The sequence below is a fragment of the Streptomyces sp. NPDC107581 genome, from assembly GCF_055657175.1.
Genome location: NZ_JBVKBH010000010.1, coordinates 55,465 through 111,980 on the forward strand (window position 1 = coordinate 55,465; position 56,516 = coordinate 111,980).

General features: G+C 71.1%; 49 protein-coding genes (2 of these 49 only partly in view). 20 read left to right on the forward strand and 29 right to left on the reverse strand.

Annotation, left to right across the window (positions count from 1 at the left end; translation table 11 throughout):
• Positions 1 to 138 carry the 5' portion of an acyl carrier protein gene (locus ACZ7P3_RS25290; protein ID WP_472085316.1) on the reverse strand. Its footprint begins 111 nt before the window's first position, so the window shows 138 of its 249 coding nt (coding positions 1-138); its start codon is at positions 136 to 138; its stop codon lies beyond the left edge, outside the window.
• Between the two features lie 19 nt (positions 139 to 157).
• Here ACZ7P3_RS25290 and ACZ7P3_RS25295 point away from each other — a divergent pair, with 19 nt between their 5' ends.
• Positions 158 to 841, forward strand: a complete 684-nt coding sequence (locus ACZ7P3_RS25295) for a 4'-phosphopantetheinyl transferase family protein (protein WP_472085317.1) — start codon at positions 158 to 160, stop codon at positions 839 to 841.
• On the opposite strand, the gene ACZ7P3_RS25300 is transcribed toward ACZ7P3_RS25295, so the two are convergent.
• The 4 genes from ACZ7P3_RS25300 to ACZ7P3_RS25315 all read right to left on the reverse strand — a co-directional run bounded on the left by ACZ7P3_RS25300 (position 836) and on the right by ACZ7P3_RS25315 (position 5,619).
• Positions 836 to 2,209, reverse strand: a complete 1,374-nt coding sequence (locus tag ACZ7P3_RS25300) for a class I adenylate-forming enzyme family protein (protein WP_472085318.1) — start codon at positions 2,207 to 2,209, stop codon at positions 836 to 838. The two genes, ACZ7P3_RS25295 and ACZ7P3_RS25300, sit on opposite strands and share 6 nt — an antisense overlap.
• 518 nt (positions 2,210 to 2,727) lie before the next feature.
• Positions 2,728 to 4,080 (reverse strand): aminotransferase-like domain-containing protein, encoded by a 1,353-nt coding sequence (locus tag ACZ7P3_RS25305; RefSeq protein WP_472085319.1) that lies wholly within the window; start codon positions 4,078 to 4,080, stop codon positions 2,728 to 2,730.
• Positions 4,077 to 5,060: an alpha/beta hydrolase gene (locus tag ACZ7P3_RS25310; RefSeq protein ID WP_472085320.1), complete on the reverse strand. Its 984-nt coding sequence runs from the start codon at positions 5,058 to 5,060 to the stop codon at positions 4,077 to 4,079. Before ACZ7P3_RS25310 ends, ACZ7P3_RS25305 begins: the two co-directional genes overlap by 4 nt.
• Positions 5,061 to 5,271: 211 nt before the next feature.
• Positions 5,272 to 5,619 carry a DUF1330 domain-containing protein gene (locus ACZ7P3_RS25315; RefSeq protein WP_472085321.1) on the reverse strand — a complete coding sequence of 116 codons (348 nt, stop codon included), beginning with the start codon at positions 5,617 to 5,619 and terminating at the stop codon, positions 5,272 to 5,274.
• 266 nt (positions 5,620 to 5,885) lie between these two features.
• Here ACZ7P3_RS25315 and ACZ7P3_RS25320 point away from each other — a divergent pair, with 266 nt between their 5' ends.
• Positions 5,886 to 7,001 carry a PP2C family protein-serine/threonine phosphatase gene (locus tag ACZ7P3_RS25320; RefSeq protein ID WP_472085322.1) on the forward strand — a complete coding sequence of 372 codons (1,116 nt, stop codon included), beginning with the start codon at positions 5,886 to 5,888 and terminating at the stop codon, positions 6,999 to 7,001.
• A gap of 12 nt (positions 7,002 to 7,013) precedes the next feature.
• Here the strand turns inward: ACZ7P3_RS25320 and ACZ7P3_RS25325 are convergent, their stop codons facing one another.
• Positions 7,014 to 7,610, reverse strand: a complete 597-nt coding sequence (locus tag ACZ7P3_RS25325) for a TetR/AcrR family transcriptional regulator (RefSeq protein ID WP_472085323.1) — start codon at positions 7,608 to 7,610, stop codon at positions 7,014 to 7,016.
• Between the two features lie 107 nt (positions 7,611 to 7,717).
• Between ACZ7P3_RS25325 and ACZ7P3_RS25330 the strand changes: the two genes are divergently transcribed.
• Both ACZ7P3_RS25330 and ACZ7P3_RS25335 read left to right on the forward strand, forming a co-directional pair.
• A complete protein-coding gene (locus tag ACZ7P3_RS25330; RefSeq protein WP_472085324.1) occupies positions 7,718 to 9,106 on the forward strand; it encodes an FAD-dependent monooxygenase in 1,389 nt (462 codons plus the stop codon).
• Between the two features lie 291 nt (positions 9,107 to 9,397).
• A complete protein-coding gene (locus ACZ7P3_RS25335) occupies positions 9,398 to 10,645 on the forward strand; it encodes a PP2C family protein-serine/threonine phosphatase (RefSeq protein WP_472085325.1) in 1,248 nt (415 codons plus the stop codon).
• Between the two features lie 363 nt (positions 10,646 to 11,008).
• Here the strand turns inward: ACZ7P3_RS25335 and ACZ7P3_RS25340 are convergent, their stop codons facing one another.
• A complete protein-coding gene (locus tag ACZ7P3_RS25340; protein WP_472085326.1) occupies positions 11,009 to 11,308 on the reverse strand; it encodes a putative quinol monooxygenase in 300 nt (99 codons plus the stop codon).
• 144 nt (positions 11,309 to 11,452) lie between these two features.
• Between ACZ7P3_RS25340 and ACZ7P3_RS25345 the strand changes: the two genes are divergently transcribed.
• Together ACZ7P3_RS25345 and ACZ7P3_RS25350 are read left to right on the forward strand one after the other, a co-directional pair.
• Positions 11,453 to 12,412, forward strand: coding sequence for a GlxA family transcriptional regulator (locus ACZ7P3_RS25345; RefSeq protein WP_472085327.1), 960 nt, complete (start codon positions 11,453 to 11,455; stop codon positions 12,410 to 12,412).
• Between the two features lie 208 nt (positions 12,413 to 12,620).
• Positions 12,621 to 13,574, forward strand: coding sequence for a hypothetical protein (locus tag ACZ7P3_RS25350; RefSeq protein ID WP_472085328.1), 954 nt, complete (start codon positions 12,621 to 12,623; stop codon positions 13,572 to 13,574).
• 116 nt (positions 13,575 to 13,690) lie between these two features.
• On the opposite strand, the gene ACZ7P3_RS25355 is transcribed toward ACZ7P3_RS25350, so the two are convergent.
• From ACZ7P3_RS25355 to ACZ7P3_RS25380, 6 genes are all read right to left on the reverse strand, one after another.
• Complete coding sequence (locus tag ACZ7P3_RS25355) at positions 13,691 to 16,195, reverse strand: acyl-CoA reductase (RefSeq protein WP_472085329.1); 2,505 nt, start codon at positions 16,193 to 16,195, stop codon at positions 13,691 to 13,693.
• Positions 16,192 to 17,358, reverse strand: coding sequence for a LuxE/PaaK family acyltransferase (locus ACZ7P3_RS25360; protein WP_472085330.1), 1,167 nt, complete (start codon positions 17,356 to 17,358; stop codon positions 16,192 to 16,194). The genes ACZ7P3_RS25355 and ACZ7P3_RS25360 overlap by 4 nt, the downstream gene beginning before the upstream one ends.
• Positions 17,355 to 18,491: a GNAT family N-acetyltransferase gene (locus tag ACZ7P3_RS25365; RefSeq protein WP_472085331.1), complete on the reverse strand. Its 1,137-nt coding sequence runs from the start codon at positions 18,489 to 18,491 to the stop codon at positions 17,355 to 17,357. Before ACZ7P3_RS25365 ends, ACZ7P3_RS25360 begins: the two co-directional genes overlap by 4 nt.
• Complete coding sequence (locus tag ACZ7P3_RS25370) at positions 18,488 to 19,783, reverse strand: MFS transporter (RefSeq protein WP_472085332.1); 1,296 nt, start codon at positions 19,781 to 19,783, stop codon at positions 18,488 to 18,490. The genes ACZ7P3_RS25365 and ACZ7P3_RS25370 overlap by 4 nt, the downstream gene beginning before the upstream one ends.
• Positions 19,780 to 21,042, reverse strand: coding sequence for a phenylacetate--CoA ligase family protein (locus ACZ7P3_RS25375; protein ID WP_472085333.1), 1,263 nt, complete (start codon positions 21,040 to 21,042; stop codon positions 19,780 to 19,782). Before ACZ7P3_RS25375 ends, ACZ7P3_RS25370 begins: the two co-directional genes overlap by 4 nt.
• Positions 21,043 to 21,802: 760 nt before the next feature.
• On the reverse strand, positions 21,803 to 22,807 hold the full coding sequence (locus ACZ7P3_RS25380; protein WP_472085334.1) for an LmeA family phospholipid-binding protein: 1,005 nt from the start codon (positions 22,805 to 22,807) through the stop codon (positions 21,803 to 21,805).
• A 532-nt stretch (positions 22,808 to 23,339) separates the two neighbouring features.
• On the opposite strand from ACZ7P3_RS25380, the gene pepN reads away from it, so the two are divergent.
• Positions 23,340 to 25,781 (forward strand): aminopeptidase N, encoded by a 2,442-nt coding sequence (pepN, locus tag ACZ7P3_RS25385; protein ID WP_472085335.1) that lies wholly within the window; start codon positions 23,340 to 23,342, stop codon positions 25,779 to 25,781.
• Between the two features lie 63 nt (positions 25,782 to 25,844).
• Here the strand turns inward: pepN and ACZ7P3_RS25390 are convergent, their stop codons facing one another.
• The 4 genes from ACZ7P3_RS25390 to ACZ7P3_RS25405 all read right to left on the reverse strand — a co-directional run bounded on the left by ACZ7P3_RS25390 (position 25,845) and on the right by ACZ7P3_RS25405 (position 29,026).
• A complete protein-coding gene (locus ACZ7P3_RS25390; protein WP_472085336.1) occupies positions 25,845 to 26,378 on the reverse strand; it encodes a GNAT family N-acetyltransferase in 534 nt (177 codons plus the stop codon).
• Between the two features lie 412 nt (positions 26,379 to 26,790).
• Positions 26,791 to 27,291 (reverse strand): DUF3291 domain-containing protein, encoded by a 501-nt coding sequence (locus ACZ7P3_RS25395; protein ID WP_472085337.1) that lies wholly within the window; start codon positions 27,289 to 27,291, stop codon positions 26,791 to 26,793.
• Positions 27,292 to 27,322: 31 nt separating this feature from the next.
• The gene (locus ACZ7P3_RS25400; protein ID WP_472085338.1) at positions 27,323 to 28,030 is read right to left on the reverse strand and encodes a helix-turn-helix transcriptional regulator; all 708 of its coding nucleotides are present in this window, start codon (positions 28,028 to 28,030) and stop codon (positions 27,323 to 27,325) included.
• 201 nt (positions 28,031 to 28,231) lie between these two features.
• Positions 28,232 to 29,026: a GAF and ANTAR domain-containing protein gene (locus ACZ7P3_RS25405; protein WP_472085339.1), complete on the reverse strand. Its 795-nt coding sequence runs from the start codon at positions 29,024 to 29,026 to the stop codon at positions 28,232 to 28,234.
• 794 nt (positions 29,027 to 29,820) lie between these two features.
• Between ACZ7P3_RS25405 and ACZ7P3_RS25410 the strand changes: the two genes are divergently transcribed.
• Entirely contained in the window at positions 29,821 to 31,956 is a 2,136-nt protein-coding gene (locus ACZ7P3_RS25410) for a SpoIIE family protein phosphatase (protein WP_472085340.1), read from the forward strand.
• A gap of 96 nt (positions 31,957 to 32,052) precedes the next feature.
• Here ACZ7P3_RS25410 and ACZ7P3_RS25415 read toward each other — a convergent pair whose 3' ends face one another.
• Entirely contained in the window at positions 32,053 to 32,739 is a 687-nt protein-coding gene (locus ACZ7P3_RS25415) for a GAF and ANTAR domain-containing protein (protein WP_472085341.1), read from the reverse strand.
• Between the two features lie 801 nt (positions 32,740 to 33,540).
• Here ACZ7P3_RS25415 and ACZ7P3_RS25420 point away from each other — a divergent pair.
• The 3 genes from ACZ7P3_RS25420 to ACZ7P3_RS25430 all read left to right on the forward strand — a co-directional run bounded on the left by ACZ7P3_RS25420 (position 33,541) and on the right by ACZ7P3_RS25430 (position 36,457).
• Entirely contained in the window at positions 33,541 to 34,386 is an 846-nt protein-coding gene (locus ACZ7P3_RS25420; protein WP_472085342.1) for a GAF and ANTAR domain-containing protein, read from the forward strand.
• A 286-nt stretch (positions 34,387 to 34,672) separates the two neighbouring features.
• A complete protein-coding gene (locus ACZ7P3_RS25425) occupies positions 34,673 to 35,761 on the forward strand; it encodes a glutamate--cysteine ligase 2 (RefSeq protein WP_472085343.1) in 1,089 nt (362 codons plus the stop codon).
• Between the two features lie 525 nt (positions 35,762 to 36,286).
• Entirely contained in the window at positions 36,287 to 36,457 is a 171-nt protein-coding gene (locus tag ACZ7P3_RS25430; RefSeq protein WP_472085344.1) for a hypothetical protein, read from the forward strand.
• Positions 36,458 to 36,685: 228 nt separating this feature from the next.
• Here the strand turns inward: ACZ7P3_RS25430 and ACZ7P3_RS25435 are convergent, their stop codons facing one another.
• Positions 36,686 to 37,444, reverse strand: a complete 759-nt coding sequence (locus tag ACZ7P3_RS25435) for an STAS domain-containing protein (protein WP_472085345.1) — start codon at positions 37,442 to 37,444, stop codon at positions 36,686 to 36,688.
• Positions 37,445 to 37,606: 162 nt separating this feature from the next.
• Here ACZ7P3_RS25435 and ACZ7P3_RS25440 point away from each other — a divergent pair, with 162 nt between their 5' ends.
• Positions 37,607 to 37,948 carry a helix-turn-helix transcriptional regulator gene (locus ACZ7P3_RS25440; protein ID WP_472085546.1) on the forward strand — a complete coding sequence of 114 codons (342 nt, stop codon included), beginning with the start codon at positions 37,607 to 37,609 and terminating at the stop codon, positions 37,946 to 37,948.
• Between the two features lie 66 nt (positions 37,949 to 38,014).
• On the opposite strand, the gene ACZ7P3_RS25445 is transcribed toward ACZ7P3_RS25440, so the two are convergent.
• From ACZ7P3_RS25445 to ACZ7P3_RS25480, 8 genes are all read right to left on the reverse strand, one after another.
• Entirely contained in the window at positions 38,015 to 38,617 is a 603-nt protein-coding gene (locus ACZ7P3_RS25445) for a hypothetical protein (RefSeq protein WP_472085346.1), read from the reverse strand.
• A 27-nt stretch (positions 38,618 to 38,644) separates the two neighbouring features.
• Positions 38,645 to 39,205 carry a hypothetical protein gene (locus tag ACZ7P3_RS25450; protein ID WP_472085347.1) on the reverse strand — a complete coding sequence of 187 codons (561 nt, stop codon included), beginning with the start codon at positions 39,203 to 39,205 and terminating at the stop codon, positions 38,645 to 38,647.
• 633 nt (positions 39,206 to 39,838) lie between these two features.
• Complete coding sequence (locus tag ACZ7P3_RS25455) at positions 39,839 to 40,336, reverse strand: transglycosylase SLT domain-containing protein (RefSeq protein WP_472085348.1); 498 nt, start codon at positions 40,334 to 40,336, stop codon at positions 39,839 to 39,841.
• Between the two features lie 620 nt (positions 40,337 to 40,956).
• A complete protein-coding gene (locus ACZ7P3_RS25460; protein ID WP_472085349.1) occupies positions 40,957 to 42,501 on the reverse strand; it encodes an AMP-binding protein in 1,545 nt (514 codons plus the stop codon).
• Between the two features lie 86 nt (positions 42,502 to 42,587).
• The gene (locus ACZ7P3_RS25465; protein WP_472085350.1) at positions 42,588 to 43,475 is read right to left on the reverse strand and encodes a LysR family transcriptional regulator; all 888 of its coding nucleotides are present in this window, start codon (positions 43,473 to 43,475) and stop codon (positions 42,588 to 42,590) included.
• A gap of 243 nt (positions 43,476 to 43,718) precedes the next feature.
• Complete coding sequence (locus ACZ7P3_RS25470) at positions 43,719 to 43,895, reverse strand: cold-shock protein (protein ID WP_472085351.1); 177 nt, start codon at positions 43,893 to 43,895, stop codon at positions 43,719 to 43,721.
• Positions 43,896 to 44,341: 446 nt separating this feature from the next.
• The gene (locus tag ACZ7P3_RS25475; protein ID WP_472085352.1) at positions 44,342 to 45,040 is read right to left on the reverse strand and encodes an SDR family oxidoreductase; all 699 of its coding nucleotides are present in this window, start codon (positions 45,038 to 45,040) and stop codon (positions 44,342 to 44,344) included.
• A 381-nt stretch (positions 45,041 to 45,421) separates the two neighbouring features.
• Positions 45,422 to 45,799 carry a MerR family transcriptional regulator gene (locus ACZ7P3_RS25480; protein ID WP_472085353.1) on the reverse strand — a complete coding sequence of 126 codons (378 nt, stop codon included), beginning with the start codon at positions 45,797 to 45,799 and terminating at the stop codon, positions 45,422 to 45,424.
• A 59-nt stretch (positions 45,800 to 45,858) separates the two neighbouring features.
• Here ACZ7P3_RS25480 and ACZ7P3_RS25485 point away from each other — a divergent pair, with 59 nt between their 5' ends.
• Positions 45,859 to 46,761, forward strand: coding sequence for an NAD(P)-dependent oxidoreductase (locus ACZ7P3_RS25485; RefSeq protein WP_472085354.1), 903 nt, complete (start codon positions 45,859 to 45,861; stop codon positions 46,759 to 46,761).
• 136 nt (positions 46,762 to 46,897) lie between these two features.
• Here the strand turns inward: ACZ7P3_RS25485 and ACZ7P3_RS25490 are convergent, their stop codons facing one another.
• Complete coding sequence (locus ACZ7P3_RS25490) at positions 46,898 to 47,623, reverse strand: ricin-type beta-trefoil lectin domain protein (RefSeq protein ID WP_472085355.1); 726 nt, start codon at positions 47,621 to 47,623, stop codon at positions 46,898 to 46,900.
• Positions 47,624 to 47,792: 169 nt separating this feature from the next.
• On the opposite strand from ACZ7P3_RS25490, the gene ACZ7P3_RS25495 reads away from it, so the two are divergent.
• From ACZ7P3_RS25495 to ACZ7P3_RS25505, 3 genes are all read left to right on the forward strand, one after another.
• Positions 47,793 to 48,239: an XRE family transcriptional regulator gene (locus ACZ7P3_RS25495; RefSeq protein ID WP_472085547.1), complete on the forward strand. Its 447-nt coding sequence runs from the start codon at positions 47,793 to 47,795 to the stop codon at positions 48,237 to 48,239.
• A gap of 95 nt (positions 48,240 to 48,334) precedes the next feature.
• Complete coding sequence (locus tag ACZ7P3_RS25500) at positions 48,335 to 48,751, forward strand: ParH-like protein (protein WP_472085356.1); 417 nt, start codon at positions 48,335 to 48,337, stop codon at positions 48,749 to 48,751.
• On the forward strand, positions 48,751 to 49,821 hold the full coding sequence (locus ACZ7P3_RS25505) for an MAB_1171c family putative transporter (protein ID WP_472085357.1): 1,071 nt from the start codon (positions 48,751 to 48,753) through the stop codon (positions 49,819 to 49,821). The genes ACZ7P3_RS25500 and ACZ7P3_RS25505 overlap by 1 nt, the downstream gene beginning before the upstream one ends.
• 152 nt (positions 49,822 to 49,973) lie before the next feature.
• On the opposite strand, the gene ACZ7P3_RS25510 is transcribed toward ACZ7P3_RS25505, so the two are convergent.
• Positions 49,974 to 52,415, reverse strand: a complete 2,442-nt coding sequence (locus ACZ7P3_RS25510) for a SpoIIE family protein phosphatase (RefSeq protein WP_472085358.1) — start codon at positions 52,413 to 52,415, stop codon at positions 49,974 to 49,976.
• Between the two features lie 704 nt (positions 52,416 to 53,119).
• Here ACZ7P3_RS25510 and ACZ7P3_RS25515 point away from each other — a divergent pair.
• The 4 genes from ACZ7P3_RS25515 to ACZ7P3_RS25530 form a co-directional block, all read left to right on the forward strand.
• Positions 53,120 to 55,132 (forward strand): SpoIIE family protein phosphatase, encoded by a 2,013-nt coding sequence (locus ACZ7P3_RS25515; protein ID WP_472085359.1) that lies wholly within the window; start codon positions 53,120 to 53,122, stop codon positions 55,130 to 55,132.
• A gap of 183 nt (positions 55,133 to 55,315) precedes the next feature.
• Positions 55,316 to 55,444 carry a MerR family DNA-binding transcriptional regulator gene (locus ACZ7P3_RS25520; protein WP_472085360.1) on the forward strand — a complete coding sequence of 43 codons (129 nt, stop codon included), beginning with the start codon at positions 55,316 to 55,318 and terminating at the stop codon, positions 55,442 to 55,444.
• Positions 55,445 to 55,743: 299 nt separating this feature from the next.
• Positions 55,744 to 56,112: a hypothetical protein gene (locus ACZ7P3_RS25525; protein WP_472085361.1), complete on the forward strand. Its 369-nt coding sequence runs from the start codon at positions 55,744 to 55,746 to the stop codon at positions 56,110 to 56,112.
• Between the two features lie 322 nt (positions 56,113 to 56,434).
• Positions 56,435 to 56,516, forward strand: the beginning of a protein-coding gene (locus ACZ7P3_RS25530; RefSeq protein ID WP_472085362.1) for a hypothetical protein. 341 nt of this gene lie beyond the right edge of the window; the window shows 82 of its 423 coding nt (coding positions 1-82); it begins with the start codon at positions 56,435 to 56,437; its stop codon lies off the right edge, out of view.

Genomic DNA, 56,516 nt, shown 5'->3' on the forward strand with positions numbered 1-56,516 from the left:
CTGCATCACCAGATCGGCGACGGCGAGCGAGTCGAGGTCGATGCCGGCCGGTCCGAGCGAGCTGGAGCCGTCGACCGCCTCGGGGTCGAAGCCCATCTTCACCAGGGCGCCGATCAGGTACTGGCGGATCTCGTCCATCACTGGTGGACTTCCTCTCATGTCGGTGCGCCCGGTGCATGATCCGAACGCGGTCACTGTGGTGCTGGCCCCCGCCTGCGGGGACCCGTCGGCGGCAGCCCGGCGCCTGCTGGCGCGCATGGCGCGGGCACTGGGCGTGCCGGTGCCGGCCGGCGCCGTGCCACGGGTGGCGTACGACGCCGCGGGCAGCCCCTATCTGTCGGTGGCGGACGGGGCTTCGCGCGGGGTGGACGGCGATGCGCTGTGCCGGGTGAGCATCAGCCACTGCGCCGATGTGGTGGCAGTGGCGCTGTCCGGGGCGGCGATAGGCGTCGATGTGGAGGTGGCCCGGCCGCTGCCGTTCGTGAACCTGGCACGCCGTTGGTTCGACCCGGCCGAGGCCGCCTGGCTCGCGGAGCGTTCCGAGGAACAGCGCCCAGGGGACTTCTTCCGGCTGTGGACGGCGAAGGAGGCACTGGGCAAGGCGCTCGGCGTGGGTCTGCGAAGCGGCGGCACCCGGCGGCGAGTTCCGCTGCCCCGGCGCCTCGGGACGCCGTGGACGCCGTTCCCCGGCAGGCCCTTCGCACTGGCGCTGCCCGACTGCCCGCCGGGCCTGGTCCTCGCGGTCGCGACGGCGGAACCGGAAGGGCCACCGCCGCCCCTGCGGGTGTACGGCACGGGGGTGGGCGGCTGCCGGCCCTGGCACCGGACGGACGCCTCATGACCGGGGCACGCTCTCGCGGGCCGCGGCGAGCACCGAGGCGTTGCGGACCGGCTTGCCGCTGCTGGTGCGCGGCAGGGCGGGCAGTGCGTGGACGGCGCGCGGGCGTTTGTAGGGGGCGAGGCGCTCCTTGAGGAAGGCCTCGACCGGCGCGGTGCCCTGCCGTGCGTCGTCGAGCGCCACGTACGCCCGGATCGCGCCGTCGTGCACCACCACGGCCGCCGTCACCCCCGGTGCGTCGGCCAGCAGTTGCTCCACCTCGTTGAGGTCGACCTTCAGACCGTTCACCGAGATCTGCGAGTCGAGCCGGCCGAGCACGGTGATCCGGCCGGTGCGCGGATCGACCGCGCCCGCGTCCCGGGTACGCAGCCAGCCGTCGGCCCAACGGCCGGGATCGGTGGTCCCCAGATACGGGGACGCCGGGCGGCGCAGCAGCAATTCCCCGTCCTCGACGCGGAATTCATGACCGGGGGCAGGGGCCAGCGAGGGCCGGTGCGCCCCGGATATGTCGGTGGCCATCACGCCGGCCTCGGTCATTCCGTACATCGTCCCGATCCGCACGCCGTAGCGGTCGGCAAAGGAATTCCACAGTTCCTCTCTGAGGAGTTCACCGCCGGTGATGGCACGTTCGAAGAGAGGAGTTGCGGGCGGGCTGGAAACCCGTGCCAGCAATTCCAGTTGAGAGGGCACCGCGAGGAGTGCGGCGGGCGCGTTCGCCGTGGCGAGACAGCGCAGGATCCCCTCCGTGCCGGTGTGCCGGGGCAGCACCAGCTCGGCGCCGGTGTGCAGGCTGTTGAGCAGCCCGCCGACCAGTCCGAGCACATTGGTCATGGACGCCAGGGACACGACCTGCTGCCCCCCGGAGGGGAACCCGTCGATGCGGGTGTACCGCTCGACCTCGGCGACCAGGTCCTCGGCGGTACGGCCGATGATCTTGGAGGGGCCGGTGGAGCCGGAGCTGAACTGGATCAGGACGTGCCCGGTGGTGGCGGGCTCACCGCCCGGCAGGGCCACGACCTTGCTGCCCACGTCGTGGAAGCCCCGCATGGGGCGGGCGACGGCGCCGACCGGTTCCACCGCCAGCTGCGGCCGCAGCCGCTCCAGACACGAGGTCACCTCGTAATCGGTGAACCGGTGGTCGATCAGGATCGCCTGGGCGCCGGCCCGCCAGACGGCGAGGACGACGGTGATGTACTCCAGGGAGGGCGGCAGGTGCACGGCGACCGACGACCCCGGCGCGGCCCCGGCGTCCGTCAGACGCGCGTGGCGCTCGGCCACCAGCTGCCGCAGCCGCTGCCGAGTGACGGCCTCGTCCAGCCGCAGCACGACCTCGCCGTCGGGGCCGGCCAGTAACAACTCGTCAACGTCCACCTGTGCCCCATCTCCTGCCCGAAAAACGGTGACCGGCTCTCCGCCGATGTCCTCCAGCATTTCTCGGCCGGGCCACCGCAGTCCATGAGATCTGACCGCAGAGCCGAACGCAGTTACCGGCAGATTTCGGCGGAATCGGCAGACCGGGAACCGGGGCGCCGGTGAATACGACCGGCGTGAACGGCCGCGATCCACCGCTCAATTCACACGTGTTCCGCCGGAAGAATGCTTGTCCATCCGGCGGAACGGGCGGGACACGGCAGCTCGGTCGGCACAGCGGGCGGGCGGGGCCCGGTCAGCGGGCTCAAGGAGCGGGCTGTGCCGGCGCGGTGGGCGGTGGAGGCACGCCGCGGTGGGTAATGGAGGCGCGCCGGTGGGCGATGGAGGGACGCCGGCGGGCGCGGAGGCACGCCGCGGTGGCTCAGCGGGCTCAAGGAGGCGGGCGGTGTCGGCTCGGGGGGAGAGAAGGAGACAGGCTGTGGTGGCTCAGTGGGCGAGGCGGGCGGTCCTGCGGCGGTTCAGGCCGCCGCGTCGGCGGACTCCCGGATGAACCGCACCAGACGCACGACGCCCTCCTCGACCTGGTCCGGAGGCACCGCGCTCCAGGACAGGCGCAGCCGCCGGTCGCCCTCGGCGCCGTCGTAGAAGGTGCTCATCGGGGTCCACAGCACCCGGTGTCCACGGGCGGACCGCTCCAGCGCGTCCTCGTCGGCGTCGAAGGGGACGGTCATGACGACGAAGAAGCCCCCCTCCGGCCGGTTCCAGGACACACCCAGGCGGTGCCGCTCGGCTGGCGGCAGGTGCCGGTCGAGCGCGTCGAGCAACCGCGCCATGTTCGCCCGGTAGAACTCCGCGCCCCGCTCCGCGGCCGGGCGCACCCGGAATCCGTGCCGGACCAGCAGACCGCCGATCACCGCCTGGGCCAGCCCCGAGGTGTTGACCGTGGTCATGCTCTTGATCTTGGCGAGCTGGTCGGCGAGCAGCGTGCCGCGCCCGGCGGAGTCGACGACCGGCTGATCGGCGACCACATAGCCCACGCGGGCGCCCGGGAACCCCGTCTTGGCCAGCGAGCCGAGGTAGATCACCCGGCGGTCGGTGTCCAGCGCCTTGAGCGTGGGCCGCACGTCCTGCTCGTCGGCACGGAACATCCCGTACGGGTTGTCCTCCACGACCAGCAGCCCCTCCTGCCGGGCGGCCGCGAGCAGACCGCGACGGGCGTCGACCGTCATGCACACCCCGGACGGGTTGGCGAAGTCCGGTACGACGTACAGCATCCGGGGACGCAGCCCGTCCTTCCGCGCCCGGCGCGTCGCGTCCACGAGGCCGGCCGGCGTCACGCCGTCCGCCCCCTCGGGCACCGGGACCAGGGGGATGTCCAGCAGCCGGGCAGCTCCGCTGATGCCCACGTAGCAGGGAGAGGAGGCGAGCAGGGCGTCCCGCGGGCCCGCGCACAGCGCGCGCAGCGTCAGCACCATGGCCTCCTGCGCGCCGACCGTCACGACGACGGACTCGGGCGGGACGTGGATGTCCTCGTCCTGGATGAGCGCGGCGGCCAGCGGTTCCCGGATGAAACCGGCGGTGGGGCCGTACTGCATCAGCCGGGTGCGGATCTGCGCCGGGGTGTGGCCCTCGGCGGCCAGCTGGGCGGTGTACGCGGTGAGGCAGTCGGTGATCACCGCCGGGTCGAGCAGTCCGTCGTAGGGCCGGCCGGGCGCGAACGAGATCGCGTCGGGGTGGCGCGAGACCACCTCGTTGAGGAAGTTCATCGCGTCCAGCACCGGGTCGGACAGCGAGCCGTGCAGGTCGGCGAGGTCGAGCCGTACGTCGGACCCCGCCTCCGGTGCCGGGCGGAACGTCGGGGCCGAGGTCATGCGCGCACCTCCGCGGGGTCCGCGGCGCCCCGCAGCGGGGGCGGGGGAGCGAGGTGCCGGCGCAGGAAGGCGGCGGCCTCGTCGAGGGCGTCGGAGGCCGGGTCGAGCACGCCGCGCATGGCGAAGAAGCCGTGGATCATGCCGTCGTAGCGGCTCAGCCGGGCCTCCACACCCTCCGCCGACAGGCGCTGCGCGTAACTCTCCCCCTCGTCGCGCAGGGGGTCGTACTCGGCGGTGATGACCAGCGCGGGCGGCAGCCCGTGCAGCGACTCGGCGCGCAGCGGGGAGACGTACGGTTCGCGCCCCTGCGCCGGATCCGCCAGGTAGTGACGCCAGTACCAGTCCACCGAGCGGTGGTTGAAGAACACCTCGTCGCTGTTCTCGCGCCGGGACGCGGTGTCGGCCAGGCAGTCGGTGTTGGGGTACACCAGCAGCTGCGCCGCGATCGGCGGGCCGCCGTGGTCGCGGGCGTGCAGCGACACCACGGCCGCCAGATTGCCGCCCGCGCTGTCGCCGCCGACCGCGAGCCGGCTGCCGTCGCCGCCGTGCAGGTGCGCGTGTGCGGCGAGCCAGCGCACCGCGGCGCGGCAGTCCTCCACGGCGGCCGGGTACCGGTTCTCCGGGGCGAGCCGGTAGCCGGTGGCGGCCACCAGGCAGCCGGTCGCGTTGGCCAGCCGTCGGCAGATCGCGTCGCAGGTGTCGATACTGCCCAGGGTCCAGCCGCCGCCGTAGAAGTAGCAGAGCACGGGCAGCGGTGTGTCGTCGGCGCGCGGGCGGTAGAAACGCACCGGCAGGCTGCCCGCGGGGCCGGGGAACTCGCCGTCGACGACCGCGACGACGGTTTCCGGCTCACCGCCGGAAGCGCGCGCCGCGGCGAGGTCGGCGGCTCGTGCCTCGTCGATGTCGAGGGTGTACAGCGGGCGGGTCCCTGCGGCGACCAGATGCGCGCGCAGTGCGGCGACCTGCGGGTGCAGCGACACGAAAGCCTCCTGGTGGGCGATGCTCGAAACGTACTGTTCCAGCCCACACGCCCGGTCCCACCCGTGTCCATGAGGACCGGCGGCGCTTTGGCAGCGAAATACCACCGCTCGCCGGTCCGGAGCCGCGGTGCCGAGGACCCGCTGCCCTCTGCCGCAGGGGAGCTGCCCCAGGGGCGCCGGTCCGCATCGGGAGGCCAGGGGGCCGGCGGACTCAGCCGGCGGGCACTGTCTCCAGCATGGCCTCGGCGGTGGACGCCGCGTCGTAGCCCTCGCCCACGCCGGGCACCAGGATGATGTCGCCCTCGATGTGCCGCGAGCGCAGCGGCGCGATGTCCTGGTACGCGGCCGAGTCCCACCAGGCCCGCGCGTCGTCGATCGACGGAAAACCGATCACCACGACGTGCCCGGGCCAGGTGCCCTCCCGCACCTCGTGCTGCGCGCCGTGCACCAGGAAGCGGCCGCCGTACGGTTCGAACGTCGCGGTGACGCCGGCGATGTACTCGGCGATCTCCGGGTGGGGGGCGGCGTCCTGCAGATGGGCTATCGCGTAGGCGGACATGGCATCCTTCCGGCCGACCGGCTCTTGACGTCCACGATCCTGCCTCCGGGACGCGGGGCGGTCGATGACGTGGCAGGTAATGCAACCCGCGCCGGGGCGGAGAAGAGGAGCGGTGGAGGAGCGAAGAAGGAGGGAAGCGGAGCGGGGGAGGAGCGGGGAGGAGCGGGGAGCGCGCTCGTCCGGTGCGGCACTCCGCGCGGGGCCTCGGGCACCGGAGACGGGTCATTGCAGCACGACGCCCGATTCGTATCGATAAGATGCATTTTGTGATCAGGCCAGGACGGCACCGCCGCCGCTCTCCATACGGTGGCCGACGGGAAGCCGTACTGCTGTCACCGGTGATCCTGACCGTCCTCGTCACCGGCCTGGCATTCGCCACCCCCAGAGAGATCGCCTTCAGCCGCCTCCTGCCCGCGGCGCCCGCCCTCGCGGCCGCGCTGTGGCCCGTTGTCCCGACGATCCTGCTGGGGGTGTTCGCCTTGCTGGTCATGATCGGGCTCAGCCTCGTCTACTCCGATCTGGGGACGCCGTACACGGCTGCCGCGATCGTGGCGGTCACCTTGGCGGCCGCCTACGCCAGCCATCTTCGACTCCAGCGCGAGGAGATGCTCTTCCAGGTCCGGCTCGTCGCCGACGCGGCGCAGAAGGTGTTGCTGCGCCCGCTGCCGCCCCGCATCCAGAACGTCGAGATCGAGTCCCTGTATCTGGCGGCCCAGGAGCAGGCCCGGATCGGAGGTGACTTCTATGAAGCGGCCGACACGCCGTACGGGGTGCGGCTGCTCATCGGCGACGTGCGCGGCAAGGGGCTCCCGGCGGTGGGAGCGGCCTCGGCGGTGATCAACTGCTTCCGGGAGAGCGCGTACGACCAGCCCGACCTGCGCGGCATCATCCACCGCCTGGAGGCGAGCATGGTCCGCTACAGCCTCGCGACTCCCGCCCCGGACCAGCCGGAGTACTTCGCCACCGCACTGATCGCCGAGATCCCGTCCGGCGGTGGGCAGGTCAGAATTCTCAACTGCGGGCATCCGCCGCCCCTGCTCGTGCGGCGCGGGGAGATCCGTGTCCTCGAGTCCAGCAGGCCCTCGCCGCCCCTCAACCTCGCGATGCTCCTAGGAGACCACTACAGCGTCGACACCGTCCCCTTCGGCGAGGGCGACCAGATGCTGCTGTACACCGACGGCGTGACGGAGACCCGGGACCGCGACGGCGCGTTCTTCCCGCTGCCGGACTGGATGCGGCAGCTCGGCCCGGCGCCGCCCCGTGAGCTGCTGGAACGGCTTCACCGGGACCTGCTGCACTACGGCGGCGGGAGACTCGACGACGACATCGCGGCCCTCGCCGTGCGGTACCGGAACCTCCGGGGGCAGGAGCGTTCCGCCTAGCGGTCCGCGGTGTCAGTAGTCGCGCCCGTTGAGGCCGCGGTAGACGAAGCGGGTGAGGGCCTCGGTCAGCTGCTCGTCGGTCAGGGCGTCGAACTGCTGCCGCCAGTTCTGCAGGAAGGAGTGGACGAGCCCGAACGCCATGCGGACGGCGATCTCCGGTGGGGCGGGCAGGGTGCGTCCGGCGTCGGTCACGGCCGTGACGTGGTCCAGGATGTCGTCCGTCTCGACGGCGGAGTAGCGGTCCACGGTGGCGGCGAAGTCATCGCTGACCAGCGCGGCCTGCTGCATGGCGCGGATCGTGCCGATGTGGTCCCGGTAGAGGCGGATGTAGACCGTGACGTGCTGCCGGACGGCCTCGGGGTCGGTGAAGTCCCCCAGGTGCCCCGGCTCGGCGGCAACCGTGTCGGACTCGGCCGCCATGTCGTGCATCAGCGCCTCGAGCAAGGCCTCCTTGCTGCTGAAGTGGTTGTAGAAGGAGCCCGCCGCGCGGCCGGCTTCGGCGGTGATGTCGCTGATCTTCGTGGCCGGATAGCCGCGCTCGGCGAACACCCGCTTGGCCGCTGCCTTCAGTGCGGCCTCGGTCTCCGCCGCTCTGTCCTTGCGCTTCACGGAACCTCCCTTGACGGGAACCGTATCAACGGTCAAGATGAATCCAGATTCAGTGAATAATGATTCAGTGAATCTGGATTCATGAAACAGGAGCGAGTGGGGGAAGCATGCACGTGATCATCGCGGGAGCCGGTCCGACCGGACTGACTCTCGGCATCGACCTGGCGCGGCGCGGGCTCGACGTGCGCGTGGTCGACAAGGCGGACCGGCACTTCGCCGGTTCGCGGGGGGACACCCTCCAGCCGCGCACGCTCGAAGTGTTCGAGGACCTCGGCGTCCTGGACGCGGTACTGCGGCAGGGGTCCCCGGTGCCCACCACGCGGGTCCACCTCGACGGGGCCCACGTCATGGACCGGCGCCTGGCGGAGCCCGTTCCGCCGAGCCCCGACGTGCCGTACCCGAACGCGTGGATCCTCGGCCAGTCGCAGACCGAGGCCGTCCTGCGGGACAGGCTCGCCGGACTCGGAGTCCGGGCCGAACTCGGCACAGCACTGGTCGACTTCGTACAGGACGCCGACGGGGTGACCGTCCGCCTGTCGACCGGGGAAACCGTGCGCGCCGGCTACCTGGTGGGCGCCGACGGGGCGGGCAGCACCGTCCGCAAGGCCCTTGGCATTCCCTTCACGGGGACGACGGACGAGGCCATGCGGATGCTGATCGGGGATGTGGCCGCGGACGGGCTGGACCACGGGTGGGGGCACTGGTTCGCCCACGCGGGGGACCCGATGTACGGCGTCCATCTGAGCCCGCTGCCGGACACGGACCGGCTCTTCCAGTTCCATGCGCCGCTGCCCGAGGGCGTGACCGACGCCTCCCTGGAAACGCTCCAGGGCATCCTGGACGGGTTCGTCCCGGGCGTCCGGCTGAGCCGGCCGGCCTGGTCGAGCATCTGGCGCCCCAATGTACGGCTGGCCGAACGCTTCCGGGTGGGCCGGGTGTTCCTTGCCGGGGACGCCGCCCACGCGCATCCGCCCACCGGCGGCCAAGGTCTGAACACCGGCGTGCAGGACGCGTACAACCTGGGCTGGAAACTGGCCGACGGCTCGCCCGAGTTCCTCGACAGCTACGAAACGGAGCGACGCGCCACCGCGGAGCGGGTCCTGCGCATCTCCTCGGAGCTGCTGCAACGGCACAAGGACAAGGCCGAGGACGCGCACGAGCGCGACGAGAGCACTCGCCAGCTGGACATCACCTACCGGACGTCCGAAGGCCGGATCGTCCCCGGCGACCGTGCGCCGGACGCGCCGCTCACCGATCCGGACGGCAAGGAGACACGGCTCTTCGACCTCTATCGCGGCCCCCACGCGACCCGCCTGGCGTTCGGCACGTCCGCCCCGGACGAGCCGCACGCCTACGCGGTGCTGCGCCCCGGTCGGACCTCGGCCGGCCCCTACGTCGTCGACGTCGCGGGCCACGCCCACGCCGCATACGACGCCTCGGACGGCACCTCGGTCGTCATCCGGCCCGACGGGTACATCGGCGCCCGCACCGACTGACGCCGACGCCCGTCGAGCGAGACACCGTCGCCGGCTCGGGCCGGTTTCAGGCTCGAGTGCTCTGCCGTGGTCGGCTCGCGGGTTTCCGGTTCCGCCGTTCTGTCGTGGTCGGCTCGCGGGTTTCCGGTTTCGGCGTTCTGCCCGTGGTCGGCTCACGGGTCTCCGGTTCCGGTGCTCCGCCGTCGTCGGCTCGGGCCGGTCTCCGGTTCTGATGCTCAATGCCTTCTTCGCTGCAACACGTTGGCGTGGTCATGGCGTGTTGCGGGGGCGTCTCCGTCTAGGGTGTTCGGTGTGGTGGATTGGTCCCAGCCATTTCGACCGTCGACGGTGGACGCCGTCGGCGGCGGCGTGCCTGCCCAGGACTCGCGTCCGCGCGTGGACCTGGCGGCGTTGCGCGCGGCGGCCCGGATAGGCACGACGCTCGACGAGGACACGACCTGCGCGGAACTGACGCGGGCGGCTGTCGCGCAGGCGGGAGGTGCGGCGGCGGTGCTGCGCGTCGGCCGCGAAGCCGACTCGGAGTACGAGGCCGTCACCGGCAACCGGGAGGTGCTCCCCGACGTCCGGCAGATCACGGCGGCGGCACGCGAGGCCGCGGAACCGCGGGAGCGCGGGCCCGTGCATCTGGAGTCCGGCGGCGACCGGTCCGTGCTCTGGGTGCCGCTGGCCACCGGCGGGCACGAGTACGGCGTGATGGTGTGCGCCCGGGCGGGGGAGCCCTTCACCGGCACCGAGGCGGAGCTCATGGCGTCCTTCGCCGAACGCGCCGCCTCGCACATCCGGCATGCCCGGGAACACGACGCGGTGAGCAGTGTCATCGGCAGGCTGCAGCGGGCCCTGCTCGCCGAACCGGGCCGGCCGCACCCGAACCTGGACGTCGCCATCCGCTACCTGCCCGTGGGGCAGAGCGCGCTGGTCGGCGGTGACTGGTGCGAGACGGTGCGGCTGCACTTCGGACGGACGCTGCTGGTCGTCGGCGACGTCATGGGGCACGGGCTGGACGCCGCCGTCGACATGACCGCCTACCGCTCGGCCCTGCGGTACATCGCCTCCGCCGACCTGCCGCCGCACCGCGTGCTGCGCCAGCTCGACGACATGGCATCCAGGGAGCCGGACCGCAGACCCGCCACCTGCCTGGTCGCGCAGATCGACCCCAACCGCGGCCAGGTGACGCTGGCGAGCGCCGGCCATCTGCCTCCGGCCCTGATCGACGGAGAGGGCGGCACCTCGCTGCTGCCGGTGCCGGTCGGACCTCCGCTCGGCACCGGGCTGGGCGGCTATGAACCGGCCACCTGCCGGCTGGACCCCACCCAGACGCTGATGCTCTTCACCGACGGACTCGTCGAGCACCGCGGCGAGGACATCGACCGGTCCCTGGACCGGCTGGCCGGCATCGACTTCGAGGCCGGCGCAAGTGTCGAGGAACTCCTCGACACGGTGATCGCTCGCCTCGACGCGCGGGAGGCCGAGGACGACGTCGCCGTACTGGCCGCCCGGCTGTGCCATCGCCCGGGTCACACACTCCGCCAACGGGACTGAAGGCTCCCGAAGCACCGCCCGCAGGCGATGTACGTGCCACACGGCTTGTCGGACCGACGATGCCGGCGGTGATCACGCCGGTCCGCCGCCTCCTGCAGTCACGCCCTCCTCATCGTCCTTCTCGGAGGAGGACACGTATCTGGCGTCGGTCTCACCGTCGGGCGTTGGGCGTTGGCCGTCGGGCGTTGGGTGCCGGCTGTCGGGTGCCGGGTGCCGGGTGCCGGGTGTTGCTTGTTGCTTGTTGCTTGTCGGTTGTCGGTTGTCGGTTGTCGGTTGTCGGTTGTCGGTTGTCGGGCGGCAGCGCGGTGTGCGCGCTGCCGCCCGGTCGTGTCGCCACCGCCGCGCAGGCGGCGCCGCACCGGATCAGGGGAGCTTGACCGCCAGGAGGTCGACGGGCCGGATGTCCGGGGCCTCACTGAGCATGGTCTCGGCGGTGTCCTTCAACGCGGCGGCAATCGCACCCTGGAGGTGTGCCTGACGTCCCTCCTCGTCGTCGAAGGTGTCGAAGACGCCGAAGGTGGTGGCGCTCTGCCGGAACGCGAACCAGGTGACGGTGCGGTCCTCCTGCCGGGCGAGCTGCACCGCGTCACGCAGCAGGGCCTCGACCTTCTCGGCGTACTCGGGCTTGGCCTCGATCCGGGCCAGCAATCCCAGCTTCGTCATGGTGTGCACTCCTGTGGTGAGGTCTTTCGGGAAGGTGCGACGCCGGTACCGGGCACCGGATCTCGTCCGCACACCCGAGAATCTAGGTCGTTCCGGCCGTCCCGCCCCAGTGTCGGAAACGACGTGTCCGATATCGTTTCCGACATGGATATAGCGGTGCTGGCATACGACGGCGTCTTCGACTCCGGGCTCGCTGCCCTGCTCGATGTGATCGAGGGGGCGAACGCGATGCGGGGGGAGCTTCCCGAGCCGCCGCCCGCCTGGAACGTCACCAAGATCGGCTTTCGCCGGAGGATCCGCACGGGAGCGGGGCATCTGGTCGAGACCGTCCCCGTAGGCGCGGCACGGCACACGGATCTGCTGCTGGTACCCGCACTGGCCGAACGGCGGCCCGACGCCCTGATCGCTCATGTCACGGGGCCGGACTCCGCGCCGGTGAGGCGGCTGGTGGCCGCCACCCGCGAACGCCGGACGCCCGTCGCGTCCGCCTGCACGGGCACCTTCCTGCTGGCGGAGTCGGGCGTCCTCGACGGGCGTCGCGCCACGACGAGTTGGTGGCTCGCACCGTACTTCCGCAAGCGCTATCCGGCGGTCACGGTCGACGAGACGCGCATGGTCGCCTCGTCCGACGGAGTCATCACGGCCGGGGCGGCGTTCGGCCACGTCGACCTGGCGCTCGCGATCGTACGGATGAGCAGTCCGGCCCTGGCCGATCTTGTCGCGCGTTATCTCGTGGTGGACGAGCGGCCCTCCCAGGCGGCGTACACCATCTCCGCGGCGCTTGCGCAGAGCGATTCGACGCTGGCGGCCTTCGAACACTGGGCGCGAGTCCACCTGGACGAGCCGATCTCGATCGCCGAGGGAGCGCGGGCCATCGGCGTCAGCGAGCGCACACTCCAGCGGGCCGTGCGGCGCACGCTCGGCACGTCGCCCGTCGGCTTCGTCCAGGACCTGCGCGTCGAGCGCGCCTCCCACCTTCTGCGGACCACGGATCTGCCGCTGGAGGTCATAGCCGGCAAAGTCGGCTACGAGCACGCCAACACGCTGCGTGTCCTCCTGCGCAAGCGCACGGGAGAGACCACCAGCGCCCTGCGGGGCCGCTGACCGCCGGATGACCGCCGGATGACCTCCGACAAGTCGTCCCACAGCTCCTCCCGCAAGCCATCCCACAAGTCTCCCGGAAGGTCCTTCCGCAAGTCCTTCCGCAGGCCCTCCTGCAGGCCGACTCGGTCCGGGGTGAGGCCAGTCGGAGGCATGCGGCATCATGACAAGAACACCAGGGGCCCCGGCCCTGTCCCAGAAGGGTTCGCCCGTGAGTACCGTCCCGCCGCCCGAAGGATCCGACGGGGGATCGGAAGAGCACTCCTCCATATCCGACGAGCAGTGGGCGGCGTTCCTGCGGGACGCCGCCGAGGGCGATGGTGCTGCCGCACCGAAGGAGCCGTCGGCTCGGGCCAGGATGGTCGACCGGCGATTGCGGGACGTGCCCGGGGCGGAGCGGCAGGCCCCGGTCCCGAAGAGGCGCGGGTTCGGTGACAGGGCGCGTGCGGCGGTCCCGTGGATGGCCGCGGCGGCCGTGGTGCTCGTGGGCGCCTACCAGCAGAACCTGTTCTCCTGGGGCGGGCCGCCGGCATCGGGCCCGGCGAAGGCCGTGGCACTGCCGGGAGGCGGGGTCTCCGACGGCGACCAGTGCGGAGTCAAGGGCCACCACCACTTCCCGCTCCCCGCAGCCGCCTCCTCACCTGCGCGGTCCACCGGCTCGAATGCGGGTCCGCAACTCGACCTCGGCGCCTACGGCTATGAGGAGTTGTCCAGCCGCACTCCCGGGCACTTCACCGTCGAGCTGCTCTTCGCACCGGGCCCGAAGGGGTCCCTGAAGGTGTCCCGGACCCTGGGCGGTGAGGGAGTCGCCGTGGAGATCGAGGGCCCCGACGGACTGGTCGGCGGCGCGCACGGCCTTCCCGTCACCTGGAATTCCCCCGGAGAGACCGGCCACGCGGACAAGGCGCACATCGACCTGACCGGCGGCGGCAGCGCCGAGATCTCGCTGCCGGTGCAGGCCATGTGCCCCGGCTACGACGGCAACGCCGTGATGAAGGGGCTCCAGACCCCGATCGACTCCTCGAACACCATCACCGGGCAGCCGGCCTACACCCTGACCGTGTCCGTCCGCGATCCGGGCATCGGAGCACTGCGCAAGTCGATCGGCTCTCCGGCCGCCGGCAACCTGCTCAGCGCGAACAATCTCGTGCCCGAAGGCCCCTGAACAGGGTGTCGACGACCATCGGCTGAAGGAACCGGCCGAGGTGGGCGTATGTGTGTGGAGGGGCGGCGGAGCACTGCCCGCCGCCCCTCGTGGTGCCGCGCCGGCAGGACGAGCGGCTAGCGCAGATCGATGACCGTGCGCAGCTTGCCGCTGGTCGCGGTGCGCTCGAACCGCTCCCTGCGCACGCTTTCCACGGCGAAGGCCAGCAGGCCCTCCGCCTCGGCCGAGGCCAGCTCCGTCACCTCGGCGACGAGGGCTTCCCGTGCGGCTTCGGGCTCGCTCGCGTACTCGTCGTCGAGCCGGACCGTCAGCACTTCCCGGCCGGAGCCTGACGTGACCAGCATCTGCATCTCACCGTGGTAGCCGAGGCGTTCCTGCACGGCCCGCAGGATGCGCCGGTAGTTGAAGAAGTACGTGCCGACGCGCACGACGTCGCCGTAGCGCCCGAGCAGTTCCAGCCGGGGCACGTGGCTGCCGCACGCGCACCTGCCCTCCACCGTACGGCCCAGGTCACCGATCTCGTAGCGCTCCAGTCGCTGCCCGGCACGGGCCCGGGAGGTGAAGACCAGCCGTCCCGGCTCGCCCGGTGCCACCGGGCGGTCCGTGTGCGGATCGAGGATCTCCAGGGTGTGCAGGTCGGTCAGCACATGATGGACCGACCCCTGGCCGGCCGTGCACTGATAGCCCAGCGGTCCCAGATCGGTGCTGCCGTACGCGGCGGACCGGATGACCTCGACGCCGAACTCCTCGGTCAGCACACGGCGTTGTTCGGTGGTGAAGTGCTCTCCGCCGTAGAACACCTTCCTGATCCCGCCGTAGGCACGCAGCCGGTCCGCCTCGGCGTGGAACAGCTGCCACAGGTAGGACGGCATGCCGAACACGGTGTCCGCCCCGTGGGTGACCAGCGCTTCGGCGGTCATGGCGTGGTCGGGGCCCGCGGCCATCGGGATCTGGGTGGCGTTCAGGCGTTCCAGAATGGAGAAGAAGCTGATGAAGCTCCCGTACATCCCGCCGCAGTAGAACAGGTTGGCGGCCCGGTCACGGGCCGGGTCGAAGCCCGCGGCGAGCAGTCCGTCGGCCGCCGCGCGCATCTGGTTGTCGTAGTCGTCGCAGGTGAACACGGACAGGGCGGGTGTGCCCGTGGAACCCCCGCTGCGGAAGTACAGGTGGGCGTGGCGCGGGTCCAGCGAGGCGAGAGCGCGCTGCACGCCTTCCTTGCCGAGCAGCGGCGCCTCGGGCGCCGGGGGCAGGACCGGGGGTGCCACCAGGTCGTCCAGACAGGCGACGGTACCGAACTCCGTACCCGGCGCGCGTACGCTCACCCGGCGGCTGTAGCGCTGCAACGCGTAGACCCCGTCGTGCGGTTCGCCCTCGTAGCCCTCGAGCATGGAGCCGACCGGGGTGACCCGGGTGACCCCCGCGGCGAAGAGGGCGCGAGACAGCTCGGCCACGTCCGCCGGGCTGCCGCCGACGGCCGCGGTCTGCAGAAAACGGCGCATCGGCCGCAGAGTCGCCGTGACCGCGTGCCGGGGGAGGGGCTTCACCCAGACACTGCGGTGCAGCGGGGAGGCGTCCAGCGCGGGCCGGGTGTCCGCCATGACCCGCCATGAACCGTCGTCGGCGGCGAACACGCGGGTGAGACCGAGGTGTTGTTCCAGCCGGGCTAGCTGCTGCACGGTGGTGATCTCCGCCTGCTCGGCCGGTCCGGGCAGCGGCGCGCGCCGGGCGTCCGAGACCTTCGCCAGCCGCTCGGCGAACCGCTCGGCGCACGCGAAGACCTCCGCGGCGTCCGGGGTGTCGAGATAGACCACTTGCGGGCTGGAGCAGGCCTGCTGTTCGAAGCGGCAGACATCCTCGGCGAGCGCGTCGAGCACGGCGTCGTCGGCCGCCGCTTCCGCGGTCAGATAGGCGAAGGAGATCCGGTGCCCCCACTCGACGACCCGGCAGCCCGGCGGTGCGCATTCGCTCACCGCGCGCAGGGCGTCCTCGCCGCCCCAGGCGGCGATCGCGTCGGCCTGCCCGCACAGCGTCCGGATCCAGTCCTGGCGCGAGGACGGGAAGCGGAGGGCCACCACACGCTGGGAGATCAGACCGGTCGGGTCGGCGTCCCCGAGGGCGGCGAGCAGGTCCTGGGCGAGTGCGGTGTCGGAGCTGCTCGTCTTCAGGACGTTGACGTTGCCGGCCAGCAGGCCCTCGACGACGCTCAGCGGTGCCACGGCGGCGGCGTTGCCGGGCGCGATGTGCACCAGCAGGCCCACGGGCGCCCAGGACTCGTACACCGTCTCGCGGCCGTCCGGCCGGGTCAGCCGTTCCGGCCGCAGGCCGCCCAGCTCCCGGCGCAGCTTGCGTTCCAGCGCCTGCCGGGTGAGCGCGCCGGCCAGCTCGGCCAAGGTGGCGGCGGCCTCGGCGGCGGGCAGCTGTCGGGCCAGCCGGCCGTACAGGGCGGAGCCGGGATCGGCCAGGTCACGGCCGACCGCGGCGCAGGCGCCGAGCACCACGTCGGTGGGCAGCGGACAGGCCAGGACCCGCGCGGTCGACTCCGCGAGCCCGGCGAGCCGTCGGCCGGCCTCGGCGTCGTCGATGAACTCGCCCTGCCAGAGGTGGAGTGCGGAGGTGGTCACGACATTCCCTTCATCAGTTCGGCAGCGGCGACCGCGCAACTGCGGTTGCGGCTCACCCCGGCACGGCCGTGCACGGTGAACCAGTCGGTGGACAGCGGGCAGGGGCAGTCCTCGCCCGGGTGCAGCGAGGCGAGGTCGCCCATCACGACGCTCTGCGCGGGAACGGAGGTGATGTACGGGCTGACCAGGTGAAGGAAGCCGCGCTCTCCGTAGGGCAGCGGGCGCAGCGTCCCGGTGTCGCGGACCGCCGCGCGCGACCACACCGGCACGTGCAGCCGGTGGTGTGCGCACTCGACGTACGGCACGCAGTGCTCGACGGAGCCGAAGGTGTCGCGGATGCGGTCGCCCGGAATGCCGAGGCGCTCGGAGACCTCGGCACAGAAGTCGTCCTTGCCGATCTGGCGGTCGGCGTGGCCCTTCCAGCCGCCGCCGAGCACCACCAGCGATCCCTCGGGCAGCCTCAGCGGCGGCATCCCCATCGCCTTCATCCGCTCCAGGGTGAAGTACAGGAAGGCCGGGAAGCCCAGGATGCGCACCGGCACGTCGTCCTCCGCGTACCGCTGGAGCGCCGCGATACAGCCGTGCACGTCGAACTCGTGGCCGGAACCGGTGTGCCGCAGCGCGTGCGTGGTGTGCCGGGCCGGGGCGAAGTCGCACAGGTAGTTGTCGGTGAACGAGGTGCCCAGCTTCAGCGACGGCGCGGGCTCGTAGCTGTAGAGCAGGTAGTTGACCGGCTGGTCGGGGGTGATCCAGCCGTAGTGGTCGAAGATCCGGGCGACCATGCGCTGCGCCGAGCGGATCGTCCACTCGTCGAAGAACATCTGCGACTTCTGGCCGGTGGTACCCGAGGAGGTCAGATGCAGGAACACCTCGTCGCGGGGGACGGACAGCACCTCGTGGCGTTTGAAGAAGACGGCGGGCACGAGCGGGGTGCGCACGCCGTCGCCGATCGTGGGCGCCGGATCCTCGGGCGGCTCCTGGAGCAGGGCGGCGAAGAACGGGGAGCGGCGGGCGTGCCAGGCATGGGTCTCGGCCATCGCCGCGGCGAAGAGTTCGTCGGTGCCGGGGCCGGCCGCGTACGGCTCCGCCAGGTCGCACAGCCGCTGCACATGGCTGAGCGCCGCCGGGTCGGGGACCTCGACCGGAGCGAGATGGGGGTTCATCGGGACACCTCGTGAAGGGGCAGATAGGTGGCGGTCCAGGCGCTCAGGTAGGCGCCGAGGTACGGCTGCAGCAAGGGGCTGACGGCCGTCGTCCGGAAGTCGATCTGGCGGCTGGTGCGGGAGAGCACCACGTAGTCGTGGAAGCGGTCGTGGATCCGGCGCATCGCCGGATAGACCGCGCTCGGCACGAACCCCGAGGCGAGGAAGACCTCCAGGGCCTCGGTGTCGGCCAGCGGGAGCAGCGTCTCGGCGTAGTCCGCCCCGGCCCGGGTGACCATGGTCATCAGCGCCTCCAGGGCGCCGGCCACCGCGGCCGGGCGTGGATGAACGGCGACCAGGGCGCAGCTGCCCGCCACCGGGTCGAGGTCGGCGTACGCCTCGAAGCCACCGTCGGCCGCGACCAGGAGCGCGTTCGGCGTGTGCAGCGGGAAGAAGCGGTCGCCCGCGTCGGGAAAACGCTCCAGGAAGCGGCGGCGGACGAAGGTCGGGGCGACGATCAGCTCGATGGGGGCGGCACCGGAGGCGGAGCGGGCCGCCGCGCACCCGGGGACGCGGTCCGTGCCGGCGTAGTCGATGCCGATTCCGCCGGAGGCGGCGGACAGCAGTCCCGACAGGCGCTCGGGCACGCGCTCGACGGGTGCCCGGCGGTCCAGCACGCCCTCGGCGTAGCGGGCGAACAGCGCAAGGCTCTCGCACCCCTCGACCTCCACCGCGTTGGGCATCAGACCGAGCGGCCGGAAACCGTTGCGCACGACGACGTTCTGAGGGCCCTCGGTGACGACGCGGACCGTGGCGTACACCGAGTCGAGGCGGCCGGTGGCGAACGCCTCGTCGCACACGGCAGCCGTCAGCCGGGAGGCCAGCCCGCCGCCCCGGTGGCCGGGATGCACGGCGAGCCCGACCAGCTTGCCGATACTGCTGCCCGGATCGGTCTGCACGACCGCGGACCCGACGAGGTCCCCGCGCCCGGTGCGGGCGGTGAGCCAGTACGCGGTGCCGTCGGTGATCAGACGGCGCATGACCGCCGGGTCACTGCCGAGCGGTACCGGGTAGCCGTGCCCGTACACCTCGAAGTACAACTGCCGCAGCTCCGCGATGTCCTGGACCGCGGCGGGGGAGACGACGACGCTCATGACGCTTCTCCCGCCCGGGCGAGGGGCTGCGGGGACTGAGCGGCGGACGCTCGGGGTCCGTCGGCGCCCGTCCGGCCGCCGACCCACCACAGCGCCAGCGCGACCGGCACCAGACCCGCGCCCTGCACCAGGCAGAGCGTGCGGGCCGTCAGATGGTCACCCAGCGCGCCGAACACGAGCGAGGCCACGGGGAACGTGGCACCGAGCAGCGCCTGCATGACCGCGAAGAACTCCGGCTTGTCGTCGGCGGGCACCAGCCGCTGGAACAGCGCGACGAACCGGACGCCGATCACGCCGACGCACCAGCCGACGACACACAGCGCACCGAACGCGACGGCGTGCCCGGCGACCAGCCCCGGCAGCCCGAGGGCAGCGGCCATCACGAGCAGACTCACGCTGCCCACGGTGACGGGACGCCCCGGAACGCGGGCACCGGTGAAGGACCCGACGAGCGTGCCCGCGCCGAGCGCCGCCTCCAGCGAGGCCACGGTCGAACCGGTGGAGTGCAGCACGCCCCGCGTGTAGAGCGGCATCACGACGTACACGGCGGTGGTGAAGACGTTGGCGGCGGCGAAGCAGACCAGCACACGGCGGATGAACGGCAGTCCGGCCAGGACCTGGCGCAGCGACCGGGACGCGGGTGCTTCATCGCCCTCCGGTCCGCGTGCCTGAGCCGCGGCGTGCGGGAAGCGGGCCGACCGGACCAGCAGGGCGGCGAGCAGGTAGGCGACTGCGCAGGCGGCGACGACGCCCGCGAGTCCGCCCGCGTCGACCGCGAGCGGGCCGAGCAGGCCTCCGCCGAGCCCCGCGACCGACTGGGTGGACAGTTCGAATCCGGTGGCCGCTTCGATGTCGGCGTCCTCGACCAGTTCCGGCACGGACGTCGTCAGACACGGATCGAAGAGCGCCTGACAGGCCGCCAGCGCCAGCCCCACCGCATAGACCGCGGCCATCGGCAGCGCCCCGGCCTGCGCCAGGACGGCAGCCACCGTGGCCACCGCGCCGGCCACGGCCGCGGCGCCGGCCAGCACCGTCCGACGGGCGTGACGTGCCACGATGCGGGCGACCACGGGGGCGAGCGCGACCGCGGGCAGCGTGCTGACCATGAGGAACAGGCCCGAGTCGAGCCCGCGGTGCGGGCCGCCCGCGAACCCGACCAGCCACCAGACCGCGCCGACCTGGAACATCCGGCTCGCAGCCTGGGTGAGGAGCTGACCGGACCAGACCCGGCCGAACGACGGATTGCGCAGCACCAGGGGCAGACGGCGTGTGCGTGACCCCGCCGCGTTCATGAGTGGGGCCGTTCGTCGACGACGCGGATGAGCTTGCCCGACCGGGTGTTCACGGCCAGGTCCTGGTGCCGCACCCATTGGACGGTGAGCGGGTTCACATGACCGGCGGCGGTCGCGCTCCGGTAGAGCGGGCGCTGTGCCAGGACCGCGTCGGCGACGGCGTCCGCCAACGCGGTGTTCCCGTCACCGGGTTCACCCGTCGCGAGCCGCAGCACCAGTCCGTCCCGGCCGTCGCTGCGGCGCACCACGAGTTGCAGCCCCGTCACCTCGTTGGCCGTGTCGGCGGCCTTGACGATGTCATGGACGTCCTGCGTGTAGAGGGAGACGGGACCCACCCGCACGCCCTCCTCGGCGCGGCCCAGGATGCGGAAGATCCCGGCGTCCCGGTCCACCCACTCGGCCCGGTCACCCGCCGGGTAGCGCAGTATCGGCATGAGCCGTCTGCGCAGGTCGGTGACGACCAGCCGCCCCGGAACGCCGTCGCCGTCGACGGGCCGGTCGGTCTCGTCGTCGAGGATCTCGACCACGGTGTACGGGGTGAACACGCGGTGCACGCGCGGGTCGCCGCCGGGCACCGCCTCTCCGAGCAGCCCGGCGTCCACGCTCGCGTAGCCCAGGGAGCGTACCTGTGCCTTCGGGAACGCGCCCTGCAGCAGGGGCAGTTGGTCGCCGAAGAGGCATTCGCCGCCGAAGAACAGCAGCTCCACGTCCGGGAGCGACCGGCCGGCGGACGTCAGGCGCTCGGCGAGGGAGCACAGGGTGGTGGGCGTTCCGGCAACGACCTGGACCTGGAACTCCTCCAAGGTGGCCGCGGTGGATTCCCAGGGCGCCGCGCCGCCGATGGGCAGGCGGACGTTGGCCACCGGGGACCGGTGCAGCGAGTCGAGGACGAAGCTGAAACTGGCGTACAGGTCGCCCGCGTAGAAGAGATCGGCGACCCGGTGGCCCGGGCGCAGCCCGGCATGGGCGAGTCCGGCGCCGAACGCCGTGGTGAACTCCCGCCACTCCGTGCGTGTGTAGTAGGAGAACTTCGGGGACCCCGTGGTCCCACCGCTGCGGAAGACGACCGCCTCGTGGAGCGGTGCGGTCAGCAGGGTGTTGTCGCGGGGCGAGTTGGCCCGCCAGAAGTCCGCTTGTGGCACCACCGGAAGATCGGTGAGGTCTGCCACATGGCTGGGAAGGTGAGCGTAGAGGCCACGGTAGAAAAGCGAGTTGTGGCGCACGAAGCGTATGAGCTCCGCGAGTGGTTGAACGGGCATCAATTCCTGCTCGAAGGCGCGAACCGCCGGAAGGGAAAAGGCCGACGGCAGTTACGACGAGTGGGGCCGGCTCCGGAACGGAGGAAGCCCTTGTCGTTGACGATGTGAATCAACGGTGCGCCCACGGCGATCGGGGGCGTCCGGACCAGAAGGATATCTCAATATTCGGGACGGGCTTGCGCTAACTGGCCATGTGAGCTGGGTCCTTCGGCGCGCGAGTGGACGAGCTGCGGCTGCTTTCGGTTCCCTCCGAACCGGAGACGACCGTCACACGGAACCCCCTTTTCCATAAGTAATGGTTGAGGGTTCCTCAAGTGGCCTTTATGGACGGGAGGCGAGGTCCGCATCGAGGCTTGGCCGAATACGACGGCGAGCCGACGCGCCCGGCCCGGCCATTGCGGAAAACCGGCCTGGATTTTGCTGCGCGCGCGACTGCAGGACAGCCAACCGCGATCTTCCCGTCTTCCGGAGAATCAGCGAGAGCGGGGCGAGCGGGGCGAGCGGGGCGAGCGGGGCGAGCGGGGCGAGCGGGGCGTGCGGGGCGTGCGGGGCGTGCGGGGCGCACGACGGGGAACGCGCCTCCCGGCCGGGGACGTCTGCCGGCCCGGTAGCCGCCGCGACAGGCGGCGCACCCGGGCGCCGACTCCGTTTTCACTGCCTCCTCGGGAACCGCCGGCGGGTGGCTCGCCCGTCGTGCGGGCGAGCCACCCGGGCCGGACGGAGGTGAAGATCCGGGAGCCGGCCCGGACCGGTGGCACCTTCAGTGTCGTCCCAGGAGCAGCCCTGTCCCCGTGACGTCGGCGTGGATGCCGTCCTTGTCCACCGCCACGCGCTGCAGGCGCAGGGCGCCCGCCGGTGGTCTCGGGAGCTGGAAGGAGAAGGAGAAGCGGTCGGCGATCTGCGGGCGGGTGAGCTTGGTCAGTGCGGTGAGCAGGGACAGATCGAGGCCCAGCCGCTGCAGGAGCTTCGGGTGGGCGAGCGCCACGTCCACGAGGTTCACACGGGTCAGGTCGTGCAGGAAGCGCGGTGCGCCGGTGAGGCGATGGAGCTCGTCCTCGTCGTGCAGCGCGGCGCGCACCGCGCCGTCGGGAACGCCCAGGCGGTGCACGATCTCCGGAACGGCGAGGAAGGCCTTGATCTTCTCGGCTTCCCGGGTGAGCCGACGCGCCGAGGCGCGCGTCAGGTGGAGGCCCTCCGCGGGCCCGGTCCCGGGCCGGTACGTCGCGAGGTCGCCGATGTCGAGCCGGATGCCGTCCACGGATGTGGCGATGCCGCGCTGCCCGTCCTGGCGGATCCGCACGTCGGCGCCCAGACGCAGGTCGTGCCCCGCGACGTGAAGGTCGCCGCGGGCCCGGACGCCGCCGGGTCCGTGAGGGGTGAAGGAGACCTGTGAGGCGCCGAGTTCGCGGTTCATGTCGGCGAAGGACAGCAGAATTTGCCCGTGCATCTGCTGGACGAGCGCGCCGCGCACCGCGGTCAGTCCGTCGCCGTCGATGCGGATCTCGTTCGCCGTGGCGCTGACCTGGGTGAGAGTGACCCGGCGGGCCGGGATGTCCGGGACGGTGACGCGGACCGAGTCCAGACGCCGTGCGGCAAGTTGGGTGAGAAAGGGAAAGCCGCCGATCCGTACCTCGGGCGCGGCCGCGAGGTTCAGCTGGTCCTTGAGCCGTTCGGAGGCCTTGTGCTCCGCGTAGAGCAGTGCCCAGCGGTCGGCGAGGGTGACGAGGCACGCGAGGGCGAGGACCCAGGCGAGGACTCTGGCCATCGTGGGCAGACCGGTGGCCCGGTTGCGACGACGGCTGCCGCGCCTGTGGTTGGGTGGGGACCAGGGCTCCTCGTCGTCGTCCTGTGGGCTCCGCCTGCTGTCCTCGGCGGGGAGGTCCTCCGGCGGAGGGTCGGCCAGCGATGCCAGTTCGTCGTACGGATTACGGCTGCGTGGAACCCTTTCGGGGGGAGGCCCGTCCGACTGAGCAGGATGATGCGTCTGTATGTGGGGGGTACGCATCGGGAGATTTGATCATATGGCCCCACCCTCCGTGCAAGTCCTACCCGAAGTAAAGGGCGGAACAAGTCACTTGGAGGCCGACTATCCGCTCGGTGATCCGGGCGGCGCGCACGCACGCCCACTCCGGCACCTCGCCGGCCGGCAGGCCGGCCGCGACTGCCGACAGCGCCGTCAGCGCTCCCGCCGAACGCCGTCGCCCGCCCCCTTCGACCACGTCGACACGCCAAAACCCCTGCGCGGACCGCAGCGTTCCGCCGTACGCTGGCGCCCGCTGTGAGCCAAGGGAGGACGTATGCAGATCCGGAGCCTGACCCGTACCGAAGCCGAGCGCCGGGCCGCGCTGCTGACGGTGGAGCGGTACGACGTGGACATCGACCTGACCGGCCTGCCCGACGGCCCGGAGGTCCGGTGTGTGTCCACCGTGACCTTCAGCTGTCACGAACCGGGCGCCGAGAGCTTCGTGGACTGCGCGGCGCAGGTGCTGAGCGCCACGCTGAACGGCATCCCCCTCATCCCTACCGACGACGGCCGGATACCCCTTCCCGGCCTCGCGGGGCACAACGTGCTGCGCGTGGAGAGCGTCCAGGCCGACACGGCCACGGGCGAGGGCGTGCACAAGGCGACCGACCCCGCGGACGGCGAGGTCTACGTGTGGATGAGCTTCGAACCCGACGAGGCCCGGTTCGTCTGGGCGTGCTTCGACCAGCCCGACCTCAAGGCCCCGCACACCTTCACCGTCACGGCCCCTTCCGCGTGGACCGTGACCAGCAACTCCGGTGACCCGCGCGTCGAGGAGCTGGACTCGGCCCGCCGCTGGACCTTCCCGGACACCCCGCCCCTGTCCGTGTACAACACCGTCATCAACGCCGGCCCCTTCCACGAGATCCGCCGCGAGGCCGACGGCCACGACCTCGGTCTCTACGCCCGCCGCTCCCTCGCCCCCGTCCTGGACCGTGACGCCGACGAGATCTTCACCCTCACCCGCCAGGGCCTCGCCTTCTTCGGCGAGGCCTTCGCGATGCCGTTCCCGCAGCGCAAGTACGACCAGGTGTTCATGCCCGAGTTCGGCGGGGCGATGGAGAACTACGGCTGCGTGACCTGGGCGGACTCCTTCCTGCGGCGGGCCACGCCGACGCCCGCCGAGAGCGAGCTGCTGGCCAAGGTGCTGCTGCACGAGATGGCGCACATGTGGTTCGGCAACATCGTCACCATGCGCTGGTGGGACGACCTCTGGCTGAACGAGGCATTCGCGGAGTTCGCCTGCCACTGGGCCGCAGAGCGCGCCACCCGGTACACCGACGCCTGGGCAGGCCACCTGGCCAGTGGCAAACTCAAGGCGTACCTCGCCGACCAGGGACCCGTCTCGCACCCGATCCATCAGCCCATCCACGACGTGGCCCAGGCCGCGTCGATCTTCGACCACATCACCTATCCCAAGGGCGCCTCCGTCCTCCAGCAGCTCATGACGTACGTGGGCGAAGAGCACTTCAGGGCGGGGATGACCGCCTACTTCGCCCGCCACGCCTGGGGCACCGCCACACTGCAGGACCTGATCGACGCCCTCTCCAAGGCCGGCGGACGCGATCTGGACGCCTGGCGCACGGCCTGGCTCGCCACGGCGGGCACCGACCGCTTCTCCCTGGAACGCGACGGCGACGCCGTCACCCTGGTGGCCGCCGGCACCCCGCGCCCGCAGGTGCTGGCGATCGGCGCGTACGGCAGGAACGGCGAGGCCCTGGAACGCAGGGCGCTGGTACGCGTCGAGGTGACTCAGCCCCGTACTCCGGTGACGGGCCTGCCCTCCGAAGCGGACACCGAACTCCTGCTGATCAACGACGAAGACCTGACCTTCGCCACGATCCGCCCCGACTCCGCGAGCAAGGACGCCTTCTTCCGGACGGCGGCGGACCTGCCCACGGCCATCTCCCGGGGCGTGGCCACCGCGACCGTGTGGGACATGCTGACCACCGGCGAGGCCACGGCGGCGGAGGCCGGGCGGTGCGTCACCGCGGTCCTCGCCGCGGAGACCTCCGACGCCGTGATCGAGCCCTACCTGAACCTCGCCGCCAACATCGCCGAGCACTGGGCGCCGCCCGGCGAACGAGCCGCTCTGACGGCCGGGGTGGCCGCGGCCTGCCGGCGCCTCGCCGCGGACCCCGGACGCCGCCAGGTCGCCCTGCGCGGCCTGGCCCGCACCGCGACCAGCCACGACGATCTGGCCTGGCTGCGCGAACAGGCAGGCGACGACGTGGACCTGCTCTGGCGGGCGCTGGTCCGCGAGGCGGAGCTGGGCGGGGACGTCTCGGCGGAGACGGCCCTGCTGCTGGAGCGCGACCGGGACCCCGACGCCTGGGTCCGCGCGCTCACGGTACGGGCCGCCCTGCCGGACCCCGCCGTCAAGGCGGAGGTGTGGCAGAAGCTGGTGGTGGACCGCGCGGTCCCCGTCAACTCGGTCGGACAGGTGGCGGTGGCCTTCTGGCGCCCTTCCCAGGAGGCCGTGCTGGCGCCCTACGCCCAGCGCTACCTGGATTCGGTCCCGCACCTTCACCGAGGCGGAATGATCCCGGCGATGGTCTTCGCCGGCCAACTCTTCCCGCCGTGTGCCATCGACGCCGCCTACATCGAAACGGCCCGCCAGGCCGCTCACGAGGCGGCCCCGGTGGTCCGCAACACCCTCCTGGAACGCTCGGACGAGGTACGGCGCATGCTGCACTCCCGCACCAGGACGGCCTGACCGCAGGCGGATTCCCGTGGCCGCTGCCGCCGCACCCGGCCACGGGCACGCTGTCCGCGTCTGTCACCCCGGCGCCGCGGGGGAGCGGCCGGCACCGGCAGGCGGGGCGGAGCGGCCTTCGAGGCTCAGGACATACGTCAGACCCGGCCGGCCGCTCAGCTCCGTATCGCCGGTGACGGTGAACCCGGCACGCGCCAGCACGGCCCGCGACGCCGCGTTGTCGAGGGTGGTGGCGGCCCGCAGCACGGTCAGCCCGTATCTGCCGGCGGCGAGGCCGCACACCTCCCGCACGGCCCAGGTGGCCAGCCCCCGGCCCGCGGAACGCTCCCCGATCCGGTACCCGAGATCGGCGCCGCCGTCCGCCACGTCGACCAGGTTGATCCGTCCCAGTACGTCACCCGCGGTGTCGACCAGGACGTGGAAATAGCAGTCCTCGGCGCGCTGTTCGGCAAGCAGAGCGCGGTGCCGCTCGTCGAACCGGGCGAAGTAGTCGTCGCCACGGTCAGGGATGGACGCGGCGAAGTAGGCCCGGTTCTCCCGCTCGAAGGCGAGCAACGCGGGGGCGTGGTCCGGGCGGAGCAGCTGCAGCTCGGGCATGGGAAGAACTGTAGATGCCGTGACGTCCCCCGGAGGGACGAGCACGGTCACTTTGCTGGTCCCGTCATGGTTCTGCAGTACGCGGGCCCGCACCTCGTCGGTGCGCCTGAACCGGCCGCAGGTTTCCGTCACCACCAGTGCGCCGTGGTCGCCGGCGACCCGCCCTGCCCGTCGTGAGACGTGCGATGGAGAACCCGGCCGGGCTGTTCGCCATCCGCATGAACGCCGGACGACCATGACTGCGGCACCGGCACCGGCACCGGCCGCAGGCCGGCCGAACAACCGTCGACGCCCACAAGGGCTTACGGGCCGTGGCAGCCGGACACGAGGAGAGGGCGTACGTCTTCCAGGGCGCGGTCACCCTCGCCGCGGATCCGGCCATGGGCTCCCGTGAGGGCCTGCCGGACCGTGCCTAGGGCTGTCCCTGAGGCACGGTCCGAAGGTGCTGGGCGGCCTCGGCGGCGGTGTAGGAGGAGGCGAAGGTGAACGCGCGCGGGGACGGCCCATTGGCCCGCAGGTCCGCCAGCCGTTCCAGGGCCTCGCCGACGGTCGGGAGATGACCGGCGGGGACCCACCAGAGCACCAGGTGCGCCTCGGCATGCCGTGCGAACCATTCGCGGCGCCGCCGCATCACCTCCAGGTGGCCGCTGCGGTAGGTGAAGTCCCACAGCGCCTCCGGGGTCTCCCACACCGTCAGGTTGACGATGACGTCCTCACCCGCAGGGCGCAGGGCGGTGGCGTCGGCCGCGCCGTCCTCCACGAGTCGCCACACGAAACCGGGCGCGCCGTCGGCGGCGGTGTTGACCGGGGCGAGCATCTCGACGAAGGGCGCTGTGCGCGGGTCGTCGAGGGGGTGCAGCAGCGTGGCGACGTTGAGTTGGGCGAGGTGGGCGGCGTGCACGGATGCGGTCATGGCCACATCCCAACACGGCCCCCTTTCTAAGTCAATCAATATTGTTTTTAGAACTCTCGACCACCACGCAGCACTCTCCCGGCCGGGAGTCCAAGCGGGCGCGGACGGGACCGTCCGTGCCGAGCAGCCCCTCCAGCAGGGCGAGATTCATGCCGCAGACCAGCGGCGGGAAACGTTCGGCGACGGCGTGGAAGGGGCAGTTGCGCATGCGTACGACCGCCGCGGCTTCTCCGGTCGTCCCCTCGGCGCCTTCGGCGTCCTGGACGCCCGCGGGGCTTTCCAGATGCGGTTCGTAGCCGTGGGCGGCCAGTATCGCCATGGCCTCTTCGAGGCCGCCGCAGGGCGTCGCCGAGCCGCGCAGCGCCTTGCCCCTGCGGCGCGCGGCCGCGCAGAGGCCGGCGTCGAGGCCGGCCTGCTCGGCGGCCTCGGCGAGCAGTTCGGCGGCGGTGCGGTAGTCGCGGGCGGGCAACGACACCGACCGTTCGGCCCGCGCCCGCGTGTACACCTTGGCGGGACGGCCCGCTCCCGGCCCCGAGCGGCCGGTAAGGCGGCGGCTGCCGCTCTCCAGCAGCCCGACCTCGGTCAGCCTGTCCAGGTGGTGCGCGGCGAGCGTGCGCGCCACCCCGGCCGCCTCGGCGGCCTCGTTGCGGCCGACCTCACGGCCCTGCGCCACCACGTACTCGTACAGACGGCGCCGGACCGGATCCTGCAACGCCGCGATCGCTTCGATGTCCTCCACCCGGCCATTCTAGGAACAACGCAGGTTCGAGATAGAAGGACGGGACGCGGCACCACCGGGCCGTACTCGACCCCTCGCGCACGCTCTGGGAGGCGAGCGGAGGGCGTGGCGGCCCGCGGCGGCTCGGGTTGTCGTGTCCGCGGTGCGCGCTTCGGGGATCGCGGCAGGCCGCTGGGCACGGCAGGCCACTCAGGCAGTCGGTCAAACGGTCTGGCGGGCGGAGGTGTGCAGATGCTCAAGGGCATCGAGGACGACGGTGCGCCTGTGCCAGGACAACCAGCGCCCGAGGGTGGCACCGGTGGTCTGCAAGGCGTCCAGCTGGGCGCGGGTGAATCCCGGGAGCGGACGGGCATGGTGGGACGACATCACCCCCAGCAGGGCGTTCTGTTCGTCCATGACCGGGACGCTGTGGCATGCACGGCTGCCGGCATGCAGGATCACGGACCGGGACTGCTCGTCGAAGACGGTGGCGGTGGCAACGTCGTGGACGGTGACCTGCCGCCGTCCTTCGGCCGCCTGGCCGCAGGAGGTGGCGGGTCCGTCGACGAAGGTGAAGAAGTCGGTGAACTGGCGTTCCAGTCCTACGTGCTTGACCAGCTTCAGCATGTTGTTCTCAGCCAGCTGGACGTTGCCCATGCCGGCGTCGGTGATGTCCAGCATCCGGCTCAGGGCGCCGCCGAGCACCGCACCCGGAGCGGTGGAGTGGCCGTTGCCGTCGGCCGGTTGGAGGCCGGGCAGCGGGGGAGGGCTGGTGCGGGCGCGGCCCGGGAACCAGACGTCCGCACCGCGCTCGGGGCCGGGAACGCGGATGACCGCATCCACGAGGGTGTGGAGCTTGATGTTGTGCTGCTGGGAACTGCGGCGCAGCAGCTCGAACCCCTTGTGCGCCGTGGGGAGTCGGTATCGCTCCATGAGGATGCCCTGTGCAACGGAGACCGGTGCGTGGGCAAGCATGCGGTTGCGCAGATCGACGTTCTGCTGCCGTAGATCTTGCATTTCGTCCGGGCCAGTAGCCGTTTCACGGGAAGCATGCGCACGGGTGCCCGATTCCTGGGTCACTACAACCGCCTTTTCGCCGGGGAGCAGGGTTCGGTCCACGCGAGCACACTCGGGTGGTGTGAAGTGCCTATGTCCCAAGCACTGTGCCCGACCCTAACGTGCGTCGCCATCATGCAGATACCCTGCCGCCGGCTTCGACGTGCAAGGGGTACGGATCCGATCGACGGTGTCACGTTTCTGCTGGTGGACGGGGAGCGGACCAACGTCACCGAGGTCTCCCGGATCACCCTCGGGCCAAGACCCGAACATCTCCCGCATGCGCGACACCAAGCCGTCCGGGGCCGCCCGTCCGTTCCGGCCGCCCGGCCGTCCGGGGCCGCCCGGCCGTCCGGCGGCACCAAGCGGGGCCTGCGCCGCCCAGCCCTCCGACGACGGCCCGCTGACTGGCCGCCCGGCCGCTCCGGACACCTGAGCGAGCGCTTCCTGCCGTGTCGTCCAGGGCCTCTCGCAGGGGGCAGGAGGAGGAGCAGACACGCGCGAGACTCGCGGTCCCGACGTCAGGGCCCGGGTATCCGGGGGACTTCCTGCTCCATGCCGTCACACCAGGGCGGGCGTATCGTCCCTATATGAGTGACGCCCGGTGCGGCTGGCGGACTGGCGCCGCCCGAGCCGTCCATTCGCGGTCGTCGGCGCGGACGCGTCCTGCAGCCGCTTCGAGCGGGTACGGAGGTCATCGGCCGGGGCCTGCCTCGCGGAGGAAATCGGCCGGGGCCTGCTCACGGAGGTGAAGCGTGTCCGACGTGGCCACCGGCGCTCACTCCGCGGGTTCTGGTCTGGAAGCACTGGACCCCGTCCTGAATGAATTCACGCGGGACACCGGTGCCAACGTGAGCGCCGTCTACCTGTTGCCGCCGCACGGGCAGGTGCTGCAGCTCGCGGTGCTGGGCGGCATTTCCTGGCAGATCGCCGGGCCCTGGTCACGGGTGGCGCTGGTGGCCGCGACCCCGGTGAGCGACGCAGTACGGGGACGGGAGCTGGTCTGGGTCGGCGACCAGGAGGAGCTGGCGCGCCGCTATCCGCAAATGGCACTCGCCCTGCCCCACCCCTTCACCGTCGCCGCCGCCCCGATCGCCACCGGAGCGACCGTCTGGGGTGGCCTGGTACTGCACTGGCCCAGCACACACGCCCCCACGCTGAGTCCACCCGAGCGAGAAGCCATCGCGGGCGCCTGCCACCGTATGGGCCTGATCCTGCGGCAGGCCGCCAGGAGCGGCCACCCCGTGCTGGCCGGGCCCGAGCCGCGGGTGCTGCCCGCGCCGCGGACCCGCACCGCCGGGCCGGCCGAGGCACAGGCCGCCGTCGATTTCGCCGAACGGCTCCCCAGCGGCTGTTGCGCGCTAGACCTGGACGGCCGGATCACCTTCCTCACCACCGCCGCGGCAGACCTCCTGGGCGTCGGCATGACCGACCTGCTGGGCGCGAGACCCTGGGAAGCGCTTCCGTGGCTCGACAACCCCGACGCCGAAGACCGCTACCGGGCGGCGGCCCTCAGCCGCCAGCCCACGTCCTTCACCGCGCAGCGCCCACCGGACCACTGGCTGTCCTTCCACCTCTACCCGGACGCCTCCGGCATCAGCGTGCGCATCGTCCCCTCCTCCTCACCGCATGTCTGGGGCCCGCCGCACTTGCTGCATCCCGCGCCGGCCGCCGAACCCGGCCGGGCCACCGCCCTTTACCACCTGATGCACCTTGCCACCACCCTCACCGAGGCCGTGGGCGTAAGAGACGTGGTCGAAAGGGTCGCCGACCAGGCCCTGCCCGCCTTCGGCGCCCAGGCACTCGCCCTGATGGCCGCGGACGAAGGCCGACTGCGGATCATCGGCTTCCGCGGCTACCCCGCCGAACTCATGGACCGCTTCGACAACGCACCACTGACCTCCGACACCCCCGCCGTGCACGTCCTGACGACAGGTGTCCCCGGCTTCTTCGCCACCTTCACCGACCTGAAACGGGCCTATCCCCCCGCAGTCCAGCAGGACGACATGGCTGCCTGGGCCTTCCTCCCGCTGATCACCTCCGGACACCCGGTCGGCTCGCTGGTCCTCGCCTATGAACGGCCCCGGGTGTTCCCTCCGCAGGAGCGCTCGGCCCTCACCGCGACCGCCGGACTGATCGCCCAGGCGCTCGACCGCGCCCGTCTCTACGACGCCAAACAGCAGCTGGCCCACAACCTCCAGGCCAGCCTGCTGCCCCACACCCTGCCCCGCATCGCCGGCCTCGACGTGGCCGCCCGCTACCTCCCCGCCAGCCGCGGCATGGGCATCGGCGGCGACTTCTACGACCTCATCCGCCTCGGCAGGGCGACCGCCGCCGCAGCCATCGGCGATGTCCAGGGCCACAACGTGCAGGCCGCCACCCTCATGGGACAGGTCCGCACCGCCGTCCACGCCAGCGCCGGCGCACCTCCCGGTGAAGTCCTGGCCCGCACCAACCGCGTGCTCACCGACCTCGATGCCGGTCTGTTCACCAGCTGTCTCTACATCGACCTCGACCTTGCGCGGCACCGCGCCCGTCTGGCCACTGCCGGACACCTCCCGCCCCTCCTGCGCCGCCCCGACGGCCACACCGAAGTCGTGCCCCTGCCACCCGGGATCCTGCTCGGCATCGACCCCACCGCCGAGTACCCCGCGACCGAGATCCCCCTGCCGCCCGGCGCCGTGCTCGCCCTGTACACCGATGGACTGGTCGAGACTCCCGGCACCGACATCGAGGACGCCATCACCTCCCTCGCCGAGCAGCTCGCGCACGCCCGAATCCAGACCATGGACGGCCTCGCCGACAGCCTCATCGGTCACGCCCAGCGGTCCGCTCCCCGCAGCGACGACATCGCCCTGCTCCTCATCAGCCAGCCGGCCGAACCTTCGTGAAGACCGGGGCGGGGCCGATGGCTGCATGCCGTGGGCCCGGCCCGGCTCAGGCTCCCCTCGCTCGGGACGAGTGCCGGGGGAGTCACCCGGACCGCATCACAGGCTTCTTCGTTCGCAGAGGCGCTGCGCGACCTCACGGAGTTTGACGTTGTTCTCCTGGGAGTAACGGCGCAGCACGTCGAAGGCCTCCTTCTCGGTGAGGTGATGCTCACCCATGAGGATGCCCATGGCCTCCCCGATGGCGTGCCGCGTGGCCACGGCCTGTTCCATCTGGGCGTTGGCCCGGGCGCTCGAGAAAGCGACCGCGGCGTGCGAGGCGAGCAGCCAGCCGGCGGTCTCGCTGTTCTCGGTGAACGCCCCGGGACGGCGGGAGTAGAGGTTCAGCGCGCCCAGATCCTCGTCCTCCGTGAACAGCAGGAAGCCCATCATGCTGCCGAGCTGCAATTGCCGGGCTCGGGGACCGTAGGCGGGCCAGCGTTCCTGCTCCGCGGTGAAGTCGGCGATCCGGAACACCCGGTCGCCGCGACGGGTGCGGGCCGCGTCGAAACACGGGCCCTCCTGCAGGCGCTCCTGCAGCTGATCGCTGGTCACGACCAGCTGCTCGGTCGGGGCGAGCGACTCCACCTGGCCGCCATGCAGGATCAGCACGCCGGCGGCATCGCAGCCCTCGACCAGCTCGGTGGCGGAGCGGGTGATCCGCTCCAGCGTGGCATCGACCGAGTCCTGTGCCAACAGATCACGCGCCATGGTCGCCAGCTGCAGGGCGAACGTACGCCAGTCCATACCGTCCTCCGTCTCCCCACCCGTGCAGACCTGCACCCGATTCCCACCCTGCCACCGCATTCACCCGCGCGAAACGCGACACCGGGGCGGCCCCACGGGGGAGTGGTTCCCGCACCCCTGGCGGGCGCTCGCCGAAGACGATCACGCGTGAGGGAACGGGAGGGGACGAAACCGGGAGAGGTTCCGAGGACATGGCGGAGGTCCCCGCAGCCACGGCACACGGACGCCGACTGCCCATGCGTCGTACTCGCCATCCCGCTTCGCCCCGGACGGCAGGATTCTGCGGGGGCCCGCCGTGCGCGGCCGTTGGAGAGTCGAGGGATCCGAGTACCGCGGCGGCCCGGAGTTTTGCGCTTCCGGCCGGGGGAACCCGGTCGGCGCACCACTGAGAGCCGGCGCCGCCGAAACGGCGGTTCTCCTCAGCTCGTGAGGTTGAGAGTTTCCGACGCAGAAAGAAGTTGAAGTGCCGTGATCGCGCGCGCTGCCCGGAAGGACATCCCGAGCGTCCCCGAGACAGGTTGGGCGAGGGCCCGTCAAGTGCGCGACCAGGGCGTTCGCACGTGCGTCTCTCCCCGTGAGGACGCGACCCCCGAGCCCACCGCACACGCCGGCCCCGACGCGAACGTCATCAGGGGTGAGGACTGAGGGTTCCGCACCCTCGGAGGAAGTCCCGTCGGCGCGACGGGCAAGCGATTCCGGGCCTGGAACACAGGCCCGCAGGTGCCGGGTCTCCCGGGACCTCAAGCCGGGGACGTTGGTGGATCATGTCTGATGTGCTCGAAGAGGGCGGGGGTGAGAACGGTGCCGCCTGAAGGCCCCGAGCAGCCGATCCGCGGAGGCAGACCGTCGGAGGCGGAGGAACGGCTGCGTGTCACGGAGACCCTCTCGGCCGCTGCCCGGGGCATCCACCCCGATGAGGTTCCCGATGCGCTGTGCCGCGCCTGCGTGGGCCTGCTGCCTGTCACCGGCGCCTCCGTGTCGATCTCGGGCGACCCGACCATGCGCACCACGTGGTGCGCCGGCGACCGGACGGCCGCGCAGCTTGCGGAGGCGCAGTACACGCTCGGAGACGGTCCCTGCCAGACCGCGCTCGACCAGGGCGTGGCCGTGGTGGCAGCTGATCTCACCCAGGGCCCGGACTCCCTTCGCTGGCCGGTCTTCGCCCACCAGGCCACGGGACTGGGCGTGCGGGCCGTGTTCTCGCTGCCGCTCGGCGCGGGCGGGAACACGATCGGCACCCTCGACCTGTATCGCGACAGGCCCGGCGGCCTCTCGGAGGGTGATCTCCGGATCACCCGTTGGATGCGGCACGCCGTCACATTCGCCCTCATGAGCCTTCAGCCCGGATACGACGAGGACGAATGCGGGGGTGAAGAAGGCACGGCGTCGTGGATGGAGGCTTCGGAGGCCGACCACAGCGAGGTCTACCAAGCGGTCGGCATGGTGATGGTGCAGCTCGGCGCGGGTCCGGAGCAGGCCCTGGACCGGATGCGCGGGCGCGCCTTCGCCGAGGGCCGGACGGTCAGCGAGGTCGCGCACGACGTCGTCGTGCGCGTTCTTCGCTTCGGACCGGAGCGGCACGCCGTGGGCAGTGAGGGCCTGGGCCGGCTCGACGCGGGCGATGACGGACGCGAAAGCAGTCGGTGATACCCGCGAAACAGTCGTTGATCCACCAGGAACGACGGCAGGAACGACGGCAGGAACGACGAACGACGGCTGGAACGACGGCAGGAACGACGGCTCGCCGAGGCCCGGGCCCGCCCCGGCCGACTCCCTCGCGGGCGGCAACGCCCCGGTCGTCCCCGGAGCGGTCCGCAGCCCTGACGCCGCAGGTGTCGACGGCTCTCCCTGGGGGCAGTCGGGGTTCGTACGACCCGCCACCGCCCCGGGGCGCCGCACGGCTCTCGTGGCACGGAGAGGAGGGTGGCATCAGGTGCGCACTGTCGGAGTGGAGGAGGAGCTCCTTCTGATCGACCCGGACAGCGGGGAACCGAAGGCACTGTCGGCCGCCGTCCTCGCCCATGCCGCCCAGGACGATCCCGGACAGGACGTCTTCGAGAAGGAGCTGTTCGGGCAGATGCTGGAGTTCGCCACCCATCCGCAGGCGGATATGGCGGACCTCGGTGCCGAGATCGTGCGCTGCCGCAAGGAAGCCGCGCGGCTCGCCGGCGAGATCGGCTGCTCGGTCGCCGCACTCGCCACCTCCCCGCTGCCGGTCAGCCCGTCGATCAGCGTGAACGAGCGCTACCAGTGGATGGCGGAGCGGTACGGGATCGCCACCCAGGAGCAACTGGTGTGTGGCTGTCATGTCCATGTATCGGTGGAGTCCGACGAGGAGGGCGTGGCCGTGATCGACCGGGTGCGTCCGTGGCTCGCCGTGCTGTGCGCGCTCAGCGCCAACTCGCCGTTCTGGCAGGGCCGGGACACCGGTTACGCCGCCTACCGCAGCCGGGTGTGGGGGCGCTGGCCGTCGGCGGGGCCGACCGAGCTGTTCGGCTCGGCCGAGCGGTATCACCGGCGGGTGGCTGACATGGTGGCCACCGGGGCCATCCTGGACGAGGCGATGGCGTACTTCGACGCGCGCCTGTCCGCACGCTATCCGACGGTGGAGATCCGGGTGGCGGACGTGTGCCTGCGGGCCGATACCGCCGTCCTCGTCGCCACCCTGTCCCGGGCTCTGGTGGAAACCGCGGCACGCGAATGGCGCGCGGGCAGGCCACCGCTCGACCACAGTGTCTGCCTGCTGAGGCTGGCCGCCTGGCAGGCCGCGCGGTCGGGCCTGGACCAGGACCTGCTCGATCCCGCGACCATGCGGCCCCGGCCCGCCGTAGAGGTGGCGCGCTCGTTCCTGGAGCACACCGGGGACGCCCTCACCGGGAGCGGCGACGCGGCCCGCGCCGAGGGGGCCATGGCCGAGTTGCTGAGCCGGGGCAACGGCGCCCGTGAGCAGAGGCTGCTCAAGCAGCGCGCGGATACGCTGCGGGACGTCGTCGCCGAGTGCATACGGCGCACCCAGGAGTGACCGACTCGGTTGGGACGCGCTCAGCAGTGACCGACTTGGTCGGGGCGTACTCAGGAGTGACCGACTCGGTCAGCGGTTCAGGACGAGGGCGTAGACCAGGATGAAGGCAGCCTGGTCGCGGCACCGCAGCCCACTTCCAGGGCTGCGGACGAGTACCCGCCGGACGTGGAACCAGGCCTCGACACCCGCTTCTGTGCGGCCCCGACACCCGCTCCTGCGCGGCCTCAACACCCGCCATGCACAGGAGATGTCCTGATCAGGGCATCCTGCAGCGGTTTCGGGGCTGAGGCCGAGGCCGGCCTGGCCTCGGCGCGTGGGGCAGGAGGCGTGTGAACATCCTCACCTGCGCTTGGCCCCCGCGTGGCCCGCCGTCCCGGGACCGGCGGGCCGACGCCTTGAAGGGGCGCCGACGCGGGGTAAACGGAACCTACGCCTCCGTTCTTCAAAACGGAAGCCCCATTTCCTATTGACCCCTCAACGTGCACAGACGCACCCTGAACCGCACGCGCCGCAAGGGAGCACATCATGAGCCGAGCCACCGCCACGCATCGCGTCGTCGAGTACTGGACGGACAAGGACACCCATGTGATCTTTCCCGTCCAGCGAAGCGAGGAAGTCGACCGTATGAGCGACGAGCAGCTGATCTCGCAGTACGGGGACCCCGAGCACGGGGCGGTCAAGCGCATCGTCCCGTAGGCCACTCCACTGGGCCGCACCTGCTCCGGACGGCGTCCGGTTGCAGACGTGGGGGACCGCCCCTTCGAGTCAGGGCCGACACACGGCTCGCCGCGTACGTCCGCGAGGAGAGTCTCCGCACGGCGTTCAACTTCGACGTCCTGATGGTCGGTTGGGATGCGAAGGGGCCCTGTGCGTGGTCATCGACGACTCACTCGCCGAGCCCGGCGCCGTGGGCGCACCGGCCTTCTAACGGCCGTGGTCGCCGGCGGCGTGGGGACGGCGGCCGTCGGCGGCGTTGACCTGGGCGACGGCCGCGGTGAGATGCCTCTGCACCGATTCCGGCAGCGGAGCCCCGTTCACCGTCGTCACCACGTCTCTGGCCAGGCGGTGCAGCTTGGTGTCGGCGCTCCGGGAGGCCATGACCAGTACCTCCCACGCCTCGTCGGCGTTCAGGCCGAAGGATGCCATGAGGATGCCCCGGGCCAGGTCGATCTCCGGACCGGTCTGCACGGCTCGGCGAAGCTGGACGACCTCCGGTCGGAGGCCGTCGCCGGAATCCGTTCGCGGCCGCGCGGACCGGTCGGTCCGCGGCCGCTCGGGCCCGTCGGAAGGTGCGGCCGCAGCCTCGTGCGAAGGCGAGACGAGGAGCGTGTGGGTGTCCGTGAGGGTCAGCAGGCGTTCCACGATGGGACTGACAGCGGTGACCGCGATCGTCTTGCCCATGGCGAGCGCCTGGCGACGGGCGCTCAGAAGCACGTTGAGCGTGGCGCAGTCCCAGAACCTCACCCCGCCGAGGTCCACGTCCGCACCCTGGCCCGGCGCGTCGAGGGCGGCCCGCAGCGTGCGTTCGAGCATTTCGCTGTCGTCGAGGCAGAACTCCCCGCTCAGGGCGACGAGGACACGGCCGCCGTCACGATGCGTGGTGACCGACGGCGCAGTGCGTGTTCCGGAACATGCGAAGCCGTCCCCGCTCATCGACTGCGTTTCGTAGGGCGACTCCGGCATGACTGCCTCTCGGTGGGTACTCCCGTGTCCCTACACCCAGCCTTGCCCGCTCCCGGCTTACACGTCAAGATGTACATGAATTTTGTTTCGTTCTTTTCAGGCGCGACCGCCCGGCCTTTGGAAGAGGTGACCTTCCGGCCGTACGATTTGGTCATGGTGGGAGTGGATGGAGTGCCGGAGCCGCATACGGGGTGGACGTTCCTCACCAGTCATGCCCGTGTGCTGGCCAGCATCGCCGACAACCACAACGCGCGCATCCGTGACATCGCGGCGCGTTGTCGGCTCACGGAGCGAGCTGTTCAGAAGATCATTTCTGATCTGGAGCGGGACGGCTACCTCTCCCACACCCGCCAAGGGCGCGTCAACAGATACGAGATCGATCCGAGCCGGGTGCTGCGCCACCCCGCGGAGGCCGGCCTCACGGTGGCCTCGCTCTTGTCGATGCTGGTCAGGGACGAGGCTGAACGCGCGGGCCTGATCGAGCAGGCCCGGTCCGAGCGCTGAGCACACGCGGGAACAGGTCGAGAGCGCGGCTCCGACGTGCTGCCGGAACCGCGCCCTCGACGGAACTCACGTACTGAGCAGCCGGTTGAAGAAGGAACGGTAGCGGCGAAGCGCCCCGCGCAATTCCTCGGTGTCCACGCGTTCGCCCTGACTCCACTTGCCTTCCAAGTCCTTCTTGTGCTGGGCGAAGGCAGCCGCCAGGGTCTGCATGACGTCCGCCACGAGGGCATCGGCGTCGTGCACGGCGTCACGGGGGTCGTCCACGAACTTGCTCTGGATCTCCTGCCAGCGGTCGCGGTAGCGGTGCTCCTCGTCGTCCGCCAGTAGTTGCGGAGTCGCGTCCATCCCGCCCGGGGCGTTGTCGGAGGCTGAAGAGCCCGACGCGGCAGGGGCACCCTCGGTGCCGGGCGACTCCGACGCGGCCGGCGCGCGCTCGGTGACCGGGGAGTCCGACGCGGGCGGGGCTGCGGCCTCGGCTTCGGACACGCCCTCGGACCTACGGTCCGGGCGTTTCGTCTCGGCCGGCGCGGTGCTCTCGCCCGGGTAGATCGGGACCCTTGAGGCGGTTCCCTCCGCCTCCCGCGTTCCGGCGGTGGCGCCGGACGGCTGGGCGAGGTCCTCGGTGGAAAGGGCGGCCGTACTGCGATTCGTTTTCTCGTTGCTGTGCATGGCGTTCCTTCATGCAGGTGGTCGGCGTCAGGCGCGCGCGTGCTGCGCACGGCCTCCGCCGTCGGAGAGCAACTCGTCGAAGAGGGCGCGGTAGTGCACCATCGCACCCCGCAACTGCTCGGTCGTCGCCGGGCCGCCGGTGCTGAGGGACTCGACCTCGTGCGCGGCGCGGTAGTGCTCCATGGTGCGGCCGTGTTCCACCGAGAGGTCCTTCATCTGCTGCTCGAACCCCTCGGTCGGGTACCCGCGCTCCTGCATCAGGGAGGCGACCAGCCGGTCCGCATCGTGCACGGCAGTCTCCGGCTCGTCGACGAACTCCTCCTGGACGCTGTTCCACTTCTGGGCGTAGCGGCCCCGTGAGGCGGGGGACAGCGGTTTGATCTCCAGCGAGTCGTGCCGCCTCTCGCGAGCCCTGAGCTCACGCTCGGCGGCGAGTCGGCTGTCGGATCCTTCGACGGTCCGCTGGTACTCCGGGCCGAAACGCTCGCGGAGGTGACGGCGGCGCATCATCAGTGAGGCCACCGCGGCGGCCAGCGCGATCACCACCACGATCGGAATGATGATCGCCAGAAGCGTTCCTGTGGACATAGGTGCACGCTCCTCAGGGAGTAGTGGTACACAGCGTGCGAGTTCCCGTATGCCTCACTTGTACTCATCTCGCCACTCATCGACTGCTGGGCACGGCTCGCCGGTCATGTGTCTCGACGAGGTCACCTCGACTGAGTGGGGCCGTGATTGGGCAGACGATCACGCAGGTGCGCCGCCACCGTAGGGGCGGACCGGTGGGCCGATCAACGCCGGGGCCTGGAGGGCATCGCGTGGAAGTTCCGCACCCGTCTCCGCCTCTGCGGCGGCCCTCGCGGGTCGACGGGGGGTCTGCTTCATTTCCCGCCACATCGGGACGTGGACGAGCGGGCGGGCTGCCTCAGGGATCAGTGGTCCTGGGGCCCGAGCCAAGCTTCGGTCCACGTCGTGCGTCGTGCCGTACCGCTGGTCCAGGGGCGTGTTCGCGTGGGCCGGGGTCGACTCGGCCGGGGGTTGGTCGGCCTGTGTGTCGAGGTGGCGGTCACCGAGGGGTGTGAAGGCCGGGTCGGCGGCTCTGCCGTCCGCCGTCCGTTCGCCTTTCCGGACGGTCAAGTCGTGGCTCGTGTCCGGAGGCTGTCATGTTGTGGCCGGGCGAGCCGGGTGCTGACAGCCGTCGTGCGTCGCTGAAGTCGGTGTTCAGTAGGCGGAGTTGACGTTGTCGATGGAGCCGTAGCGGTGGGCGGCGTAGTTGGCGGCTGCGGTGATGTTGGCTACGGGGTCGGTGGTGCTGTTGGCGGTGCCGGTGACGTGGTAGGCGTTGAAGGTGGGGTCGATGACCTGGAGGAGGCCCTTGGAGGGGGTGCCCTTCTGGGCGTTGACGTCCCAGTTGTTCTGGGCGTTGGGGTTGCCGCCGGATTCGCGCATGATGTTGCGGTGGAGGCCGTCGTAGGTGCCGGGGATGCCCTTGGCCTTCATGATGGCGAGGGACTGCTTGATCCAGCCGTCGAGGTTGTTGCTGGTGTTGGTTTTGGGGGTGGTGTTGTTGTCGTGGGTGGTTGTGGTGGTGGTGTGGGTGGGTTCGGCGGCGTGGGCGGTGGTGGGGATGAGGGTGAGGGCGGCGGCTGCGGCGGCGGTGGTGGTGAGGCCGGTGAGGGTGAGGGTGCGCAGTCGGGTGGTGCGGTGGGTGGTGGCCATGGGGGTGGGGTCTCCTGTGGGTGTCGGGGTGCCGGCCGGTGGGGGGTTCCGGTGGCGTGGGGATGGGGGGTCCCGTGCTGCGGGGCGGAGCGGGCTTGGTTGTGGTGGTTGTGCTCGGTCCGTCTCGTGGCTCCCGGCAACGACAGCCATGGTTAGCGGGGGGTGGGGTGGTGCGCAATGGTGTGACGTACTATCCGGCTTCGGATGAATGTCTGTTTTGTGCCTGTTGGGGGGTTTTCTGTGCTGTTCGGGGTGGGGTGGTCCTACGATCGGGGGTAGGACGTGATGTGCGTCCTATGGGTCGCGTCACGCTGTTGAGCCCCCTCCGGGCACCCGCCTGACCCTCTCCGGGCCCCTCCGAGCACCCGCCTGAACCCTCTCCGGAGGCTCTTCGAGCACCCGGCTCGCCCCCTCCGGACGCCCGCCCGACGCTCTCCGGCACCCGTCCGGCCCGGCCCGGGGCTCACTCAGGCCTGACGCCGGCCTCGGTCCCGGCCCGACTCCGACCCCTGTCCTGACCTGGTCCCGACCCCGATCCAGGCCTGATTCCCACCCCACCCCACGCCGCCCCCTCGCGGCCCTGGACGGCGAAGGTGCCACCAGACGGCCCCCGCCGCGGCTCAGTCGGACAGCCGGGAACGCAGCAGCCGCTTGTCCGGCTTGCCTGCCGCCGTCAGTGGAATGGCCGGCACCAGGTGCAGGGCATCCGGAGCGTAGAGGCTCCCTTTACGGGCAGTGACGAAGTCCCGGATCTCGTCCAGCGAAGGCCGCAGCCCGGCGGCCGGCACCACGGCGGCGTGGACGTGTTCCAACGACTCCTCGTCCCGGCTGCCGTAGACCGCGCACTGGGCGACGGCGGGATGGCTCAGCAGCAGGTCCTCCAGCTCCGCCGGATAGACATGGCCCCCGACGACGATGATCATCTCCTTGATCCGGTCCACGATGTAGAGGTAGCCGTCCTCGTCGAGATAGCCGACGTCACCGGTGTGCACCCAGCCGTCGCGCAGCACCTCGGCGGTCAGTTCCGGCTGCTTCCAGTACCCGTGCATCACATAGGGTGAGCGCACCTGTACTTCGCCCCGTTCCCCGGGCGGCAGGGTGGTGCCGTCGGGGTCCCGGATGGCGATCTCCACGCCGGGCAGGGCCCGACCGACCGTCAGCTGTCCGCCTCGGCCCGTCCGCTCCTGCTCGGCGGGGCCCGCTTCGGTGATGTGCTGCGCCTCGGCCTGGCCGTACAGGCCGTAGAGCACCGGTCCCAGGACCTTGGCCGCCTGCCGCAGCCTGGCGGGTGAGGCGGCGGTGCCGCCGTAGGTGATCCGGCACAGGCTGGAGAGATCGGTGGCGGGCAGGTCCGGGTGGTCCAGCAGTCGATAGAGCAGTGGCGGCAGCAGCCAGGTGTGGGTGATGCGCTCGCGTTCGATCGCGGCCAGTGCGTCCCCCGGCTCGAAACCGTGGCGAAGGACCACGGAGCCGCCCTGATGGAGCGTCATGTCGGCCAGGACTCCGGCGAGGTGGGCGAGTGAGGTGCAGGCCAGATAGCGAGGCGGGTCGCCGGCGTTGGCGAGTGGGTGGTCCAGGCTTCGCCGGTAGGAGCTGTGGCTCATGCGGATGCCCTTGGGGATTCCGGTGGTTCCGCCGGTGTGCCGGATGCACCAGTCGTCGTCCGGGCCCACCAGGCCGCCCATCGGCTGTGCCGGGCGCCGTGCGGCCATGGCCAGTACGTCCTCGGCGAAGCCGCTCGGGCCGAGGGAGAGTGCCTGCGGAGTGTCGGGGAGCTGCCGCAACTCCCGTGCAGTTGACTGCCGTTGCCCGTCCACCAGAAGGAGGGAGCAGTCCACGCTCGTCATCACGCGGGCCATGATCGGCGGGCTCATGCCCTCGTAGAGGGCGACCACCCGGGCGCCGGCCAGATTGGCGGCATAGCGGGCGACGAGGGCCTCGGCGGTGTTGCCGGTGAGCAAGGTGACCGTGGTGCCGAGGCCCACCCCACGCTGCGCCAGCTCCGCGCCGAGTCTGTAGACCTGGTCCCGGAAGTCCGCCGCGCTGATCACCTGCCCCTCGGCGGTCGTGATGACCGCCCGCGACGGCTCGGCGGACAGAACCTGAAGGATGGCCTCCACATAGCCGCTGAAACCGGCTTCCGCGGCGGCGCGTTGCTGGCTCATTGCTGTTCTCCCTTGTCGGAACCGGTGGACGCCCTTGACGCTAGTCCCGACCCCTCATGCCTACCACGACCGGTTTTGCCATGTGCTCATGACTCGTCGGGCATGAGCCGTTCTACGGCCAGTCGGCGGAAATCCAGGGCGGCGGGGGAGAGATAGGCGTGCCGGCGCCAGACCAGGGTCAGCGTCCGGTGACAGTCAGCGGCGTCCAGCCGTAGCCAGGCCACCGGGCTGTGCTCGCGGAGGGCCCGCCGGGCAACCTCCGGTATCAGACCGATACCGAGCCCGGCGCCGATCAGCTCCGGGGTGGCGGCTGCTTCGTCGCCCTCGCAGACCACCCGTGGTGCGATGCCCTCCCGGGCGAAGAGCCGCTCCAACAGGGCGCGTTGCCAGTGACCGGCACGCGTGCTGACGAACTCCTCGTCGGCCAGCTCGGCCACCGTGACGCGCTCCCGGACGGACAGCGGATGCCCGCGTGGCACGGCCAGCACCACCTCCTCCCGCGCCAGCTCCACCGAACACAACTCAGGCCCGGCCAGTGGCTGGGAGGCGAGCGCGAAATCGACCTCGGCCGACCGCAGATGACGTCGCATCGAATCCAGCGGCGCCTGGAACAGGCGCACTCTCACCCCGGGGCGGAGCGCGCGTAAGGCGGTGAGCACCCCGGCCAGCTGAAAGAGTGTCTCGGCGGCGACGGCGACACGGCCCGGACCGGCACCTGCGGTATCGGCCATCTCCCGCCAGGCGTCGTCGAGCTCGGCCAGCGCCCGGTCGACCCGGACCAGGAAAGCGGCGCCGTGGTCGTTGAGCCGAATCCGGCGGCCCTGGCGGTCGAACAGCGGCACACCGAGTTCCGACTCGAGCCGGATGATGGTCCGGCTCACCGACGGCTGGGCGACCCGGAGTTCCTCCGCGGCCCGGCTGATGTGCTGGTGACGGGCCACCGCCTGGAAATATCGCAATGACAGCAGGTCCATGACAGTAGTGTCGCCGGATCTGCCGCCCGGCGGAGCCCGGTACCGCGCGGCGGCCACGCGGCGGCATCGGCGTACCGGACGGACGATCGGAACGCGACGACCGAAGGCCGCGCGGCCCACGGCCCAGGCCGTTTCGCCATCAGGCGGACGACCACCGCAGCCGCGCCGACGACCACCACAGCCGGAGCGTACGACGCCCCGCCCTCCGAAGCGGTGGGGCGGGGCGTCGCCGATCGGGGTGGATCACCGAACGGCGACCACGTTGGTGGCCTTCGTCCCGACGACATCGAAGAGGACCCGCGCACCCTCGCGGGTGGTCTGCGCCTCCATGCAGGAGAACGGGCGCCTTTCGCCGTCCTCGTCGGCGATGACGCCCACGCCGTCCGCCTTGTTGTACACGGCGATTGTTCCGAGAGGCATCGTCTTACCCTCCGTGGGTTGGTCGTCCGACTTCTGATCTCCCCCGGTGACCCGAGCATCACCCAACGTGTCCGACGGAGGAAGGGGCGCGTCGGCGCGTCGGCCACTGTTTGACCGGATGTCAGCGAACGCTCACCGACTCGCAGCCCGGGCGCGAGCGGCGCTCAGGCCCTCCTCGCCACCCACTTGCACTGGTTCCGGCGGCTGCGCATCCGCTGGGAGATCCGCGACGGCACCCGCAAAGCCTTCCTCGCTCTCGGCCACGCACTCATCCGCCGGCGACTTCTGAGAGGGCGGTTCGTGAGTTGATGTCCTCTGAGGGTCACCAGCCCGACGACCGGCGGTGCGTCTTCGTCCTCGCACCGCCAGTCACCTATGTGACGGCACGTCAAAGGCTGTGCTGTACCGTCGGCGACCCCGTCCTCACGGGTGGGCGCAGACCAACGTCAGCCGAGCTGGCCGGTCGGGCGCAGGGTGATGTGGTTGATGTCCACGCCCGCGGGCTGGTTGAGGGCGAAGGCGATGGTGTCCGCGATGTGCTCGGGGGTCAGCACCGGCTGGGCCTCGGGGGTGCCGCCGCGCTGGTCCCAGAACGGGGTGTCCACCACGCCGGGGGCGACGACGGTCACGCCGACGCTGTCCTGACCGACCAGCAGGCGGGTGTTCTCGGCCAGCGCGTGGACGGCCCACTTGGTGACCGAGTAGAGGTTGCCGGGAGTGTTGCGCACCCCGGCGACCGAACCGATGATGACGATGCGTCCCTTGGACTCCCGCAGGTGCGCCAGGGTCTCCCGTACCAGCAGGGCCGGGCCCAGGACGTTGGTGAGCACCATGGTGCGCATGTCGGCGGGGGTGTGGGTCTCCAGGTTGCCGGGCAGCGAGAAGCCGGCATTGGCGATGACGTTGTCCAGCCGGCCCCAGGTGTCCACCACCTGGCGCACGGCGGCGGCGACGTCCTGCTCGTCGCTGGTGTCGCCGGTGATCGTCAGCAGCCGCTCGCCCGCCGCGGCCGAGGCGGCGAAGGCGGCCAGCTTCGCCGCGTCCCGTCCGGTGACGGCCACGCGGTGACCCTGCTTCAGCAGAGCGTGGGCGGTGGCGGCGCCGATCCCGGTCGAGCCGCCGGTGATCAGGGTGACGGGTTCCATGGGACGGCCTCCTCGGTGATGTGGTCATCGGGGGCTCGCCAGGGTCCGGGGTCCCGGAGAACGACGAACGCGAGGTCGGCCTGGTTCGGGCCGTCACCGTTCCCCCGAGCCCGCACTATACCCAGGGCGGCATCGCCGGCCCGGTGGAGGGGAGCGGCCGGGTCACGGCAGATTCCGCTCAGAGGGTCTCGCACTGATCGTCCTTCAGGTCCGAGGGATACCTGCGTCGTTCCGTCACGTTTGATCAATATCGCGGACACGGACCCGGCCGCCACGAGATCCTGGAACCGAGTCCGCGCCGGAAGAATCAAAGTCGGACAGTTGGGGGGAATCCCCTAGCGAACACCCTCTGAGAAGCTCATCGTGATCTCGAACGAGCGCTCAGCGGGAAGGCACGCCCCGTACCTGCACCAACGGGCGTCCGACGAGGGAATCGAGGATGTCGCGGGCGGCGACCAGGTCGTCGATCGCCGTGGTGATCCGATCCCGCTCCTGCGCCAGGCCGTCGATGAGTTCCGGGCACCTCCCGGACAGCACGACGGTGTCGTCGACGGTGCAGGGGAGGATCTCCGCTATGGCGGACGTTCCGAGTCCCGCCGAGAGCAGGATCTGGATGCGCCGCACGGTCGTGACGGTGCGTTCGTCATAGTCGCGGTATCCGCTCGGCAGCCGCGCCGGCGTGAGCAACCCCTGTTCTTCGTAGTAGCGCAGAGAGCGTCGGCTCACACCGGTCCGCCGGGACAGCTCACCAATCCTCATGAAAGCGAGTGCAGCAGCACTTGACCTTCACGTCAATGTGAAGGTCTAGCGTGCGGGGCATGACAGCATCCGACGAGGAAAACTTGCAGCTCACGCCAGTCACCGTGATCGGCCTCGGCCCGATGGGCAGCGCCCTCGCCGCCGCGTTCCTGGCAGCCCGTCACCCGGTGACGGTGTGGAACCGCACGCCCGGGAAGACCGGAGACCTTCTCGACCGCGGCGCCACGCTCGCCACTTCGATCGAGGACGCCGTACGGGCCGGACAGGTCGTCATCACCTGCCTCATCGACTACGGCGCGGTACGTGCCACGCTCGGGCAATCGATGGAGGGCTGGGAGGGCCGACAGTTGGTCAATCTCACCAGCGGTGAACCGGCCCAGGCCCGCGCGATGGCGGTCTGGGCATCCGCACACGGGATCGACTACCTGGACGGCGCGATCCTGACCCCGACTCCCGCGGTCGGCACCCCCTTCGCCGCCGTCCTGTACAGCGGTGCCAGTGACGTCTACGCAGCGGTCGAGGCAACGATGGCTGCCATCGGCGGCACCGCGACGTATCTCGGTGACGATCACGGCCGGGCGTCCGCCTACGACGTTGCCCTGCTGGACCTCTTCGCCACCTCGGTGAACGGGATCGTGCACGCCTTCGCACTCTCCTCGGCCGAGGGCATCGCACCAGAGCGGTTCGCGGCATTCGCCACCGGGATCGGTGGACTCCTGCCTGAGATGATCACCCGTTTCGCCCAGCAGATCCAGGCCGACGACTACCCCGGCGACCGATCCACGATCGCTTCCGCGGCGTCGGGCATCACGCACATCATCAACACCTCTGCGACCCACGGAATCGACGTGGGGGTACTCACCGCCGCGAAGGCCGTCATCGACCGCGCCGTCGTCGACGGCTACGGACCACAAGGACTCGCACGCCTCACCACTACCCTGCGCAAGGATGGTCGAGCGTAGCCAGCGGCTGGAGGCGACACCGGGGCCGGCGGAACCCCGCCGCCGGTGACGCCCGAGCTGATTCAGCTGGGGAGTTCCAAGCCGAGTCCGGGCGCACGGGCCTTCCGGCCGCGGCGCCCGGAGCGGGGGTGCCGCGTCAGGGGGTCAGTACCCACTTCTGATTGGCCAGACCGTTGCAGTCCCAGATGCCCAGCTGGGTGCTGTTGGCGGTGTTGAAGCCCAGGTCGTCAAGGCACTTGCCGGAGTTGGCGTTCTTCAGGGACCCGTCGGCCTGCGGGATCCACTGCTCACTCTGGCTGTTCGGGACGCAGTCGTAGATCTCCACCTTGGTCCCGTTCTCGGTGCCCGCCCAGACGGCGTTCAGGCACTTGCCCAGCGCGCGGACCGTTCCGTCGGTTCCGAGCGTCCACCACTGCGCGCTCGTGCCGTTGCAGTCGTAGATCTGCACCGGGGTGGCGACGGTGGAACTGCCATGACGTACGTCGACGCACTTGCCGCCGTAGCCGACGAGCCGGCCCTGCTGTCCGGCCACGCCCACGACCACCGCGTTGATCGTCTTGGTGGCCCAGGACTGCGGGTGGGTGCACAGGGCCGACGAGGTGCCGTTGCCGGTGACGGTGTTGCCGATGGCCAAGTAGTCGACCGGTTGGTTGCCGACGAGGTAGAAGCAGCCGACCTCGGCGCGCCACATGGTGCTCGGTGAAACATTGGTACAGCTGGCGGACCCGGCGGGGCCGTCGTAGTGGGTCGTGCAGGTGCCCGGACTGGCCGCCTGCGCCGTGGCGGGCAGGGCGATGGCGGCGCACATGGCCAGCAGGGCCGTCAGTAAGGCTGACGCGGAGCGTCTCACAGTGCGTCTCACAGGAGTGGGCCTCTCTGTTCGCAGGTGTTGTGCGATCACACGCTTCGATCAGGTCGAAGCCTGCTGGACGCCCGATCGGCTGTCAACTGCCGTGAATCAAGACACCAATTCATTCATCTCAGCTGTCGCCGTGGCGTCGATCGTCCACGAAGGGGTCGGCTACGATGCGATGCGAACGGGAGGTGGGGCCGTGTCGGAGACCGGGGACCAGTCGCTGGCTGACCGCATAGATCGCCTTTTCCGGACGGTCCGCCGTCCGGACCGCACTGCCTACAGCAACGAGGAAGTGGCCCGGGCCTGCCGCGAATTGACGGGCGAGAGCTTCTCCACGACCTATCTGTGGCAGCTGCGCACGGGCCGCCGTGACAACCCGACCAAGCGTCACCTCGAGGCTCTGGCTTCGTTCTTCGACGTGCCCGTCGCGTACTTCTTCGACGACGCCCGCAGCGGCCAGGTCGCCGAAGAGGTCGCTCTCCTTTCGGCCATGCGCGACGCCGGGGTACGGGACCTGGCCCTGCGCGCTGTCAGCCTGTCGCCCGACGGGCTGGGCACCGTACGCGACCTGATCGACGCCATCGCACGCCGCGAGGCCGAACGGCGCCGGCCCACCTCGTGACGCCCCTTCCGGCAGCCAGGGCCTTCGGCGCGTGGCGTGGCTCCCGCGAGCGCCTGCGCCGCTGCAGAGCCGTCGCCTCCCAGGTGGACCTGCCCGTGCCGTTCGATGTGGCCGAACTGGCCGCGACGATCGCTCGACGCCGCGGCAGGCCCATCGAACTCATGCCCACCGCCTGGCAGTCCGGTCTGCCGTGCGGACTGCTCATCACGGCGGACCAGGCCGACTACATCGTCTACGTCGCCGACACTCCGCCGGTGCACCGCGAGCACATCCTCGTCCACGAACTCGCCCACCTGCTGTGCGAACACCGTGGAACGGGACTCGGGCAGTTGATGCCCCACCTGCCGGGCCAACTCGTCGGGCGGGTCCTGGGACGCACCGTCTACTCGGAACCCCAGGAGGCGGAAGCCGAGCTGCTCGCCTCGCTGATCCTGCAACACGCCGCACGCACAGCCCCCTCCGGCGAGCAGCCGGAACCCCTCTTCGGCCCCGCACCCCGCACGGGCCGGTGATGACGGACGTTCTCGCCGGTCTCGGCGGACTCACCCTGATCACCTTCGGCCTGTACCGCAGGGTGACGCTGCGCGGACGGCCGCCGGCACCCGCCCTGCGGCAGGCACACCGGTTCGCCCTCTGCCTGGGTCTGGCGCTGCTCGTCCTCGCCCCGACCAGCGCCCTCGTCGTCGAGCGCGAAGTCGGCCTTCCGGGACTCCCGATGCTGTCCGGCGACATCATGCGCATGCTCGCCGTCTCCCATCTCGGGCTGCTGACCGACAGACCGGTCCGACGGCAGTGGGCCGCCGCAGGCCTGGTCCTGTCGGCGCTGCCCGCGCTCTTCACCGGAGCACAGCTCCACTACCTGGACGGCTGGCTCATCGTCGACGACCGGCACCGGCCTGTCCTGGCCGCCTACGACATGGTGCTCGTGGTCTATCCCGCCTGGCAGCTGACAGCACTGGGCCGCACCGTCCGGCGACAGGCCCGGCAGGCCGGCCCCCGTACGCTCCGTACGGGGCTGCGCCTGCTCACCGCCGCGACGGCCGTGGGGCTCGCATGGACCACCTGGGGCCTGGACGACGTACGGCTCGCCCTGCTCACCGGCCGGCACACCGACGGTGACGACGCCGTATCCGTGGCGCTGGGCCTGCTGTGCACGGTGGTGGTGGCCGCCGGAGGCAGCGCGGCCGCATGGCCCGCGGTGCGCCACTGGTGCTGGTGCCTGCGCACCTACCGGGCGCTGGCCCCACTGTGGTCCGCGCTGCACCGGGCATTTCCCGAGACGGCCCTTGCGGACAGACGTCACCTGCTGGGCACCCTCACCCCCCGCCGGCTCCGCTTCGCCCTCTACCGCCGGGTCATCGAGATCCACGACGGACTGCTCCTGCTGCGCCCCCGCCTCGCCCTCGACGCTGCGAAAAGCGACGCCGTGCACACCTCGGCCCTACGGGTAGCCGTCGCGCTGCGCGGCCCCCTGCGAGCAGCGGAACCCGCGGCAGAACCGCTCCCCCTCGGCGACGCCACCAGCACCGACGCCGCTGCGTCCCAGCTCGCCGCCATCTCTCGCGCCTTCGCACGGCTCTGAGCCGCCCCAGCCCGGCTGTGGACCGGCAGCCGGCGCAGCGCCGGCAGGCACGGCGCCGCCGACGGGCACGGCGCCGCCGACGGGCGGAGGGCTCCGCAGATACGGTTCCGCAGACGGGCGGAGGCTCAGCAGATGCGGGCACACGGGGGTTCTCAGTAGGGACCCGTGCCCGGCAGCTGCTGTTCCGCCCAGATGGTCTTGCCCGTGGCGGTGTACCGCGTGCCCCAGCGCTGGGCGACCTGCGCGACCAGGAAGAGACCGCGTCCTCCTTCATCGGTGCTGTTGGCGCGACGCAGGTGGGGCGAGGTGCCGCTGGCGTCCGACACCTCACAGATGAGGGTCCGTTCGAGGATCAGCCGCAGACTGATCGGCCCGTCGGCATGCGTGATGGCGTTGGTGATCAGCTCGCTCACGATCAGCTCGGTGGTGTAGGCGACGTCCTCCAGCCCCCACGCGGCCAGCTGCCGGGCGGTGTTGTCGCGCGCCTCGTGCACCGCCCGGGGATCGGCGGGCACCTCCCAGGAGACCACGCGGTCGGGGGCGAGGGCGCGGGTCCGGGCGATGAGGAAAGCGACGTCGTCGTGAGGGTGGTCGGGCAGCAGGATGCGGACCATCGTGTCGCAGATCTCCTCCAGCGGCCGGTCGGGATGGGCCAGGGCGAAGCAGAGCCGCTCGAAACCGACATCGACATCGCGGTCCGAAGCCTCGATCAGGCCGTCGGTGTAGAGGGCGACGACGCTGCCCTCCTCCAGCTCGATCTCGGCCGATTCGAAGGGCAGACCCCCCAGCCCCAGAGGCGGGCCGGCGGGAATGTCGGGGAGCTCCACGGGCTCGCTGAGGTGGGCGATGGCGGGAGTGGGGTGTCCGGCGCGCGCCACGTTCAGCTTTCGCGAGATCGGGTCGTAGATGGCGTAGACACAGGTCGCGCCGACCACCACCGGGCCGTCCTCGACCGCTTCCGCCTCCTCCGCCAGGCGCAGGACGAGATCGTCGACGTGGGCGAGGAGCTCGTCGGGCGGCAGGTCCAGGTCGGCGAGCGTCTGTACGGCCGCACGCAGCCGGCCCATGCTCGCGGCGGCGTGGATGCCGTGTCCGACGACGTCCCCCACGACCAGGGCGACGCGAGCTCCGGACAGCGGGATGACGTCGAACCAGTCACCGCCCACGCCGGCCTCGGCGTCGGTCGGCAGATAGCGGTAGGCGACCTCGACGGCGCAGTGATCGGGCAGGTCGGGCGGGAGGAGGCTGGTCTGCAGGGTGAGGGCCGCGTTGTGTTCACGGACGAAGCGCCGGGCGTTGTCGACGCACACCGCGGCGCGGGCGACCAGCTCCTCCACCAGCAGCAGGTCGTCCTCGTCGAACGGGTTGGGGTTCTGCCAGCGCAGCAGCGTCACGGCTCCCATGGTCACGCCCCGTGCCCGGAGCGGCACCACGAGGTGCGTGTGCACACCGAGACGGATGAGTTTGGCCAGGCGTTGCGGATCACTTGCGAGCCACCAGGTCGTCGGGGACAGTACCGGATCGCGGATCGGCCGGCCTGTGGTCAGGCAGCGCTCCTGCGGGGACTTCGGCGGATACTTGGTGGGCTGCCCGATGGGGACGATCGCCTCCGGCAGTTCCTCATGGATCGACAGGTGGGCCGCCCGCTGCAGCGTGCCCCCGGTGACCGGCCCGGGGGTGAGGTCCTTGGCCGCGAGGACGCCATGGAAGAGGTCGATCGCGACGAAGTCGGCGAGCTGCGGCACGAGGACCTCGGCCAGCTCCTGCACCGTGCGGTCGAGGTCAAGGGTGGTGCCTATGCGCTGCGCCGCCTCGTTGACCAGGGCGAGCCGCTCACGCGCCCGGTCCTGTGCGGTGAAGTCCACGGCGGTGTGGCACACCCCGAGCGTCTTGCCGTCGAAGTCCTTCAGCGGGAACGACGAGCGGAGGCGCAGGCGGCCCTGCGAGTTCCGGCGGGACATGCCGTGCTGGGGCGTCACATGCTCGACGGCCGGGGTGACCCGCCCTGACATCAGCGCCTGGCGGGCCTGCCAGTCCACGGCGGGCGGTACCTGTCCCGTGGGTACGGCCGTGTGGTCCGACCCGTGACGGGGCTGGAGACCCTCCATGGTGGCCAGCACCCGATTCACCCACTGGAAACGGAGCTCGCTGTCGAGGACGGCGATGCCGATCGGTGACTCCTCCAGGAGGCCGCGTACCACTGCCTGGTCTAGCTCCCACTGGCGTGAGTCGGCGGCGTCGCAGGCCACGACGAGCCAGGCGGTGCCCTGCTCCGCGTGCAGCGGGCATGCCCGCAGGGCCAGCTCGACCGAGTGGCCCGAACGGTGATGCGCGGTGACCAGACCCTCCCAGCCCTCACCGCCCCGCTCGGCGGCGGACAGCGCGGAAGCCAGCGCGGACGCCAGTGTGCCCTCGCTCGTGAGGATGGTGGTTGCGGGCCGCCCCAGTACATCGGGCGCCGGGTGACCGAGAAGGGTTTCCGCCTTCCGGTTCCAGTAGCGGATCAGGCCGTCCGTATCCACGAGGATGACGGCAGCAGACGTGATGCCGAACGGATCCTCGTGGTGCTCGTTGGCCAGATCCCTGAGACCCATGGTGTCGGCCGCATCCGCGGGCGTCCTTCCTGGCACCACGGTCTCACATAGCCTGCGGTGTGTCTTCGGGGCCGCGCTGGGCGGGTGCGCGCGCAGGCCGGCGGGGCTGTGCACCCAGGCCGGCGGGGCTGTGCACCCAGGACGGCATGGCTGCGCGCGCAGGACCGCGTGGCGCGGCAGCTGCGTTTCCTGACCGGCGTCTCCCCGGCTGCCGGGCGGTGGCGCGGTACGAGAGCACGGGCGCTGTCCACGTAGTCGGTGATCTTCCGCGGGCGGCCGGGAAGCGGGGATCGAGCGCAGACGCGGCGCGTTCTCCGGCGCGTCCCCCTGGCCGCCGAAGGTTCCCGTGCCGCATCGTGGATGGGGGGCTGCTGACCTGCAGGAAGACCGCTTCATCTGCCCCTTGCGTTGAGACGGTGCGCCGGAGAGGTCGGCGGGCGGAAGGAGCGAGTGCGATGGGCCGAGCGAAGCAGCGCCCGGAGCGGCCGGAGAAGGCGCAGAAGCCGGAGCGGCCGGAGCGGCCGGAAAGGCCGGGAAAGCCGGAGCGGCCGGATCGTCCGGAGGAGTTGGATCGCCCGGAGGGGTTGGAACGCCCGGATCGTCCGGAGGAGTCCCAGCATGCGGAGCAATCGGATCGTCCAGAGCACTCGGATCGTCCGGACTACTCGGATCGTCCGGAGGACAGGACGTCGGGCCCGAGCGGGTTGATCGATCTGCTGGGTGTCGCCGCGGTGCTGGTGGAGTCCGACGGCCGGATCGACATGTGGAGTCCGCAGGCCGAGGAGCTGTTCGGCTACGCACGCGGCGAGGCGGTCGGGCAGTACGCGGCGCCGCTGCTCCTCCACCCGGAGAACAGGGACGCGGCGATCAGGCTGTTCGCCGAGGTGATGGAGACCGGCCGGGGCTGGGCCGGGGCGTTCCCCGTCCGGCACAAGGACGGCAGCACCCGGATGGTCGAGTTCCGGAACATGCGGCTGACGGACAACATCGGCGACCACTACGCCCTGGCGCTGGGCACCGACCGGTCCACACTGCGCCAGGTGGAACGCAGTTTGGCACTGTCCACCCGGCTGGTCACCCAGGCACCGATCGGACTGTCCGTCCTGGACGCCGACCTGCGCTACGTGGTCGTCAATCCGGCCCTCGCGTGGATGCACGGCGTTTCCGAGGCCGACCACATCGGCCGGGCCTTCCGCGAGATCCTGCCCGGTGAGCCGTTCCAGGCCGCGGAGAGCGCGATGCGGCAGGTCCTGGCGTCCGGCGCTCCAGTGGTGGGCAGGCAGCTGGTGGGCCGCACTCCCGCCGACCCGGACCACGATCACGCCTGGACGTTGTCGTTCTACCGGCTGGAGGACCACCACGGGCATGTGCTGGGCATCGCCAACGTGGTCGTGGACGTCACCGACCGGTACCAGGCGGCCCAGGAAGCCGAGCGCGCCCAGCGTCGCCTGCGGCTGATCGCCAACGGCTCGGCCCGGATCGGTACCACCCTGGAGGTGGAGCGGACCGCGCAGGAACTGGCGGACGTCCTCGTGCCCGACCTGGCCGACATGGCCGCCGTGGACCTCTTGGACTCCGTCCTGCAGACGGGGCGCACGGACGTCGGCGAGGGCCCGGCGCTGTTCCGCGCCATGGCCGTGAAGACCGCCTATCCCACCGACGCCGCTCAAGCGCTCATTCCGCCCGGCCGCCTGACGACGTATCACGCCGACCACCCGGCAACGCATTGCATCCGCACCCGCCGCCCGCTTCTGATCACCCACCTGGACCGCGGCGATGTCACCCGTATCGCCGCCGACTCCGAGGGCGCCTCCATGCTCGCCCGGGCCGGCGTCCACACCGACATGGCGGTTCCCCTCATCGCCCGCGGACACATCATCGGTGTCATGGGCCTGGCCCGCGCCCGCAATCCTCTGCCCTTCGACGAGGACGACCTCGCGCTCGCCTGCGAGCTCGCCTCGTGCGCCGCGCTGAGCATCGACAACGCCGTCCTGCACCAGCACATCCGCAGCGCCGCCGAGACCCTTCAGCGCAGCCTGCTCCCGCAGCTCTCGCCCCGCCATCCCGGTCTCGAAGTCGCCGCGAGATACCGTCCGGCCCAGGCCTTCAGCGAGGTCGGCGGCGACTGGTACGACGTCATCCCGCTCGACGGCGACCGCACCGCCCTCGCGGTGGGCGACGTCATGGGCAGCGGTATCCCGGCCGCGACCACCATGGGCCGCCTGCGCACCGCCACCTCCACTCTCGCGGACCTCGACCTGGACCCCGCCCAGATCCTCGTCCACCTGGACAAGATCACTCGCGGTCTGGACCCCTACATCGCCACCTGCGTGTACGCGGTCTACGACCCGCACGCCGCCCGGCTGCACGTGGCCTGCGCCGGCCACATGCCCCCGGTCCTCATGCGGGCCGGTAGGCCTCCCGAGCTGCTGTCCCTTCCCACCGGCACGCCGCTCGGAGTCGGTGGCGTCCCCTTCGAGGCCACCACTCTCGACCTGGCACCCGGGGATCAACTGGTCCTGTACACCGACGGACTCGTCGAAACCCGCGACGACCCCATCGACGCACGCCTGGAGGACCTCCTACGTCTGCTGTCACCGCCCTACGGCTCCGCGGAGGAGACGTGCGACCGGCTCCTTCATCAACTGCGGGATCCCGCAGGCCACGACGACGTCGCCCTCCTCATCGCCCGCGCACAGCCCCTGGCGACCGCCTGAGGTCCACAGGATGCCCAGGAGCTGCCCCAGGGTTTCGCCGAGCACCCGGTCACGTACCTCACCAGGAGGGGTGGCCCGCTCGCAATTCCTCCGGGACGGAGCGGCTCGCTGGAATGCGGCCGACGCACCAACTGTTGCTCCGTGACACCGTTGGAAGGTCAAGTGGGCAGGAAGGAACGTACGGTGCTCATCGGAGAGCCGGCACAGCGAACCGGGACCGGCGAACGCCTGCTGCGCTACTACGAGCGGGTGGGCCTGCTCCGACCCGAGCGCCGGCCCAACGGGTACAGGACATACGACCCCACTGCCTGAATCGTCCGACCACGGCCACGCTCACCGCCGGCCGGGTGCCGCGCACCCCGCCGCGCCCGGGAGCAAGCCGCTCTCTCCGCAGTAGGGGTCCCCATGTTGGCCGTTCTCATACTCACCCGGGCCCAGCGCAAGATCGCGAGGGCCGACCGCATGGGGACGGCGCGCTCTCGCCCGAGGCGGCCGGTCCACCTGTCAATCCCTTTGCGCGACCGAGCAGGTCACCCCTAGCGTGCAAGCGCATCGGAACCGTGCGCCAGGGCAGCGCGCCACACGAATGAGGAGCAACCGTCGTGGGAACCATGGTCTCTGTCAGGGGCTGGCTGGAGTGCGACGACGGACAGCTGGCCCGGATCAAGGAGATCGTGGAAGCAGACGATCCGGAGCGCACCTACAGCGGGGGCTGGGCCTTCCCCGCTCGCCAGTACAACTACGTCAGGTGGGCCTTCTACGGGGGCGACATCCGCGCGGTGTCCCTCGACTGGTTCGAGGAGAGGTTGCGTCAGATCGCCCGGATCCCGCCTTCCTACCAGGATGACGAGTACGACGAGAGGCCCCGGGGGCTGTTTCTGGTCAGCCACGACGTCGACGGCATGAGCGAGTGGAGGGTCCACAACGGCGGCCTGGTGATCGGCCGACCGGATGGGGATTACCACTATCTCGACGCCTAGCCAGAGCACGAAGTCGCACTGGAGCAGTAGGTGTTCGCTGCCTTCGGCATCTGCCGTTGTCGTCCGTGTGTGGTCCACGAGTGGCGGGAGAATCGGTCGCGATCGGCCGGACGGACCCTGAGACCGTTCCGAGAGCCGCTGTGCTCCCGTCCCCAAGCCGGAAGCCGGAAGCCGGAAGCCGGAAGCAGAAAACCGGACTTGAGGCCGGACTGCCAGTACGATCTTCATGCTGATTGTGGAGCGAACGCGCCCATGAACTCTGTGGGGCTCATGCGACCGCTCATCGGCCCGCCCGGCCCCGGAAGACAGATAGGCACCGGCCATGACTGCTCAGTGGTACGTCCTCATCGAGGAGGACACTCGAGTGACAGAGCGCGTTGAGGGTGTGGAACTCAGGCTGCATC

Bases quoted from the DNA above. Each gene is read 5' to 3' on its own strand.
- ACZ7P3_RS25505 (WP_472085357.1), top strand. From the start codon at position 48,751: ATGACGGACGTTCTCGCCGGTCTCGGCGGACTCACCCTGATCACCTTC.
- ACZ7P3_RS25485 (WP_472085354.1), top strand. From the start codon at position 45,859: ATGACAGCATCCGACGAGGAAAACTTGCAGCTCACGCCAGTCACCGTG.
- ACZ7P3_RS25345 (WP_472085327.1), top strand. From the start codon at position 11,453: ATGGATATAGCGGTGCTGGCATACGACGGCGTCTTCGACTCCGGGCTC.
- ACZ7P3_RS25340 (WP_472085326.1), bottom strand. From the start codon at position 11,308: ATGACGAAGCTGGGATTGCTGGCCCGGATCGAGGCCAAGCCCGAGTAC.
- ACZ7P3_RS25475 (WP_472085352.1), bottom strand. From the start codon at position 45,040: ATGGAACCCGTCACCCTGATCACCGGCGGCTCGACCGGGATCGGCGCC.
- ACZ7P3_RS25330 (WP_472085324.1), top strand. From the start codon at position 7,718: ATGCACGTGATCATCGCGGGAGCCGGTCCGACCGGACTGACTCTCGGC.
- ACZ7P3_RS25450 (WP_472085347.1), bottom strand. From the start codon at position 39,205: ATGTCCACAGGAACGCTTCTGGCGATCATCATTCCGATCGTGGTGGTG.
- ACZ7P3_RS25315 (WP_472085321.1), bottom strand. From the start codon at position 5,619: ATGTCCGCCTACGCGATAGCCCATCTGCAGGACGCCGCCCCCCACCCG.
- ACZ7P3_RS25375 (WP_472085333.1), bottom strand. From the start codon at position 21,042: ATGCCCGTTCAACCACTCGCGGAGCTCATACGCTTCGTGCGCCACAAC.
- ACZ7P3_RS25525 (WP_472085361.1), top strand. From the start codon at position 55,744: ATGGTCTCTGTCAGGGGCTGGCTGGAGTGCGACGACGGACAGCTGGCC.
- ACZ7P3_RS25510 (WP_472085358.1), bottom strand. From the start codon at position 52,415: ATGGGTCTCAGGGATCTGGCCAACGAGCACCACGAGGATCCGTTCGGC.
- ACZ7P3_RS25365 (WP_472085331.1), bottom strand. From the start codon at position 18,491: ATGAGCGTCGTCGTCTCCCCCGCCGCGGTCCAGGACATCGCGGAGCTG.
- ACZ7P3_RS25455 (WP_472085348.1), bottom strand. From the start codon at position 40,336: ATGGCCACCACCCACCGCACCACCCGACTGCGCACCCTCACCCTCACC.
- ACZ7P3_RS25430 (WP_472085344.1), top strand. From the start codon at position 36,287: ATGAGCCGAGCCACCGCCACGCATCGCGTCGTCGAGTACTGGACGGAC.
- ACZ7P3_RS25305 (WP_472085319.1), bottom strand. From the start codon at position 4,080: ATGACCTCGGCCCCGACGTTCCGCCCGGCACCGGAGGCGGGGTCCGAC.
- ACZ7P3_RS25370 (WP_472085332.1), bottom strand. From the start codon at position 19,783: ATGAACGCGGCGGGGTCACGCACACGCCGTCTGCCCCTGGTGCTGCGC.
- ACZ7P3_RS25495 (WP_472085547.1), top strand. From the start codon at position 47,793: ATGCGAACGGGAGGTGGGGCCGTGTCGGAGACCGGGGACCAGTCGCTG.
- ACZ7P3_RS25435 (WP_472085345.1), bottom strand. From the start codon at position 37,444: ATGCCGGAGTCGCCCTACGAAACGCAGTCGATGAGCGGGGACGGCTTC.
- ACZ7P3_RS25460 (WP_472085349.1), bottom strand. From the start codon at position 42,501: ATGAGCCAGCAACGCGCCGCCGCGGAAGCCGGTTTCAGCGGCTATGTG.
- ACZ7P3_RS25395 (WP_472085337.1), bottom strand. From the start codon at position 27,291: ATGACCGCATCCGTGCACGCCGCCCACCTCGCCCAACTCAACGTCGCC.
- ACZ7P3_RS25445 (WP_472085346.1), bottom strand. From the start codon at position 38,617: ATGCACAGCAACGAGAAAACGAATCGCAGTACGGCCGCCCTTTCCACC.
- ACZ7P3_RS25360 (WP_472085330.1), bottom strand. From the start codon at position 17,358: ATGAACCCCCATCTCGCTCCGGTCGAGGTCCCCGACCCGGCGGCGCTC.
- ACZ7P3_RS25470 (WP_472085351.1), bottom strand. From the start codon at position 43,895: ATGCCTCTCGGAACAATCGCCGTGTACAACAAGGCGGACGGCGTGGGC.
- ACZ7P3_RS25405 (WP_472085339.1), bottom strand. From the start codon at position 29,026: ATGCAAGATCTACGGCAGCAGAACGTCGATCTGCGCAACCGCATGCTT.
- ACZ7P3_RS25465 (WP_472085350.1), bottom strand. From the start codon at position 43,475: ATGGACCTGCTGTCATTGCGATATTTCCAGGCGGTGGCCCGTCACCAG.
- ACZ7P3_RS25380 (WP_472085334.1), bottom strand. From the start codon at position 22,807: ATGGCCAGAGTCCTCGCCTGGGTCCTCGCCCTCGCGTGCCTCGTCACC.
- pepN (WP_472085335.1), top strand. From the start codon at position 23,340: ATGCAGATCCGGAGCCTGACCCGTACCGAAGCCGAGCGCCGGGCCGCG.
- ACZ7P3_RS25295 (WP_472085317.1), top strand. From the start codon at position 158: ATGTCGGTGCGCCCGGTGCATGATCCGAACGCGGTCACTGTGGTGCTG.
- ACZ7P3_RS25480 (WP_472085353.1), bottom strand. From the start codon at position 45,799: ATGAGGATTGGTGAGCTGTCCCGGCGGACCGGTGTGAGCCGACGCTCT.
- ACZ7P3_RS25415 (WP_472085341.1), bottom strand. From the start codon at position 32,739: ATGGACTGGCGTACGTTCGCCCTGCAGCTGGCGACCATGGCGCGTGAT.
- ACZ7P3_RS25390 (WP_472085336.1), bottom strand. From the start codon at position 26,378: ATGCCCGAGCTGCAGCTGCTCCGCCCGGACCACGCCCCCGCGTTGCTC.